Source organism: Pseudomonas sp. AC252 (assembly GCF_979258105.1).
This window is the reverse complement of the sequence record NZ_OZ409837.1, coordinates 5371366-5428102: the sequence shown is the minus strand read 5'-3', so window position 1 is coordinate 5428102 and position 56737 is coordinate 5371366. Positions and strand designations below refer to the sequence as shown.

Sequence of the window (56737 nt, the reverse complement as noted above, 5' to 3'; positions counted from 1 at the left end):
CTTGGCGGCTTCGTCGCGCCGACCGCGTTCGGCATTCTTGAACAAACCACCGGCTCCATCGAGGGCGGCCTGTATGGCCTTGCGGCGACATCGCTGATCGCCGCCGTAGTGATCTTCTTCGCCCGCACGGCGCCCGGCGCCAAAGGCCAAACCCCGGCAAAGCCAAGTGACGAAGCCGCCGTTGTGGCGCCGGCTCGTCCGGCCGCGAGCCACTGAATCGATTGTTGATCTGTCAGGAGCGTCATCTTGAAAATCACCCGTGTCAGCGTCACCCCGATTGCCTTTCGCGATCCGCCACTGCTCAACGCCAGTGGCATCCACGAACCCTTTGCCTTGCGCTCGATCATCGAGATCGAGAGTGACAACGGCTACATCGGCCTCGGCGAAAGCTACGGCGATGCCCCGGCGCTGGCGATCCAGCAACAATTGCAGAGCCAGTTGGTCGGCCTTGATCCGTTCAACCTCAATCAGTTACGCGCGATCGTGCAGGCCACCGTGGCGGCAAATAAACCGGCGAGCATTGCTGGCGCTGAACTGGCCCCCGGTTCCCACGCCAGCAAAGCGGTGAGCAATGCCTACTCGGCGTTTGAAGTAGCGTTTCTCGATTTGCAAGCGCACTACCTGAACGTGCCGCTGGTGGACCTGCTCGGCGGCGCGATCCGCGATGAAGTGCCGTTCAGCGCTTACCTGTTTTTCAAATACGCCGAACATATCGAATCGCCCTACAAACCGGACAACTGGGGCGAGGCGCTGAACGAGCAGCAGATCGTCGCCCAGGCAGCGCGAATGATCGAAGCCTACGGTTTCAAGAGCATCAAGCTCAAGGCCGGTACCTTGCCGCCGGAGCATGAAGTGGCTTGCATCAAGGCGCTGAAGAAAGCTTTCCCGGGATTGCCGCTGCGCATCGATCCGAACGGCAACTGGTCGCTGGAGACGGCGATTCGCATGGCCGAACTGCTCGGCGATGATCTGCAGTATTACGAAGACCCGACCCCGGGCCTCGATGGCATGGCCGAACTGCACAAGCGCACCGGTCTGCCCTTGGCGACCAATATGGTGGTCACTGATTTCGACGAGTTCCGCCGCAGCGTTGCGCAGAACAGCGTGCAGATCGTCCTCGCCGACCACCATTACTGGGGTGGCCTGCGGGATACGCAGACGCTGGCGAAAATGTGCGACGTGTTCGGCCTCGGCGTGTCGATGCATTCCAATTCGCACTTGGGTATCAGCCTGATGGCCATGGCGCACGTCGCGGCAGCGGTGCCGAATCTGGATTACGCCTGTGACACCCACTACCCGTGGCAGGAGCCGGACGAGGAAGTGATCAAGGGCGGCAAGCTGCCGATTGTCGATGGCTGCGTGAAGATCACCCGCGCGCCGGGGCTCGGGCTGGAGCTGGATCATGAGCAACTGGCCAAGCTGCATGACCAGTACCTGACGTGCGGGATTCGCCAGCGCGATGACGTGCGGCAGATGCAGCGGTACAAGGCTGATTGGCGGGCGGTCAAGCCGAGGTTTTAAGGTCGTTGCGACTGGCCTCTTCGCGAGCAGGCTCGCTCCCACACTTGGCATATATTTCCCTGTGGGAGCGAGCCTGCTCGCGAATGGCCGCGACTCGATCCTTCAGAGGGTATCAATCAGCCAATCCCTGAACGCCTTCAACGAAGGCAGATTCTCATTGCGCGGCGGGTACACCAGGTAATAGCTGCGGCGGCTGGTAATCGGTTCGCCCAGTTGCAGCAATTCGCCCTTGAGCAATTCCTCTTCGACCAGAATCCGCGGCACCAGGCCCACGCCGATATTGGCGCGTACTGCCTGAATCAAGTGCGAGGTCATTTCGAAGCTCGGCCCGATCCGCATGCTGCGATGCGGCAGTTGATGATGGCTGAACCATTCCGCCCACGCCTGGGCATTGCTGCTGACGTTGAGCAGTAATTGCCCGGCCATGTGCCGCTCGGCCTCGTCGCGTTCAGTCGCCGACAGCTGCGCGCTGGCAATCGCCACCAATTCTTCGGTGTGCAGGGGCAGGGCAGTCAGGCCAGGCCATTCTCCACCGCCGACGCAGATAGCGGCGTCGATTTCGCTGGTGTCGAAGTCGATGGTTTCGATCCGCGAATGCAGGTGCACGGTCATGCCTGGATGCGCCGTGTAGAAATCCTTGAGCCGTGGCAGCAACCATTTCGAACCGAAGGTCGGCAGCGTCGCCAGGCGCAGGCTGTGAATGCCTGAACCAAACGCCATCGCCTGCAAGGTCGCGCTGCGGATCTGCCCGAGGGCTTCGCTGAGCTCGCGCTGATACATGCGCCCGACATCCGTCAGCACCACCTGCCGGCCTTCACGGTTAAACAGACGCATGCCGAGCATCTTCTCGAGAATCTGTACCTGGCGACTGACCGCGCTCTGCGTCAGTGACAGTTCATGGGCGGCGCGGGTGTAGCTCTCGTGGCGAGCGGCGGCCTCGAAAGCCAGCAGCAGCGACATGGACGGTGTGAGGGTGCGCGGATTCATTCGTAAAACTCATCGATAGCGGGTCGAAATTACGCTTGTTCCATGGCTGGCCAGCAATGAACATGGGCGCAATCAGATGGCGGAGCCTGACGCAATCATTCCTTGCGCACAACTGTTCACCGCCACACAGCCCGATTTGACCGAGATGACCCGACCGATGATTGCCCAGCTGTCGCCTACCAAAGCCCTGACCGGCGATTACCAACAATTCCTCGCCGCCCTGAAGGACAGCGGCTTTCGCGGTGAAATCAGCGCTGATTACGCCAGCCGCGTGGTGCTCGCGACCGACAACTCGATCTATCAGCGCTTGCCGCAAGCGGCGGTGTTTCCGCTGGACGCCGAAGACGTTGCACGTGTGGCGCGGCTGATTGCCGAACCAGCGTACGAGAAAGTGGTGATCACCCCGCGTGGCGGTGGCACCGGCACCAACGGCCAATCGCTGACGGACGGCATCGTCGTCGACCTGTCGCGGCACATGAATCGCATTCTGGAAATCAACGTTGAACAGCGCTGGGTGCGGGTGCAGGCCGGTGTGGTCAAGGACCAGCTCAACGCCGCCCTGAAATCCGCCGGGCTGTTTTTCGCCCCGGAACTGTCGACCTCGAACCGCGCCACGGTCGGCGGCATGATCAACACCGACGCCAGCGGCCAGGGCAGTTGCACCTACGGCAAGACCCGCGACCATGTGCTGGAGCTTGAGATGATCCTGCGCGGCGGCGAGTGTCTGCACGGCCTGCCGCTGGCCGCGGATGAGCTTGCAGCGCAGTGCGCCCGCGATGATCGCGTCGGCGAAGTCTATCGTTGTGCGCGGCAGATCATTGATGAACAGGGCGAGCTGATCAAAGCACGCTTTCCCGATCTCAACCGCTGCCTGACCGGTTATGACCTGGCGCATCTGCGCGAGGCCGATCAGCGCTTCAACCTCAACAGCGTGCTCTGTGGCGCTGAAGGCTCGCTGGGCTTCGTCGTCGAAGCGCGGCTCAACGTGCTGCCGATTCCCAAACACACGATGCTGGTGAATATCCGCTATGCCGGGTTCATGGATGCCTTGCGTGATGCGCGGGCGTTGATGGCGCTCAAGCCGTTGTCGATCGAAACCGTCGATTCCAAGGTTTTGCTGCTGGCGATGCAGGACATCGTCTGGCACGGCGTTGCCGAATATTTTCCGGAAAACGCTGAGCGGCCGACTCTGGGCATCAACCTGGTCGAGTTCTGCGGTGACGATCCCGAAGACCTGCAACGCCGCGTCGAAGCGTTCCTCGAACACCTGCAAAACGACCGCACCGTGGAGCGCCTGGGCCATACGCTGGCGGTTGGTCAGGCAGCGGTGAACAAGGTCTACGGTATGCGCAAACGGGCGGTGGGCCTGCTCGGCAACGTCGCCGGCGAAGCCCGCCCGCAGCCTTTCGTTGAAGACACCGCAGTGCCGCCGCAGCATTTGGCCGAATACATCGCCGAACTGCGCGACCTGCTCGACAGCCACGGTTTGCAGTACGGCATGTTCGGCCATGTCGACGCCGGCGTACTGCACGTGCGGCCGATCCTCGACATGAAAGACCCGCAGCAAGCGGCGCTGGTACGCCCGGTGTCCGATGGCGTCGCCGCGTTGACCCAGCGCTACGGCGGCCTGCTCTGGGGCGAGCATGGCAAGGGCCTGCGTTCGGAATACGCGCCGGCATTCTTCGGCGAGTTGTACCCGGCGCTGCAAGCCTTGAAAGCAGCGTTCGACCCTTTCAATCAGTTCAACCCGGGCAAAATCGCCACGCCAGCGAACAGCGGCGCAGCGCTGTTGAAAATCGATGAAGTGACCCTGCGCGGCGAGCTGGATCGGCAGATCGACGAGAAAGTCTGGCAAAGCTACGGCGCGGCCATGCACTGCAACGGTAACGGCGCCTGCTACAACTTCGACCCCGATGACGCCATGTGCCCGTCGTGGAAAGCCACCCGCGAACGCGCGCAATCGCCCAAGGGTCGCGCGTCATTGATTCGCGAATGGCTGCGGTTGCAGGGCGAGGCGGGCGTCGATGTGCTCTCGGACGTAATCCGAAAACCGGCGTTTTTCAGCACGCTGTGGCAGCGCTGGCGCAACAGCCGCGATCCGTCGGCGGATTTTTCCCATGAGGTGTACGACGCCATGGCCGGTTGTCTGGCCTGTAAATCCTGCGCGGGGCAGTGCCCGGTGAAGGTCAACGTGCCGGAATTCCGCTCGCGTTTTCTCGAGCTGTATCACAGTCGTTATCTGCGTCCGGCACGGGATTACCTGATTGCCTCGCTGGAATACACCATTCCGTACATGGCGCATATTCCGGCGCTGTACAACGGCTTGATGGGCGCGGGCTGGGTGCGTGGCGCACTGGCGCGGATCGGTGGCATGGTCGATGTGCCGTTGCTCAGCCGTTTCGATTTCCACGCGGCGATGCGCCGTTGGCAGGTGCAGCCAGCAACGGTTGCAACGCTGTCGGCACTGACCTCAGAGCAACGCGAACGCAGCGTGGTCATCGTGCAGGACGCCTTCACCCGCTACTTCGAAGCGCCGCTGCTGGCTGATCTGGTCGAGCTGATTTCGCGCCTGGGTTATCAGGTCTATCTCGCGCCGTTCAGCGCCAACGGCAAGCCGCTGCACGTGCAGGGCTTTCTCTCGGCGTTCAATCGCGCGGCGTTGCGTAACACTGAGCAGTTGCAGGCACTGGCGCAGACCGGCGTGCCGCTGCTGGGGCTGGATCCGGCGATGACTTTGGTCTATCGCCAGGAATACCTCAAAGTGCCGGGCTTGAATGAATGTCCTGAAGTGGCGCTGGTGCAGGAATGGTTACTCAAGGTCATGCCAGAACGGACGCCTGAGGCTCAACCCAAAGCGTTCCGTCTGCTCGCACATTGCACGGAGAAAACCAACGCGCCGGCCGCGACCCGCCAGTGGGAACAGGTCTTCGGACGTGCCGGTCTGAAGCTCACCACACAAGCCACCGGTTGCTGCGGCATGTCCGGTACTTATGGCCACGAAGCACGCAACCGCCAGACCTCGGCCGTCATTTACGAGCAGTCGTGGGCGCGTCAGGTGCAGGCGCCGGCGGAGCAGGGCGAGGCGTTGGCGACCGGCTACTCCTGCCGCAGCCAGGTCAAGCGCCAGTCGGATCAGGCGCTGCGCCATCCGTTGCAGGTGCTGCTGGAGGCGCTGCGTCGCTGACCGTGTCGCTGGTGGCTTTGTCCCAGATCAGGCGCGGGTCGAAACTCATCGCCGCGAGCATGGTGAACACCACGACCAGGCCGAAGAACAGGATGCCCGGTCGTGGCTCGATATCGCCCAGCGCCTGGAATTTCACCAGCGCCGCGACCAGCGCGACCACCAGCACGTCGAGCATCGACCAATAGCCGATCAGCTCGACGAAGCGGTACAACTTCGAACGCTCCTTGCGCGCCCAATCGCTGTTTCGCTGCACCGTGACCAGCAGCAAGGTCAGGGCGACGAACTTGACCCCCGGCACCGCGATACTGGCGATGAAAATGATCAGGGCGATGTCCCACGCTCCGGCCTCCCAGAACTCCAGCACGCCACTCATGATCGTGCTGTCGGCGCCGTTGCCGAGCATCACCGTATTCATCACTGGCAGCAGATTGGCCGGGATATAAAAGACCAGTGCAGCGAGCATGTACGCCCAGGTGCGCGTCAGTGAATTGGTCTTGCGCCGATGCAGCGGTGCATCGCAGCGTGGGCATTGGTGGGGCTCGTCGGTCATGTCGCAGGCCAGGCCACAGCTGTGGCACAGGCACAGGTTGAGCTCGCTGGCGGTCGGTGGACGCTTCATAAAATGTCCCAGAGTTCGCGGATGTCACGGCCGGCAATGCGGATCATCATCAGGCTCAGCACCGCCAGGGCGAACAGGCCGATCCCCGGCAGCACATCGAGCAGGCCGGCAAGTTTGAACACCGCGACCATCGCCCCCAGCAGACACACTTCGAGCATGCTCCACGGGCGCAGGGTTTCCAGCCAGCGCATGCACAGATTGAACCCCGGTGCCCGCCTCATGCCGAGGGCGAAACTCAACACCCAGACCAGCAACACTAGCTGAAACGCCGGGGCGATGATGATCGCAATAGCAGCGACCATCGCGATGAAGGTGATGGGTCCCTGGCTCAGCGCGAGCACCGAATCCCACAGGGTCGCGCTGTTTTTCATGCCTTTGAGGCTGATGCTCATCACCGGATAGAAATTGGCGAACAGCCACAGCATCGCCGCCGTAAACGTCAATGCCAGACGCTGTTCGATGGTCAGGCCGTTGAAACGCTGCAGCACGCCACCGCAGCGCACGCACAGGGTTTTCTGGTGTTTGGCGAGCACGACTTTCTCGTACACGCAATCACAGTGCTCGCAGATGATCAGGTGTTGGGTGTTGATCATGGACAACGCTCAGGGGCAAGACGTACCTGTTCACTATAGAAGGCTGGGGTGGATGGGCAACCTCGATGTCGGGATGTTTGGGTTTTGCTTTTTTGATGTTATAAGGTAACGCAAAATTCGAGGGCGTCATTGTGGCTGCCCGGTGTTATTCCTCTCGATTGCGAAAGATCCATGACCCCAGCGCTTTCCCCTTCTGCCCCACTGACGACTGGCCGGCTGCTCTCCATTGATGCGCTCAGAGGCTTGGTGATCCTGTTCATGCTACTTGATCACGTACGCGAAACCTTCCTGCTGCACCGCCAGGTCTCCGATCCGATGGACATCACCAGCACCGAGCCGGCGCTGTTTTTCAGCCGCACATTGGCGCATTTGTGTGCGCCGGTATTCGTCTTGCTGACCGGTTTGTCGGCATGGTTGTACGGCGAAAAATATGCCGGTAAAGCCGATGTCAGCGCGTTTCTGTTCAAGCGCGGTTTGTTCCTCGTGGCACTGGAGTTCACCTTGGTGAACTTCGCCTGGACGTTCCAGTTGCCGCCGAGCGTGATCTACCTGCAGGTGATCTGGGCGATCGGCCTGAGCATGATCGCGCTGGCGCTGCTGGTCTGGTTGCCGCGTGCGGTGTTGCTGGTGCTGAGCGTAGCGATCATCGCCGGGCACAACCTGCTGGACGCGGTGCATTTCCCGGTCGAGTCGGCGATGCATGTGCCTTGGGCGATTCTGCATGACCGCGGCTGGATCGAGATCAGCGAAACCCTGCGCCTGCGTACCTCGTATCCGTTATTGCCATGGATCGGTGTGATCGGTTTGGGGTACGCGCTGGGGCCGTGGTTCGCTCGGGGCATGGAAGCGGCGGTGCGCCAGCGTCGTTTGCTGATGGCCGGGGCCGGTGGATTGCTGGGATTTGTGGTGCTGCGTTTGATCAACGGCTACGGCGAAAAGCCGTGGGCGATCAGCGATTCGCTGGTGCAGACGCTGATGAGTTTTTTCAATATCACCAAATATCCGCCGTCACTGCTGTTCATCGGGTTGACGGTGAGCGTGGGGCTGTTGCTGCTGCTCGCCTTTGAGCGCGTGCAGGGTCGCCGCTGGATTGGCTGGCTGACGGTGTTCGGCTCGGCGCCGATGTTTTTCTATCTGCTGCATCTGTATGCGTTGAAGGTGCTGTACCTGATTGGTGTGGCGCTGTTCGGCCTGAATCAGGGCAGCTATTTCGGTTTTTCGACGGTGACGGCGGTGTGGCTGGCGGCGGTGGTTCTTGCCGTGGTGTTGTTCCCGGCAGTGCTCTGGTTTTCGGCACTCAAGGCGCGGCGCCGGGATATCAGTTGGTTGAAATATTTGTAAATCGAAGCAGAGTTTGTGGGAGCGAGCTTGCTCGCGAAGAGGGTGTGTCAGTCGATGCAGCGGTGACTGACAGAATGCTTTCGCGGGCAAGCCCGCTCCCACAGTGGTATGTGTTGCGCCGTGAATTAACTACCAGCGGCGGTTCTTTTGTGGGAGCGGGCTTGCTCGCGAAGAGGGTGTGTCAGGCAACACATTCGGTGACTGACAAAATGCTTTCGCGGGCGAGCCCGCTCCCACAGTGGGTGTGTTGCGACGTGAATTAACTACCAGCAGCGGTTCTTGTGTGGGAGCGGGCTTGCTCGCGAAGAGGGCGTGTCAGGCAATGCATTTGACGACTGACAGAATGCTTTCGCGGGCAAGCCCGCTCCCACAGTGGGTAGGTGTTGCGCCGTGAATTAACTACCAGCGGCGGTTCTTGTGTGGGAGCGGGCTTGCTCGCGAAGAGGGTGTGTCAGGCAATGCATTCGGTGACTGACAGGACGCTTTCGCGAGCAGGCCCGCTCCCACAGTGGGTATGTGTTGCGCCGCACTTTACCTACCAGCGGTGGTTCTTGTGTGGGAGCGGGCTTGCTCGCGAAGAGGGTGTGTCAGGCAATGCATTCGGTGACTGACAAAATGCTTTCGCGGGCAAGCCCGCTCCCACAGTGGGTATGTGTTGCGCCGCACTTTACCTACCAGCGGTGGTTCTTGTGTGGGAGCGGGCTTGCTCGCGAAGAGGGTGTGTCAGGCAATGCATTCGGTGACTGACAAAATGCTTCGCGGGCAAGCCCGCTCCCACAGTGGGTAGGTGTTGCGCCGCGCATTACCTACCCGCGGAGGTTCCTTTGTGGGAGCGAGCTTGCTCGCGAAGAGGGCGTGTCAGGCAATGCATTCGGTGACTGACAAAATGCTTTCGCGAGCAAGCCCGCTCCCACAGTGGGTAGGTGTTGCGCCGCGCATTACCTACCCGCGGAGGTTCCTTTGTGGGAGCGGGCTTGCTCGCGAAGAGGGCGTGTCAGGCAATGCATTCGGTGACTGACAGAATGCTTTCGCGGGCAAGCCCGCTCCCACAGTGGGTAATGTGTTGCGCCGCAAATTACCTACCCGCGGAGGTTCCTTTGTGGGAGCGAGCTTGCTCGCGAAGAGGGTGTGTCAGGCGATACATTTGGCGACTGACAAAATGCTTTCGCGGGCAAGCCCGCTCCCACAGTGGGTATGTGTTGCGCCGTGAATTAACTACCAGCGGCGGTTCTTTTGTGGGAGCGGGCTTGCTCGCGAAGAGGGTGTGTCAGGCAATGCATTCGCTGCCTGACAAAATGCTTCGCGGGCAAGCCCGCTTCCACAGTGGGTAGGTGTTGCGCCGCACTTTACCTACCCGCGGAGGTTCCTTTGTGGGAGCGGGCTTGCTCGCGAAGAGGGTGTGTCAGGCAACACATTCGGTGACTGACAAAATGCTTTCGCGGGCAAGCCCGCTCCAACAGTGGGTGTGTTGCGACGTGAATTAACTACCAGCGGCGGTTCTTGTGTGGGAGCGGGCTTGCTCGCGAAGAGGGTGTGTCAGGCAATGCATTCGGTGACTGACAGGACGCTTTCGCGAGCAGGCCCGCTCCCTCAGTATGTATGTGTTGCGCCGCGCATCACCTACCAGCGGTGGTCCCTTTGTGGGAGCGGGCTTGCTCGCGAAGAGGGTGTGTCAGGCACTACATTCGGTGACTGACAGGACGCTTTCGCGAGCAGGCTCGCTCCCACAATTGCTGCTGTGTCTGGGTTATTTGCGATCCAGCCACACGGTCTGCGCGTTGCAGAATTCCCGTACGCCAAAGTGCGACAGCTCACGGCCAAAGCCGCTCTTCTTTACACCGCCGAAGGTTACGCGCGGGTCGCTGGCGGAGTAGCCGTTGATGAACACGCCGCCGGTTTCCAGCTCGCTGGTCAGTTGCTCGGCCAGCGCGACGTTGGCGGTGTAGATCGTTGCAGTCAGGCCAAAATCGCTGTCGTTGGCCAGAGCCACGGCGTGCGCGCAATCGCGGGCGGTGATGATCGAGGCGACCGGGCCGAACAGCTCCTGCTTGAACGAAGTCATGCGGTCGGTGACATCGGCCAATACGGTTGGCTCGTAGTAGTTGCCCGATCCTTCGACCTTGCCGCCACCGAGCAACAGTGTCGCGCCTTCTTCAAGGGTGTCGCGCACTTGTTGATCAAGTTCATCACGCAGATCGAACCGCGCCATCGGCCCGATGTAAGTGTCAGCGTTGAGCGGATCGCCCATCTTCAACTGACGTGTCGCTTCAACGAACTTGCGAGTGAATTCCTCAACCACGCCTTGTTCGATGATCAAGCGTTTCGCGGCCGCGCAGACCTGGCCGGAGTTCTGATAACGACCGACCACTGCCGCATGCACCGCCTCATCCAGATCAGCATCGTTGAGCACAATGAACGGATCGGAGCCGCCTAGCTCCAGCACACATTTCTTCAGCGCCGCACCGGCCTGAGCACCGATGGCCATGCCGGCGCGGACGCTGCCGGTGAGGGTCACGGCGGCGATCCGCGAATCGGCGATAGCGGTGGAAACGCCTTCCGGTGTGACGTTGATCACTTCAAACACGCCATCTGGAAAACCGGCGCGAACAAACGCATCGCGCAGCAGGTAAGCGCTGCCCATCACGTTTGGCGCGTGCTTGAGCACGTAAGTGTTGCCAGCGATCAGCGTCGGCACCGCGCCGCGCAGCACTTGCCAGATCGGAAAGTTCCACGGCATCACCGCCAGAATCGGCCCCAGAGGACGGTACTCGATGCGCGCCTTGCCGCCTTCAACCTGGGTGGCTTCGGCGTCGAGCATGGCCGGGCCGTGTTCGGCGTACCACTCGCAGAGCTTGGCGCATTTCTCGATTTCGCCACGGGCCTGGGCGATCGGCTTGCCCATCTCCTGGGTGATCATGGTCGCCATGGCTTCGCCAGTTTCACGCAGCGCGCCGGCGAGGGCGGTAAGCAGGCGCGAACGATCCTGTAGTGGCTTGCGCTTCCACTTGCCAAAAGCGAAGGCAGCGCGAGTCAGTGCTGCATCAAGGGCAGCGGCGGATTCAAACGCGTAATGACCGATCTGCTCGCCGGTGGCGGGGTTGATCGAGATGGCGTGGGTCTGGCTGGAAATCTGGCTCATGACGTTGTCCTGTAGGTTCGTCGGATGGGCCTAGAGTAGGGTGGCGTTAGTTTTCTGGAAACTGAATAATAAAGATCGTTTCTTTCACGATTGGAGAATGACTGTGGATCTGGTGCAATTGGAAATCTTCAAGGCCGTGGCCGAGCACGGCAGCATCAGCGCCGCCGCCACGCACATTCATCGCGTGCCGTCGAACCTGACCACGCGGATCAAACAGTTGGAGCAGGATCTCGGCGTTGATCTGTTTATCCGCGAGAAGAGCCGTCTGCGCCTGTCACCGGCCGGGTGGAGTTTTCTCGAATACACGCGTCGCATTCTTGATCTGGTGCAAGAAGCCCGGGCCACAGTAGCGGGGGAGGAACCGCAGGGCGCGTTTCCATTGGGGTCACTGGAAAGTACAGCGGCGGTGCGCATTCCCGAATTGCTCGCGGCCTACAACCAATTGCACCCGAAAGTCGACCTCGACCTGTCCACCGGGCCGTCCGGCACAATGATCGACGGCGTGCTCTCCGGGCGCCTGGCCGCAGCATTTGTCGACGGCCCGGTGCTGCATCCGGCGCTGGAGGGCGTGCCGGCGTTCGAGGAGGAAATGGTCATCATCGCGCCGCTCAATCATTCACCGGTCGAACGTGCGACGGACGTTAACGGCGAAAATATCTACGCGTTCCGTTCCAACTGCTCCTACCGTCACCATTTTGAAAAATGGTTCAGCACTGACGCTGCCGTGCCGGGCAAGATCTTCGAGATGGAGTCCTACCACGGCATGCTCGCCTGCGTCAGCGCCGGTGCCGGCTTGGCTCTGATGCCGCGCAAAATGCTGCAGAGCATGCCCGGCAGCGCGACGGTCAGCGTCTGGCCGCTGGCGGCGGACTTCCGCTATCTGACCACTTGGCTGGTGTGGCGGCGGGGCACGGTGTCGCGCAGTCTGAGCATGTTCGTGCGCTTGCTTGAAGAGCGTGGCGTGGTGCGTGAGCAAGGCTGATCGAGCGCCTCTTTATGGCGTGCCATTGCGCCCGTACAAACGATAACCGTCGCGCTGATTCAAGCGGTCGTAATAGGCGCGCACCGCAGCAAAATCCGCATGGTCGAGCGGTGTTTCGAACCAGCGATTGACCGACAGCCCGATCGGAATGTCCGCCAGGGAAAACTGCTCGCCACTGACGTAAGCGCCGGTTTTGTGCAACTGACGGTCAAGGATTTCCATGTTGCGCGTCCAGTCCCGGCAGCCAGCGGCCAGGGCGTCGCGGTCCTGATAATCCGGCGACTTGCGCACCAGCGCCATCAGCGGATACGACCACGAGCGATTCAGCTCCGAGGCCTGCCAGTCGATCCACTGATCGACCCGTGCCCGGGCGATAGGCTCAGCGGGATACAAATGCGCGCCGCCGTAACGCGTAGCCAGATAACGAATGATCGTGTTTGATTCCCACAAGGTGAAATCACCGTCCTGGATCACCGGCACCATGGCGCAGGGATTGAGTGCGAGAAACTCCGCCGCGTTCGGCGACTTGAAGCCCGAACCCCAGTCTTCGCGCTCGAAGGGAATGTCCAGCTCGGCGCAGGTCCACAGCACCTTGCGCACATTGATCGATGAGGCTTTGCCGAGTATTCGCAGCATGGAATTTCCTTCTCCGGGTGTCGGACGCAGAAAAATACCATAGCGCAAAGTCCAGGGCCCGCAATGCGCGGGCCTTGGTTCAATGGTGTTCCATCGCTCAGAGATTGCCCGCGAGCTTGCCGCCGGTCATGCGTCGACGATAGGCGCTGTCGCGATTGGCCAGCCAGAAATACAGCGGCGAAGTCACCAGCAAACCCACCAGCCAGGACAGGTCGGCGCCGTTGATGTGCGCCGACACCGGGCCGACGTACAGCGGCGTGTTCATGAACGGGATCTGCACGGCGATGCCGATCGCATAAGCCAGCAATGCCTGCGGGTTATAGCGACCGTAGATGCCGCCGTCGACCTGAAAGATCGACTGAATGTCGTACTTGCCCTTGTGGATCGCATAGAAGTCGATCAGGTTGATCGCCGTCCACGGCACCAACACCACCAGCAACACCAGCACCATGTCGACGAAGTGACCGATGAAGTCAGCCGAGGCGCCCACTGCAGCGAAGCAGCAGGCCAGCAACACGATGATCGAAATCACTGCACGGCTTTTCGCCGTCGGGATCCAGCGATAGGCGAACGTCTGCACCAAGGTGATCAGCGACAGCACCGCGCCGTACAGGTTGAGGGCGTTGTGGCTGATCACGCTGAGCAGAAACAGCACCAGCATCAGCGGGCCGATGGCGCCGGTGGCCAGTTTGACCGCGTCCATGGTGTCCATGCCCACCGGCGTGGCCAGCACCGCCACCGCACCGAACACGAACGACAGGCTCGAACCCAGCGCCGAACCGAGATAGGTCGTCCAGAACGTCGACGACACTTTTACATCGGCCGGCAAATAGCGCGAGTAGTCGGAAACGTACGGCGCGAATGCGATCTGCCACAACGCCGCCAGCGACACCGTGGCCAGCCAGCCGGACAGATTGAAGCTGCCACGGGTAAGGAAGTCGTCAGTCTGAATGTGGGTGAAGATGTAGATGAAACCCACGGCGATGCCGATCCCCAGCACCCACGTGCCGATGCGGTTGAGCACGTGGATGAAGCGGTAGCCGATGATGCCGATGATCCCGGAACCCAGCGCGCCGATGACGATACCGACCGGCACCGGAACGCTGTCGACCACACCATGCAATGACTTGCCGGCGAGGACGATATTGGAAGCGAAGAAACCGATGTACATCACTCCGGCGATCAGCACCACCAGCAGCGCACCAAGCGAGCCAAACTGCGCGCGGCTCTGGATCATTTGCGGGATGCCCATCTGCGGGCCTTGCGCCGAGTGCAGCGCCATCAGCACGCCGCCGACCAGATGGCCGACCAGAATCGCGACGATGCCCCAGACCAGATTCAGATGAAACAATTGCACGCCCAGCGCCCCGGTAACGATGGGCAACGGCGCGATGTTGCCGCCGAACCAGAGGGTGAACAGATCGCGGACCTTTCCGTGGCGATCTTCGGGCGGCACGTAGCCTATGGTGTGTTTTTCAATCAGCGGAGCGGAGGTGGATGCGGGGGTAGCCATGTCGAACTCCAAGGCAAGGATGAGTACGTGGACGTACTTCGGTAAGCGCCGGCACGGGTGGCGCATTTCTTGTTGAAGTGATCATGTGCAAAGCCCCGGGATAGATAAATTAGTAAGTTTGTTGCTTCAGACCTTAAAAAATATGCTCCGGCTGCGGCGGGCGTCCGGTATGTTCAAGCCTCGATATGCAGCGCCGGAGCTGCCGAAGGCTGCGATCTTTTGATCTTTGTGGAGGTACCCCATGGCTGCCTACAACCTGCGCCAGCTCAAATACTTCGTCACCACAGCCGACTGCGGCAGCGTCGCCGAAGCATCGCGCAAGCTCTACATCGCGCAGCCGTCAGTGTCCACGGCGATCAAGCACCTGGAAGAGAGCTTCGGTGTGCAGTTGTTCATTCGCCATCACGCGCAGGGCGTGTCACTGACGCCCAGCGGTTCGCGCTTCTATCGCAAGGCGCTGGAGCTGTTGCGGGTGGCTCACGAGTTCGAGCAGAACGCTCTGGCGGACAACGATGTGGTCGCCGGGCAGATCGATATCGGCTGTTTCGAAACCGTTGCGCCGCTGTATCTGCCGCGCCTGATCGCCGGCTTCAAGCAGCGCTGGCCGGGCGTGGAGATCCGCATCCGCGACGGTGAACAGCAGGAACTGGTGCAAGCGCTAACCGCGGGCAGCATTGATGTGGCGATGCTCTTCGAACACGACCTCGACAGCACCATCGAAACCTCGTCGCTGATGCCACCGCAGCAACCGTATGCGTTGTTGCCGGCCGATCATCGTTTTGCGCAACAGGCGAAAGTCTCGCTGCATGATCTGGTGCTGGAACCGATGATCCTGCTCGACGTGGTGCCGAGCCGGACGTACTTCGTGAGCATTTTTGAAGAGCGCGGCCTGACGCCGAATATCGTCTTCAGCTCACCGTCGATCGAGATGGTGCGCGGCATGGTCGCCAATGGTTTCGGCTTTTCGATTCTGGTGACCAAGCCGTTCAGCGACTACACCTACGACGGGCAAAAAGTCGTCTGCGTGCCACTGGCCGAAACCGTCACCGGCTCGGGTTTGTCGGCGGCGTGGCTGCGGCGGGTGCAACTGACCAAGCCGGTGCAGTTGTTTGTCGATCATTGCCGCGAGGAATTGGCCCGGCTGTACGCCTGAACGCCGGGCCAAGGTTTACACGCTGATGAAATCGAGCAGGCGTAGCAGCATCTCGTCACAGGCTTTCAGCTGATCGAGGCTGACGAACTCGTCGGGTTTATGGCCCTGATCCATGCTGCCGGGGCCGCATACCACGGTCGGAATGCCCACGGCGTCGAACAGACCGCCTTCGGTACCGAACGCCACGGTGCCAAATTCCTTCGAAGCGCAGAACGCCGCGATCAGCTCGGCGGCCTGGCTGTGGGCGTCGGTGACCAGGCCCGGATACGCCGACAGTTCGCTGAAACAAATGTCGCTGTGCGCACTCACAGCGCGCATGCGTGGCAGCACTTCGCGTTCGGCGTAAGCCGTCAGCGCATCGGCAACCAGAGCCGGATCCTGCGAGGGCAGGGCGCGGATCTCGAAATCGAAGCGGCAGTCGGCGGGGACGATATTCAACGCCTTGCCGCCAGTGATCAGCCCGGTTTGCACGGTACTGAACGGCGGATCGAATCGCGCATCGTGATGTTCGGGGGCCTTGAGTTGCTGGCCGAGCCGCCCCAGTTCGGCGATCAGTTCGGCGGCGTATTCGATGGCGTTGACCCCGAGCGGCGCATAGGCCGAATGGCACGGGTGGCCATGCACCTCGCAGCGCATCGCCAGTTTGCCTTTGTGACCGAGCACCGGTTTCAGCTCGGTCGGTTCGCCGATGATGCACAGCAACGGTTTCACCGGACGCTGCTGCAAAACCTCAAGCAACGAGCGCACGCCGAGGCAGCCGACTTCCTCGTCATAAGACAGCGCGATATGCACCGGCAGGCGCAAAGGCGTTGCCACCAGGCTCGGTACCAGCGCCAGCACGCAGGCTATATAGCCTTTCATATCAGCCGTGCCACGGCCGAACAGCTTGCCGTCGCGCTCGCTGAGTTCGAATGGCGATAGCGTCCACGGCTGGCCGTCGACCGGCACCACATCGGTGTGCCCGGACAGCACGATGCCCGGTTGGTCAACCGGGCCGATGCTGGCGAACAGGTTGGCTTTGCTGCGCTCGTCGTTGTAAATCAGCGCGCAGGTTACGTCGTGACTGGCGAGGTAATCGCGGACGAATTCGATCAACTGCAAATTCGATTCACGGCTGGTGGTGTCGAAGCTCACTAGCGTTCTGAGCAGCTCGACGCTGTTCATCGATCATCTCCGGCAACGCCATAGCCCGGTGCCTTGGCCGGATCGAGGGCGCGATCGATGTAGTCCTGCAATTGTGGACGGTAGGCATCCCAGAGTTTTTGCAACTGGCCGATCGGGTTTTCATCGGCCCAGTCCACGCGCAGGTTGACGATGGGCCAGGTCTGTTCGCCGACCACCAGCAGCGCTGCCGAATGCACCGGCCCGGCTTCGCCGCCGAGGGCTTGAGCCGCATGCAGAGCCTCGAGCAGGCGCTCGGCGAGCTGGCCTTCGCCGTGCTCGAACGCGCTGACCATGGCCTCGATGACTTCGCGCCCGGCGAGCATGTTGCCGGCGGCGACGCATTGTTCACCAGTCACGGCGTTGTGCACGCCGAGGGTTTGCGCGCCGCTGAAGTGCGCGGTCTGGCCGAGGTGGTTGATCGCGGTGATCTGCCGATACTGGCTGTAGCCGTTGCGCGTGAGCGCCTGATCCAGCGCGGCTTCAGGGGCGACGCCCTGTTCCAGCAGGGCGAGGACTTCCGGCCCGAGCGACGGCAGGGTGATGTTCTGGCTCGACACCGCGCCGACACCGGGCAACAGCCACGGGCAGCGGGCGCCGACGGCGATGCTGGAAGAACTGATGGCGACACCGAACTGGCCAGTGTCGGGGCAGCGGGCGGTGATGGAAAAGGTCATCTTTTGAACTCCTTGTGTGTCTGGGCTGACGCCTTCGCGAGCAGGCTCGCTCTCACTTTGAAATACATGCCCCTGTGGGAGCGAGCCTGCTCGCGAAGGCCACGACTGGGTTTTCCTGACTTACTCGGGAATCACCGCAATCACATCAATCTCCATCAGCCACTGCGGCTGGCCCAGCGCCGAGACCACCAGCCCGGTGGAAATCGGGAACACCCCCTTGAGCCATTTGCCGACTTCCTGATACACCGCCTCGCGATAACGCGGGTCGATCAAATAAGTGGTGGTCTTGACGATGTGGCTCATGTCGCTGCCGGCTTCTTCGAGCAATTGTTTGACGTTGCGCATGGCTTGTTCGGCCTGGGCGCGCGGGTCACCGAGGCCGACCAGATTGCCATCGAAATCGGTGCCGACCTGGCCGCGCACGTACACCGTGTTGCCGGCGCGTACGGCCTGGCACAAGTCGTTGTCCAGGGTCTGGTTGGGGTAGGTGTCTTTGGTGTTGAACATGCGGATGCGCGTGTGGGTTGGCTGGCTCATGGGCGGCTCCTGAAGAGAGGATGTGGCCCGGTGCAATCGGCACCGGGGCATAAGAGGAAATCAAGCGTCGACGAACTGTCTTTGCGCAGAAGAATGCGGCTGTGCTTCACGCTGTTCGGCATCGCGGTATTCGAGGTATTTGCGTTGGGTGGCGATGTGATCAGCGACATGTTTGGCGTCGTGCCACACGCCCCAGATAAACGACGAACCCCGCCGCGATTGCCACGGGAGGCCGAGGAAATAAATTCCCGGTTCGCTCGACACGCCGCGCTGATGCACAGGCTTGCCTTGCGCATCCAGTGCCGCGACTTTCAGCCAGGAATAGTCCACGGCGAACCCGGTGGCCCAGATGATCGACGTGACGCCGGCCTCGCGCAGATCCAAGTCGCGCAAGGGGTTTTTCACGCACTCGGGGTCGGCAAACATTTCCCGCGCCTCGGGCTCTAGCGGCAGGTCGAGGCCGTTGCGTTCGACGTAGGCGTCGGCAGCATCGAGCAGCGCTAGATAGTTCTCATCGCCACGCTGGAGATTGGCCGCCAGGTCCTGTTTGAAAGTCACCACACCGTCGTTGAAGGATTCGGTAACCCCGACCAACGTCATGCCGCGATGGGCCAGACCGCGGAAGTCGATGGTGCGCCCGCCATGAGCGCCGCTGACGGCGATGGTCACGTGTTCGCGGCCGGGTTTCATTGCCGCTTGATCCCATTCGCCGAGCACCCCCAGCCACCAGCAGAAATCGCGGTTGCGGTAGGCGCGAGGCGGGCGATCGTGGGCACCCACCGACAAGTAAACCTGCTTGCCGGAACGTTGCAGCTCATCGGCAATCTGCACCCCGGAAGAGCCTGCGCCGACCACTAGCACCGCGCCTGCCGGCAGTTGCTGCGGATTGCGATAGTCAGCGGAGTGGATCTGCAGCAGGCGTTCGTCATGCGGGGCAATCGCCGGGATCACCGGTTTCTGAAACGGCCCGGTTGCAGCGACGACTCGGCTAGCTTCGATCACGCCTTCGGAGGTTTCGACTGTGAAACCCGGGCGACCGACGTTACGCACCACACTTTTCACTTCGACGCCGGTGCGGATCGGCGCATTGAATTTCTTCGCATAGGCTTCGAAGTAATCGGCTACTCGCTCCTTAGGGGCAAAACCGTCGGGGTCGACGTCATCGAATTCCAGACCGGGAAAACGGTCATGCCACGCCGGACCGTTGGCTACCAGCGAGTCCCAGCGTCCGGTGCGCCAGCGTTCGGCGATGCGATTGCGCTCCAGCACCAGATGCGCAATGCCGAGTTTGCTCAGGTGCTCACTCATCGCCACACCCGCTTGGCCGGCACCGACGATCAGCGTGTCTGTTGTTATTGTTTCTGGGGTCATCTCTACATCCTTCCTAACAAGGCAGTTGGATTCGGGCCGCTGTTGGCTTGTCCGTTTGGCTTGAGGTCAGACTAGGGAGAGGGGGTATCGGTAAAATATTATTAAGCTGGGATATGAAGATAAAAAACTGATGCAGGCAGGCTGAGGCCTTTGAATTCGGGGCTTTCGGAGGGAGACGACAACACTGGAGAGTCGGGATGAGGCAAAAATGCCTCATCCCGGTAAGCGTTTCAACGATTGAGGAACGCCAGCAGATCCTCATTCAATGCCTGCGCATGGGTCACGGCGAACCCGTGCGGCGCGCCGGCGTAAACCTTCAACTCGGCGCCTTTGATTTGCGTGGCCGCCTGCTTGCCGGTGGTCTCGAATGGCACGATCTGGTCGCCGTCGCCATGGATCACCGGGGTCGGCACATCGATCTTGGCCATGTCCGGGCGGAAGTCGGTTTCCGAGAACGCCGTCACGCAGTCGACGGTGCCCTTGAGCGAGGCCATCAGTGCGATGTTCAGGGTTTGCGTGAGCACGCCGTCAGAGACTTTCTGGCCCTGATTGATGCCGTAGAACGGCGTGTTGAAGTCAGCGATGAACTGCGCGCGATCTTTCAGCAGGCCAGCCTTGATGCCGTCGAATACCGATTTGTCGACGCCGTCTGCGAAGTCGGCTTTCTTGCCGAACAGCGGCGTGACCGCACCGAGCAATACCAGACCGGCAACGCGCTCGCTGCCATGGCGGGCAATGTAGCGGCTGACGTCGCCGCCACCCATCGAGAAGCCGACCAAGGTCACGTCGCGCAGGTCCAGATGGTTGATCAAGCCGGCGATGTCATCGGCAAAAGTGTCGTAGTCGTAGCCGGTCCATGGTTGATCGGAGCGACCGAAACCACGGCGGTCGAAGGCGATGGTGCGGTAGCCGCGACTGCTCAGGTATTCCATCTGGTATTCCCACATGTCCGCATCCAGCGGCCAGCCGTGGCTGAACAGCACGGGCTTGCCGCTGCCCCAGTCCTTGTAATAGATCTCGGTGCCGTCTTGGGTCTTGAAGGTGCTCATGCAAACTCCTTGTGATCGTGTGTGGCAAGAATGGATGCCGAATGGGCAACGGCCACTATCCGCGCAAAATGCGAAAGGCACTTGTACGCAAGTGCTGGTTTGGCGGAAGGAGAGAGTAGTACGTTGCGCGATGAGTATTTCACCTCGACATTACAGAAATGAAAGAGGGCGAGCTCCTGGCGGAGTCGCCCTTTTTGCCATGTTCAAGGACGCACAAGCCTCTAGCGAAACGCCGGCACCACATGCTTGATAAACAACTCCAACGACTTCTTCTTCTCTTCATGCGGCAAGCTGTTGTCACACCAGAAACTGAACTCATCCACGCCCAGTTCCTGGTAGTACTTGATCCGCGGAATGATCTCTTCCGGCGTGCCGATCATCGCGGTCTTGTGCAGGCTCTCCAGTTCAAACTCCGGACGTCCGGCAAACTTCTCTTCCGGGCTCGGCGCGAGGAAGCCATTGACCGGCGTTTCCTTGTTGCCAAACCACGCATCAAAAGTGCGGTAGAAACGTGAGATGGCTTTCGCGCCGACTTTCCAGCCATCCGGGTCATCAGCGGTGTGCACGTGGGTGTGGCGCAGCACCATCAATTGCGGGCGCGGTACGTCGGGGTTGTTGTCCAGTGCGGTCTGGAATTTGTTCTTCAGGTCGAGGACTTCTTCGTCGCCTTTCATCAATGGCGTGACCATGACGTTGCAGCCGTTGGCCACGGCGAAGTTGTGCGAGTCGGGGTCGCGGGCGGCGATCCACATGGGTGGGTTGGGCTTCTGGATCGGCTTCGGCACGCTGGTCGAGGTGGGGAATTTCCAGATGTCGCCGTCGTGGGCGTAGTCGCCTTGCCACAGGGCGCGGACCACCGGAACCATTTCCCGCAATGCCTGGCCGCCGCTGGAGGCGGGCATGCCGCCGGCCATGCGGTCGAATTCAACCTGATAGGCGCCGCGTGCGAGGCCGACTTCCATGCGGCCGTTGCTGATCACGTCGAGCAGGGCGCATTCGCCGGCAACGCGTAGCGGGTGCCAGAACGGCGCGATGATGGTGCCGGCGCCGAGGTGGATGGTGGTGGTTTTCGCTGCGAGGTAGGCCAGCAGCGGCATCGGGCTTGGGGAAATGGTGTATTCCATGGCGTGGTGTTCGCCGATCCACACGGTGCTGAAACCGCCAGCCTCGGCCATCAGCGTCAGTTCGGTCAGGTCTTCGAACAGTTGGCGGTGGCTGACGCTTTCGTCCCAGCGTTCCATGTGTACGAACAGGGAAAATTTCATGACGCTACCTCGAGTCTTTTGTAATTGGCCGGTCGTGTGCGGGCCTGTCGAACTGACGTGAGCGCTGTGCGCTCGCGAGTCTTCTCACCATTCAAGCACGCCTTCGAGGACGGCTGTTCGGTTGATTGAATATTGGTATACCATAATACGGAATATCCGCAAAATATTTCTGACCGACACTTCGAACAAGGAAGGCGCAAGCAATGAACATAAAACAAAAACTGACTCTGGCGTTTGCGGTAATCGCCAGCCTGCCGGTGTTACTGGTGGCAGCGCTGATCATCCTCAATGTCCGCGAGGGCGCGCGCGACACCTTTACCGACAGCACCGGGCGCGAAGTGCGCCAGGTGGAAAACGCGATGCAGCTGTTTTTCGAGGGCATCAGCCAGAACGTTGCCTACCTGGCCGAGCATCCGCAACTGCAGAGCATCGACACCAGCCTCAAACGTTACCTGAGCAGTGACGCCGCGCAAGCGCCGATGGGGCCGCAGGATCAACAGCTGTTCAAGCTGTTCGACGGTCTGGCCAAGGCGCATCCGGCCTATACCTATCTGTCCGTCGGCACCGAGCAGGGCGGTTATCTGTTCTGGCCGGGCGATGCGCAACTGGCGAACTACGATCCGCGCACCCGCCCCTGGTACAAAACGGCGATGGCTAATCCTGGCAAAACGCTGCGCACCGAGGCCTATTACTGGGCGGCGGATGACGTGGTGCTGGTGAGCACCGTGCGCAGTTTCAACAACCAGTTGGGCAGCAATGCGGGCGTGGTCAACATCGACGTGTCGCTCAAGCAATTGACCGATCTGGTCAAGCAGATCCGCCTCGGCGAGAGCGGTTATCTGATGCTGATGGAAGCCAACAACACCGTGCTGGTCGACCCGAGCGATCCGGCGCACAACTTCAAGAAACTCAGCGATCTCGGCGACGGTTATCAGCAACTGGCCGAGGCGGGCAAAGGCCTGGTAGAGGTGCAATTGGCCGGCGAGGATTACATGGCGCTGGTCTGGCCGTCGCAGGCGTTGGGCTGGCGGTTTGTCGGGCTGGTGAAAGCCAGTGAAGTGATGGCCGGGGCGACGCGTTTGACCTGGCTGATCGGCGCTATCGCTGTGGTTTGCGCGTTGCTGTTTGCGATGGCCGGCGCGTGGTTTGCCGGACTGATGGTCAAGCCGATTCGCGGTGTCGCCAGTGGTCTCGAAGGTATCGCTCAAGGCGAGGGCGATCTGACCGCGCGACTGGAAGTACGCGGGCAGGACGAAACCGCGCAACTGGCGGGCTGGTTCAACCAGTTTCTTGAAGCGATTCGTACGTTGATTCAGCGCATCGGCCAGGCAGCGGGGCAGATTCACAGCAGCTCTGGCAGCGCCACCGAAGTCTCGGCGGAAATGGCCGACGTCGCTTCGCGTCAGCGTGAGGCGGTGGACATGGTTTCTACGGCGTTTCACGAAATGGTCGCCACTTCCAACGAGGTTGCGCGCTCGTGCAGTCAGGCGGCCGATTCGGCAGACAACGGTCAGCGTCAGGCACACACCGGGCAGCAGCAGATCGACGCGGCGGTCAGCAACGTCGGGCGCTTGAGTCAGGAGATCGGCCACAGTGCCGAGTCGATGCAGCAACTGGAGCAGGACAGCAACGACATCCAGTCGATCCTCGGCACCATCCGCTCGATTGCCGAGCAGACCAATCTGCTCGCGCTCAACGCCGCCATCGAAGCGGCGCGCGCCGGTGAACAGGGCAGGGGCTTTGCCGTGGTCGCCGATGAAGTCCGCGCGCTGGCCAAACGCACCGCGGATTCCACCGGTGAGATTGATGCACTGCTGGGTAATCTGGCGCGGCGCACCCATCAGATGGGCAAGCAGATGCACGCCAGCCTCGAGGTCTCGCAGGAAACCGTGGTGTCGATCAACGAGGCGCGGGCGAGTTTTGAATTGATCCGTGAATCGGTCGACGTGATCCGCGACATGAACACGCAGATTGCCACGGCGGCGGAGGAACAGCATCAAGTGGCAGAGGACATCAATCGCCACATCAGCCAGATTCATGGTGATGCGCAGTTGGTCGCGAGCCTGGCGGATTCGACTCGCCAGGACGCGCAGAACCTGACGGCGTTGTCGCAGACGTTGAATCAGCTGGTGAGCCGGTTCCGGACCTGACACGGTCGCCCAGGCAACACCAAAACCTGTGGGAGCGAGCCTGCTCGCGAAGGCGTCGGGTCAGTCAAAAATGTAACAACTGACCCATCGCTTTCGCGAGCAGGCTCGCTCCCACATGGGCTATCCGAGATCTGGTGAAATCACGCCACAACCGGCAACGCACCCATCTTGCCGTGGCAATACACCAGCGGTCCGGCGACCTGCTCAGGGACGATCAGGTTCTTCACCGCGCCGACCATGATTGCGTGGTCGCCACCTTCGTATTCACGCCACAACTCGCACTCGATCACCGCCGTCGCATTGGCGAGGATCGGGTTGCCCAGTTCGCTCAACGTCCACTCGATGCCCTGCGCCTTGTCCTTGCCTTTGCGCGCGAAGGCATAGGCCTCGCTTTGCTGCACGCTGGACAACAGGTGAATCGCAAAGCGTTTGTTCTTGATCAGCACGGGATAGGAGTCGGAGCTGTAGTTGGGGCAGAACAGTACCAGCGCCGGGTCCATCGACAGCGAGCTGAACGCGCTGGCGGTCAGGCCGACGATCTGGCCGTCGTCGTCCAGCGTGGTGATGACGGTGACGCCGGACGGGAACGAGCCCATGACTTGTTTGTAAATGGCAGCATCGATCATTGGGTGGTCCTCGGGTGGTGTGACGCGGTTTTTATGGTTTGTAGGTCTGATGGTATACCGTAATACATATCTTGCAAGAGCTTTTCTGGTGAACCGATAAACGTGCCACTTTCGTCGGAAAGGCAATGTTTACGGGGCGTTCAGCTAGCCGTGCAGGGGTGGGATCAGCGAGGATAGCGGATCAGAGGGCGACAGAATCAGCGGATCAGGCTTGTGCAAAGTTTGGAATACCATAATATGGTCTGCATCTGAGGGGCGACCCAAGAGTCCTCCCGGTTTGGCTTCATACAAAGATAAAAACAGACAAACTCGAGTTCATGCATATGTCCCAGATGTCCCGGCAAGATCCGTTGATCGAGAATCATACGGTCGATTACGTCCCACTCGCGGAACGCCACGGGAAGGCCCGCGATCTGTTCACTCTTTGGTTCAGCACCAACATTGCGCCACTGCCCATCGTCACCGGCGCCATGGTGGTTCAGGTGTTCCACCTCAATCTGTTCTGGGGGCTGCTGGCGATTGCGCTGGGGCACATGATCGGCGGCGTGGTGATCGCGCTGGCCTCGGCCCAAGGCCCGCGCATGGGCATTCCGCAAATGGTCCAGAGTCGCGGTCAGTTCGGTCGTTATGGCGCACTGCTGATCGTGTTCTTTGCGGCGCTCATCTACATCGGCTTCTTCATTTCCAACATCGTGCTGGCCGGCAAATCCATCGTTGGCATTGCGCCGTCTGTGCCAGCGCCGCTGAGCATTCTGATCGGCGCGCTCGCCGCCACCGCGATCGGTGTGATCGGCTACAACTTCATCCATACGCTCAACCGCATCGGCACCTGGGTGATGGGCGGCGCATTGCTCGCAGGCTTCATCTACATCTTCGCCCATGACTTGCCGGCAGACTTCCTGACGCGCGGCAGTTTCAACCTGTCCGGCTGGCTGGCGACGGTGTCGCTGGGCATCATCTGGCAGATCAGCTTCTCGCCATACGTCTCCGACTACTCGCGATATCTGCCAGCAGACATCGGTATCGCCAAACCCTTCTGGGCGACGTATCTGGGCGCGACGCTGGGCACGATTCTGTCGTTCAGCTTTGGCGCAGTCGCCGTACTGGCCACGCCGGAAGGCACTGAAGCGATGGCAGCGGTCAAGCAGTCCACCGGTTGGCTGGGGCCGATTCTGATGGTGCTGTTTCTGCTCAACATCATCAGCCACAACGCGCTCAATCTGTATGGCGCGGTGTTGTCGATCATCACCTCGATCCAGACGTTCGCCAGCCAGTGGACGCCGAGTATCAAAGTGCGCGTGGTGCTGTCGAGCGTGATTCTGGCCGCGTGCTGTGTGGTCGCCCTCAGTGCTTCGGCGGATTTCATTTCCGAATTCATCGGACTGATTCTGGCGCTGTTGCTGGTGCTGGTGCCGTGGGCGTCGATCAACCTGATCGATTTCTACCTGATCAAGCGCGGCAACTACGACATCACCTCGATCTTCCGCGCCGACGGTGGCATCTACGGGCGCTTCAACCTGCACGCGATCATTGCCTACTTCATCGGCATCATCGTGCAACTGCCGTTTGCCAACACCTCGCTATACGTCGGGCCCTACGCCAATCTGGTGGAGGGGGCCGACCTGTCGTGGCTGGTTGGCCTGGTGGTCACCGTGCCGTTGTATTACTGCCTGGCAACTCGCGGTCAGGCGCAGCAGAGCAGGGCGGCCAGACTCGGCTATACCGACTGACTGCAACCGCAATCCAGCAATGCCCGGCCCAGCGCCGGGCATTTTTGTTTGCGCATTTCAGCGGTCACGGAAATTGGCCATATCGATCCCCTTTTGGCCTGCCGCCTACTGTCACCGCGCTACGCTGTCAGCAAGAATCGAAACCATAACAACAGGCTCGACCTTTTTTGCCCTTGGCTATCGTTACAGCCACTGCCGTGTACAGAACATAAAAACCATCGATCTCACGTCGCATTCGGGGAAACAACCATGGTCACGATCAAACGCATTCTGGGCGCCACCGTGTGTGGCCTGACGCTGCTGGCCAGCGCCGTCCAGGCCGAGCAGCGCGAACTGCGGGTGTACAACTGGGCGGATTACATCCTGCCTTCAGTGCCCAAGGACTTCGCCGAGCAAAGCAAGATCAAAGTGACCTGGGACACCTTCGACACCAACGAATCCCTGGAAGCCAAACTGCTCACCGGCAACTCCGGTTACGACCTGGTGGTGCCGTCCAATCAGTTCATCGAAACCCAGATCAAGGCCGGCGTCTTCCAGAAACTCGATAAGTCGAAACTGCCGAACTGGCAGCACCAGGATCCGGCCTTGCTCAAGTTGCTCGATGCCAACGACCCCGGCAATCAGTACGGCGTGCCGTACATGTATGGCACCGTGCTGATCGGCTTCAACCCGGCCAAGGTCAAGGCTGCCCTGGGCGATAACGCGCCAGTGGACAGTTGGGATCTGGTGTTCAAACCCGAGAACATGGAAAAGCTCAAGGCCTGCGGCGTGGCGATGCTCGACTCGCCGTCGGAAATCCTGCCGCTGGCCCTGCACTACCTCGGCCTCGATCCGAACAGCCAGAACCCGGCGGACTATGAAAAGGCCAAGGCCTTGATGATGAAGATTCGCCCTTACGTGACCTACTTCAACTCGGCCAAGTACATGACTGACATCGCCAACGGCGACATCTGCGTGGCGATCGGTTATTCCGGCAGCTTCTACCAGTTCGGCAATCGCGCCAAAGAGGCGGGCAACGGTGTGGTGGTCGACTGGCGTCTGCCGAAGGAGGGCGCGCCGATCTGGTTCGACACGTTCGCCATTCCGAAAAGCGCGAAGAACGTTGCCGAGGCTCACGAATTCCTCAACCACTTGCTCGATCCGAAAGTGATCGCACCCATCAGTGATTTCCTCGGTTACCCGAATGCCAACAAGGACTCGATGCCGCTGGTCAACAAGGACATCACCGACAACCCCAACTTGACCCCGACCAGCGAAGCGCTGAAAACCCTGTATGTGGTGCAACCGTTGCCGCAGAAAATGGAACGGGTGCGCACGCGGGTGTGGACCAGTATCAAGTCCGATAAATAAGTGCGCCGCACTTCAAATGTGGGAGCGAGCCTGCTCGCGAAAGCGGGGTGTCATTCAACTCCTATGTTGAATGATCCGGCGTATTCGCGAGCAGGCTCGCTCCCACAGGTGGGTTGTGTTGTGTCATTCGGTGCGGCGTTCTGCCTCGCGGCTGGTCACCAGGCTCAACAGCACCGACCCGAGAATCACCGTCCCGACTATTGCCAGCGACCATTCCACCGGCATGTGGAACCACGGCATCAGCACCATCTTGCCGCCGATGAACACCAGTACGATCGCCAGCCCGTATTTGAGCAGGTGAAAGCGGTCAGCCATGTCCGCCAGCAGGAAGTACAGCGCGCGCAGGCCCATGATCGCGAAGATGTTCGAGGTGAAGACAATGAACGGGTCGGTGGTGACGGCGAAGATCGCCGGAATGCTGTCGACGGCGAACATCAGGTCGCTGGCCTCGATCAGCACCAGCACCAGAAACATCGGTGTCGCCCAGCGCACGCCGTTCTGCAGGATGAAAAACTTCTCGCCGTGAAAGCCGCTGGTGATGCGCATATGCCCGCGAACCCAGCGCAACAGCGGGTTGTTATCGAGATCCGGTTGCTGGTCTGCAAACACCAGCATTTTGATCCCGGTGATGATCAGGAACACCCCGAAGGCATACAGCAGCCATTCGAACTGCGACACCAGCCACACACCGGCAAAAATCATCATCGCGCGCATGACAATCGCGCCCAGCACGCCGTACAGCAGCACCCGCCGCTGTAATTCCGGCGGCACGGCGAAATAGCTGAAGATCATCACGAAGACGAACATATTGTCGATCGACAGCGACTGCTCGATCAGATAGCCGGTGAGGAATTCCAGGGTTTTCTGCCGGGCGATTTCACCGCCGAATTCGCCGTGCAGATACCACCAGAGCAGCCCGGCAAAACTCAGTGCCAACAGGCACCAGGCAATCACCCAGGCCGACGCTTCCCGCACCGACACTCGGTGCGCCTTGCGCCCGCCGAAGACAAACAAGTCCAGGGCCAGCATGGCCAGAACGAAGACGATGAAGGCGCCCCACATCCAGGGTTCGCCGATATTGATGTTCGTCGCAGGCATGACACGCTCCCCTGTCTTGTTACTTGCAGTGTTATCGCTGATCCAACGGCAAGCGCATCCCCCTGTGGGAGCGAGCCTGCTCGCGAATGCGATGGAACAGTGAAGTTGAGGTTGCTGACCCACCGCGTTCGCGAGCAGGCTCGCTCCCACAAGGATCATCTTCTGTTCTCAATCAAAGTCAGACGGGGCCATGCTAGCGATGGATTTGGAGCAAAGAAAAATCGTTTATTTCTGACTGACAGTTCGGCAAAAACGAAGTGTCAGCGGAAAAACTCCCCCGGCGTCTCGCCAAACTGCTGGCGAAACGCGGCAATAAATGCCGAAGTCGAGTCGTATCCGCAGGCCAGCGCTACGTCAGTCACACGCTCACCTTTCTCCAGCGGCGTCAGTGCTCCAAGCAGGCGCAGGCGTTGGCGCCAGGCGCGGAAGGTCAGGCCGGTGTCGCGCAAAAACAGGCGGGTCAGGGTCTTTTCAGTGACGCCGAATTTTTCGCTCCAGTGGCTCAGCGTGGTCTGCTGTTCGGGGTGTTGCTCAAGGCTCTGGTAGATCTGCTTCAAGCGCGGGTCTTGCGGGAGCGGCAGCATCAAGTCGATGGTCGGCGCGTCGGCCAATTGATCAAGGATCACCTGGGCCAAGCGTCCGTCAGGGCCGCTTTCCTCGTATTCCACTGGCACCTGACTGAAGGCGCGAATCAACTCTCTGAGCAAATCGCTGACGCCGAGTACATGGCAATGTTCAGCCGCCCAACCGGTGACGCTGCTGTCGATGTACAGGCTGCGCATTTCCGTATGCGGTGCGCTGAACACCCGGTGCGGCACGCCGGCCGGAATCCACACCGCACGCTCCGGCGGCGCGACGAAACGGCCAGCACTGGTCTGCACTTCGAGCACGCCTTGAATCGCATAGGACAACTGCACCCACGGATGACTATGACGCCGGGTGAGGGCGCGATTGGGCAGCGATTCGGTGCGTCCGTAAACCGGGCGCGGCAGGCTGGGAAGTCCGGGAACACTGCGGCGAACGCTTTTGCTCTGTCCTTTAGGCGGCATCTTGCGGCTCTTCGGCGTTAGTCGGTAACTGCCAGTCACGTTAGAGTCGTCGGCACGCACTGGCAACCCCCGGATGAATTTCATGACGCGCCCACGTTTTTTACCCGATAACTTCACCCTGACTTTGATTGCTGTGGTTGTGCTGGCCAGTTTTCTGCCCGCCAGCGGCCAAGTTGCCGTCGGCTTCGGCTGGCTGACCAACATCGCCATCGCCCTGCTGTTTTTCCTGCACGGTGCCAAGCTGTCGCGCGAATCGATCATCGCCGGCGCCGGCCACTGGCGTCTGCACCTGCTGGTGTTCGGCCTGACCTTCGTACTGTTCCCGATCCTCGGCCTGGCGCTGAAACCGTTGCTGTCACCGCTGATTGGCGATCAGCTGTACATGGGCATGCTCTATCTGTGCGCATTGCCGGCCACCGTGCAGTCGGCCATCGCGTTTACCTCACTGGCGCGAGGTAATATTCCGGCGGCGATCTGCAGTGCCGCGGCGTCCAGTCTATTTGGGATTTTCCTTACACCGCTGCTGGTGACGCTGCTGCTCAACGTGCACGGCGACGGCGGTTCGACCCTCGATGCGATCGTCAAAATCAGTGTGCAGTTGCTGCTGCCGTTCATTGCCGGGCAAATTGCTCGGCGCTGGATCGGCGCGTGGGTCGGGCGCAACAAGAACTGGCTGAAATTCGTTGATCAGGGTTCGATTCTGCTGGTGGTGTACGGCGCATTCAGCGAAGCCGTAAACGAAGGCATCTGGCAGCAGATTCCGTTGTTCGAATTGTTCGGCCTGGTGGTGGTCTGCTGCATTCTGCTGGCGCTGGTTTTACTGGCCTCGACCTTTTTGGGCAAAGCCTTTGGCTTCAATCAGGAAGACCGCATCACCATCCTGTTCTGCGGTTCGAAAAAGAGCCTGGCCACCGGCGTGCCGATGGCGCAGGTACTCTTTGCCGGCAGCACCATCGGCGTGTTGATTCTGCCGCTGATGCTGTTCCATCAGATTCAACTGATGGTCTGCGCGGTATTGGCCCAGCGCTATGCGAAACGGCCGGAGTCGGTGCCGGATCTGATGGCGCAGGTTGACCCGTAAAAACGTTTCACAGCCCCGAGTACTTGACCGCCGCTGCCGCCCGCGTAGGAACGTCCAGCGTGCGCAGCAACGAAGACACATGGATGCGCACCGTGAACGGTGAAATATCCAGTTCACGGGCGATTTCCTTGTTGGTTTTGCCTTGCGCGATCAAACGCAGCACGTCCTGCTGACGCGGTGTGAGCGTCGTCGCGGTTTCCAGCGGCAACAGGCCTGACGGCGCCGACTTCACGAGCACTTCACCTTCACGGATCGCCAGAATCGCCTGGCCGATCTCATCCGGCGCGATGTTCTTGCCAATGAAACCGTCAATGCCCGCCGCCATGACTTCACTGATCAACGCCTGGTCGTCGACCATCGACACCACGATCAGCGTGGTGCGCGGCAATCGTGCTCGCAAGTCGGCGAGTTGAGTGATGCAGGTCAGCCCGGGAAAGCGCAGATCGAGCATCAGCGTGTCGGGCTCGTTGCCCTCTGACAGTAGCTTGAGCACAGCGTCGAAGTCGCCGGCCTCGCAGATATTCGCTTCGGGCAGCAAGCGCTGCACGGTGCGCAGCATTGCTTCGCGAAACAGTGGGTGATCGTCGGCTATGATGATCCGGCACGTCATGACGCGACCCTCCCTGGGTCAGGCGTGATTCAAGGCCTGCACCTTAGCACTGGACGCGAAGGTTGCCTGTAGGCTGCTTCCGAAACTGCAATCGCTGCACAAGGACGTTTCCCATGAAGTTCGAGAAAAACACCGAACTCGACCAGGCCAATCTGCGCATCATCATCGCCGCCATCGCGGTGGTCTACATGGTCGTACTGGTCTTTCTGCCGGGCCATCGCTTCGAGACCTACCTGCCGGTCATCACCTACATCAGCCTGTTCCTGCTGGCGTCCATCGTGTTTCGCCAAGCCATTGCGCGTTGGCCGGGGCATTATCCAGCGCGGCGGATTTTTGCCATGGTCCACGATTACACCGGTACCTGTTTCGGGCTGGTGATCGGCGGCGAAGCGGCGCTGCCGCTGTACGCGGTGATGGTCTGGGTCAACCTTGGCAACGGCATGCGCTACGGCTCGCGCTACCTGGCAATTGCCACCGGGCTTGCGCTGGTGGCGCTGCTGGTGGTCTATCGCCTGACGCCGTATTGGCAGGCGCAGCCGTTCATGGTGCTGATGCTGCTGATTACCAGCACGGTGATTCCGTTCTATGCGCATTTGCTGTTGGAGCGCACACGCAAGGCATCGGAAGAAGCGGTGGCGGCGAATCTGGAGAAATCGAGGTTTCTGGCGCAGGCCAGTCACGACTTGCGTCAGCCGATTCACTCCATTGGCTTGTTTACCGCCTGTTTGCGCGAGTCGCGCTTGGGAGATGACGAGCGGCGGTTGGTCGACAACATCGACCGCTCACTGCTCAATGTTTCGCAACTGTTCCGTTCAATTCTCGACCTTTACACCCTGGATAACGGCCGGGTCGAAGCAAAAATGCAAACGTTGAACCTCGGTGAATGGCTCGCGGACATTGTCCAGCAACATCAGGAAGCGGCACGGTGGGCGGGCGTCGAGCTGCGGCTGCGACCGTGTACCCACTGGGTCAGAACCGACCCGGCGCTGCTGGCGACCATGGTGCAGAACGTGCTCTCCAATTGCTTCAAATACGGCGCGCAGCGGCCGGTGCTGATGGGTGTACGCAAACGCGGGGCAGGGCTGGCCATTGTTGTTTATGACTGCGGCAATGGTATTGCCGAAGAGCACCTGCACAAGGTTTTCGAGGAGTTTTATCGGGTGCGGCAGCTTCGCGACAAGGATGTCGAGGGTGTCGGCCTGGGCCTGTCGATCATCAAGCGTCTGGGTGAACTGATCGATGTGCAAGTCGCTCTGCGTTCACAGTTGGGGCGCGGCACAGCTGTGACCCTTGCAGGGTTGCCGATCGTAGCGGCGCCGCAGTCACGGGTCGTTCACGGTGAAGCCCGGCAGGTGGGTTTGTTGACCGGGCTGAAGGTGTGTCTGGTCGAGGATGATCGCAACGTACTGCTGGCAACCTCAGCGTTGCTTGAACGCTGGGGCTGTGTGGTTCAGGCCGAGTTGTCAGCTGAAGATCTGGTGACTGGCTGCGACATCATCGTCGCCGACTATGACCTCGGCACCCACGCCACTGGCATCGAATGCATCGACGCAGTGCGCAGGCAGCGCGGCTGGGCAGTGCCGGCGATGATCATCACCGGGCACGAAATCGAGAAGATTCAGGCAGCCTTGCATGACCGGCAGATTGCGATTCTGTCGAAGCCTGTGCGGCCGGCCGAGTTACGCGCGACGTTGCGCGCCCTGCGTGATCGACAAGGCGAAGCGGTTGAACAAATGCTGTAAAGGCCGATGTGAACGGGCGGCTCAAGGAACCGGCCCGTTACACCGGGGCGTTTATTGCGGGCTATTGAACTGGTCGGAATAGCTGCCGGTCATCAGCGCTGATGCCACGCGATCAGAACCGACTCCGACTCGAGAATAGGCCAAACGGTTCACGCCGGTACGGTCGGCGCCATCTGCCGCCAAAGCCCCGGCCCCGACCTTATCGGCGCCATCGGAAGCCACCGCGCCAGCCCCGACCTTATCGGCGCCGTCAGAAGCCACCGCACCTGCTCCGACCTTATCGGCGCCGTCGGAAGCCACCGCACCGGCGCCGACCTTATCGGCTCCGTCAGAAGCTACCGCACCGGCGCCGACCTTATCGGCTCCGTCAGAAGCTACCGCACCGGCGCCGACCTTATCGGCGCCATCCGCCGCCAAAGCCCCAGCCCCGACCTTGTCGGCGCCGTCAGAAGCTAACGCGCCGGCCCCGACCTTATCGGCTCCGTCAGAAGCCACCGCACCGGCGCCGACGTTATCGGCGCCGTCAGAAGCCACCGCACCTGCTCCGACATGATCGGCGCCGTCAGAAGCCACCGCACCGGCGCCGACCTTATCGGCTCCGTCAGAAGCTACCGCACCGGCGCCGACCTTATCGGCGCCATCAGAAGCCACCGCGCCAGCCCCGACCTTATCGGCGCCGTCAGAAGCTACCGCGCCAGCCCCGACCTTATCGGCGCCGTCAGAAGCTACCGCACCGGCGCCGACATGATCGGCGCCGTCAGAAGCCACCGCGCCGGCCCCGACCTTATCGGCCCCATCAGAAGCCACTGCCTGCGGTTGCGCCGCCCAGACATTGGGCATCACGACGCTGGCCGCTACCGCAAGAAGCACGCCTGACAACAACTTGTATTTCATGGTTTTCTCCACGACCCGGCTGCCATACAGCGATCAATCGCGCGCGATGCATATAGACGCCACGACTCATTGGCCTGGGTTTACCTGGTTGGCGAAAGGCACGGGCACACCGAGTGGCGTGCGGGTGTCGACATGATTCTGATCGAACCGATTGAGTATAGGACCGGCCTCGAGAACCGCCACGGCGGGGAGATCGACGGACAGAAAAAGAAGCCCGCATTGCGCGGGCTTCGTTGTGTGGGGCTTGTTAAATGTTTGCCAATGCCTGGGCCAGGTCGGTGCGCAGGTCTTCAACGTCTTCCACTCCGACCGACAACCGCACCAGCCCGTCGCCAATCCCCAGCTTCGCACGGGTTTCCGGCGGAATGGTCGCGTGGGTCATGATCGCCGGGTGCTCGATCAGGCTCTCCACACCGCCCAGACTTTCCGCCAACGCAAAGATCTTCACGTTCTCCAAAAACCGCCGCGCACCGGCCAGATCGCTGTTCAGATCAACAGAAATCATCCCGCCAAAACCACGCATCTGCCGCTTGGCCAGCTCATGCTGAGGGTGCGACTCAAGGCCCGGATAGTGAACGCGCTTGACCTGCGGTTGCTGCTCGAGCCACTGCGCCAGATCCAGGGCGTTGCTGCAATGACGCTCCATGCGCAGAGCCAGGGTTTTCACTCCGCGCAGAGTCAAGAACGCATCGAACGGCCCGGAAATCGCGCCGACGGCGTTCTGCAGAAAACCAAGTTTTTCCGCCAGCTCGGCGTTCTGCCCGACCACGGCAATGCCGCCGATCACGTCGGAGTGGCCGTTCAGATATTTGGTGGTCGAGTGCAGGACGATGTCGAAACCCAGCTCCAGTGGGCGCTGGATATACGGGCTGGCGAACGTGTTGTCGGCGACGCAGATGATCCCGCGTGCGCGGCAGATGCGCGCGATGGCGGCCAGATCCGACAGGCTCAGCAGCGGGTTGGTCGGGGTCTCGACCATGACCATGCGCGTGTCGTCCTGCAGCGACGCTTCGAACGCCGACAGATCGGTCAGGTCGACGAAGCTGAAACGGTGCCCGGCACTGCGCTGACGGACCTTGTCGAACAGGCGGAACGTGCCGCCGTACAAGTCATTGCCGGAAACGATGTGCGAGCCGGCATCCAGCAGTTCCAATACCGTGGAAATCGCTGCCAGCCCCGAGGCGAAGGCGAAGGCGCGGGTGCCGCCTTCAAGATCCGCTACGCAGCGTTCCAGGGCAAAGCGCGTCGGGTTATGCGAGCGGCCGTAGTCGAAACCCTTGTGCACGCCGGGGCTGTCTTGCAGGTAGGTGGAGTTGGCGTAGATCGGCGGCATCAGTGCGCCGGTGGTCGGGTCGGGCTGTTGCCCGGCGTGGATCACCCGGGTGGCAAAGCCTTGGGATTTATCGTCGTGCTGACTCATGCAAGGGATCTCCGTAATTGGTTGAGCATGTCGGTGCGGGTGATCAGGCCATGGAAGCCGGACGCGTCGGCGATGATCGCGACGAGGCCACGGCTGAGCACCGCTTCCAGTTCGGCCAGGGTTGCAGCCGGGGCGAGGGTTTGCAATTTGTCAGTCATCACGCTGGACACCGACTGGCTGAAGCGCGCGGCGTCTTCGTGCACGCCGAGGAGGATGTCGGACTCATCGATCACGCCCACCAGTTGCTTGCCTTCGACCAGCACCGGCAATTGCGAAACGTCCGCCAGACGCATGCGCTGGAACGCCGTGAGCAGGGTGTCGTCCGGGCCGACGCTGATCACCCGGCCGTCCTCGAAACGCCGTGCGATCAAGTCGCGAAGATCGCCGTAGCCCTTACGTTGCAACAGGCCCTGGTCGGTCATCCACTGATCGTTGTAGACCTTCGACAGGTAGCGCGTGCCGGTGTCGCAGACGAAGCTGACCACGCGTTTCGGCTCGGTCTGTTCGCGGCAATAACGCAGCGCGGCAGCGAACAGGGTGCCGGTCGATGAGCCACCGAGAATGCCTTCGGCCTTAAGCAGTTGGCGGGCGTGATCGAAGCTTTCTGCATCACTGATCGAGTAGGCGTGGCGCACGCTGGACAGGTCGGTGATCGACGGAATGAAGTCTTCGCCAATGCCCTCGACCGCCCACGAACCGGGCGTCGGCAAGGTGCCGTCGCGGCTGTATTGCGCCATCACCGAGCCGACCGGATCGGCGAGGACCATTTCCAGATTCGGTTGCACGCGCTTGAAGAAGCGACTCAATCCGGTCAGCGTGCCGGCCGATCCGACGCCGACGACGATAGCGTCCAGATCATGTTCGGTCTGCGCCCAGATCTCCGGCGCGGTGCTGCATTCGTGGGCGAGCGGATTGGCCGGGTTGTTGAACTGATCAGCGAAAAACGCTCCGGGAATGTCCTTGGCCAAACGCGCCGCGACGTCCTGGTAATACTCGGGATGGCCCTTGCCGACATCGGAGCGGGTGATGTGCACTTCGGCGCCCATGGCCTTCAAGTGCAGGACTTTCTCGGTGGACATCTTGTCCGGCACCACCAGCACCACACGATAGCCTTTGGCCCGGCCGACCAGCGCCAGACCCAGACCGGTATTGCCGGCAGTGGCCTCGACAATCGTCCCGCCCGGTTGCAGGCGGCCGTCACGCTCAGCGGCGTCGATCATCGCCAGACCGATACGGTCCTTGATCGAGCCGCCGGGGTTCTGCGATTCAAGTTTGAGAAACAGCGTGCACGGTCCGGTATCGAAGCGGGTGACCTGCACCAGCGGAGTATTGCCTATCAGCCCAAGCACGGCAGGGCGTGATTCCTTCGACATTTCTTCACCTCTTATGGTGTTGATCGCGTTCCGATCGCGGGGAAAAGACTCGCGTGCAACTTAGGCGCAGACATCTTCTCCCGCAACCTTTAAACCCTGGAAAATCCAGCCATTTGGATCTAACGATAGAACGAAATCGGCAAGCTGCCGGAAGAGTTCCGATGGGTTTACAGCAAGGCGTCATCGAGTATTCAAAGGGCGTCTTCGTCGCGACAAAAGCTTGATTTGTGTCCCCGGGTTCCGATCGTTCCCCCGCTCTGCGTGGGAATGCAGCCGGGGACGCTCAGCGTCCCTACGGGCCGAAGATCGCAGCCTTCGGCAGCTCCTACACGTGCCACTGTGCATGAGCAAAGCTTGTGATGAAGCAGAAAAGATTGAGTTTGTTTCATTAGGATCGGATCCCGACAATGGCTGCCATCGAATAAGCATCTGGAGTTTTTTGTCATGGCACTGGCCCATTCCCTTGGATTTCCGCGCATCGGTCGCGACCGCGAACTGAAGAAAGCGCAAGAGGCGTTCTGGAAAGGAGAACTGAATGAGGCGGGCTTGCGTGACGTCGGGCGTGCGCTGCGCAAGGCCCATTGGAACTTGCAGAAAAACGCTGGCATCGACTTGCTGCCGGTCGGCGATTTCGCTTGGTACGACCAGGTGCTCACGCACTCGCTGATGTTCGGCGTGATCCCCGAACGCTTCCGCCCGCATGACGGCAAAGCCACGCTGCAGACGCTGTTCAGCATGGCCCGGGGTGTCAGCAACGGCTGCTGCGGCGGTGGCCACGCTCAGGAAATGACCAAGTGGTTCGACACCAACTATCACTACCTCGTACCGGAATTCAGCGTCGATCAACAATTTCAGCTGGGTTGGGAGCAGCTGTTTGAGGAAACAGAAGAGGCCCGTGCGCTGGGGCACAACGTCAAACCGGTGATCATCGGCCCGCTAACCTATCTGTGGCTGGGCAAAACCAAAGGCACCGATTTCGACAAGCTCGATTTGCTTGATCGCCTGCTGCCGCTGTACGGCCAGATCTTCGCGCGACTGGCAGCATTGGGCGTGGAGTGGGTGCAGATCGACGAGCCGATTCTGGTGCTCGATCTGCCTCAGGACTGGAAGAATGCCTTCGAGCGCGCCTACAACCAGATCCAGCGCGACCCGCTGAAAAAACTGCTTGCTACGTACTTCGGTGGTCTGGAAGAAAACCTCGGCCTGGCGGCGAACCTGCCGGTCGATGGCCTGCACATCGATCTGGTGCGCGCGCCGGATCAGTACCCGACCATTCTGGATCGTCTGCCGGCCTATAAAGTGCTGTCGCTGGGTGTGGTCAACGGCCGCAACGTCTGGCGCTGCGATCTGCAAAACGCGCTGGTGACGCTGCGCCATGCCCATGAGCGTCTGGGTGACCGTTTGTGGGTGGCGCCGTCCTGCTCGTTGCTGCACAGCCCGGTTGATCTGGGCCGAGAAGACCAGCTCGATGCCGAACTGAAAAGTTGGCTGGCATTTGCCGTGCAGAAGTGCGAAGAGGTCGCCGTGCTCGCTCAAGCGGTCAGCGAGCCGGAAGCGCCGCAGGTGTTGCGCGCCCTGGCGCAAAGCCGCTCGGTACAAACCAGCCGCGCCGCCTCGCCGCGTATTCACAAGCCGGCGGTGGAAGCGCGGGTTGCGGCGATCACTGCCAGGGATGCGCAACGCCAATCGCCGTTTGCCCAGCGCATCGCCAAACAGCGCGGCAAACTCGATTTACCGCTGTTTCCGACCACCACTATTGGTTCGTTTCCGCAAACGGCGGCGATCCGACTGGCGCGTCAGGCCCACAAGCAAGGCAAGCTCAGCGCGGCCGATTACACCGATGCGATGCATACGGAAATTCGCCACGCTGTAGAAATTCAACAACGCCTCGGCCTCGATGTGCTGGTGCACGGTGAAGCCGAGCGCAACGACATGGTCGAATACTTCGCCGAGCAACTCGACGGCTACGCATTTACCCGCTTTGGCTGGGTGCAGAGCTACGGTTCTCGTTGCGTCAAACCGGCGGTAATCTTCGGCGACCTCAGCCGCCCGCAAGCGATGACGGTCGAGTGGATTCGCTACGCCCAAGGTCTGACCAACAAAGTCATGAAAGGCATGCTGACCGGCCCGGTGACCATGCTGATGTGGTCGTTCGCCCGCGAAGACGCCAGCCGCGAGGTGCAGGCTCGACAACTGGCGCTGGCCATTCGTGACGAAGTGAATGATCTGGAAGCGGCAGGAATCAAAATCGTGCAGATCGACGAAGCGGCGTTCCGCGAAGGCTTGCCGTTACGCCGGGCGCAGTGGCCGGCGTATCTGGAATGGGCAAGCGAAGCTTTCCGCCTGTGCGCCTCCGGCGTGCGCGATGAAACCCAAATCCATACGCACATGTGCTACAGCGAATTCAACGATGTGATCGAGTCGATCGCGGCGATGGATGCCGATGTCATCACCATCGAAACCTCACGGTCGGACATGGAACTGCTTGAGGCTTTCGAAGCGTTCGCCTACCCGAACGACATCGGCCCGGGCGTCTACGATATTCACTCGCCACGGATTCCCGATGTGACGGAAATGGTTGGCTTGCTGCGCAAGGCGGCGCAGCGTATTCCGGTCGAGCGGCTGTGGGTCAATCCGGATTGCGGGTTGAAAACCCGAAGCTGGCCAGAGACCGAAGCGGCGTTGGTGCACATGGTCAACGCCGCACGACAACTGCGCAAAGACTGGGCCTGATCCATTACCGCCCTGGAATACATAATCCCTGTGGGAGCGAGCAAGCTCACTCCCACAGGATTTCGCGCTACACCCGCCATCCCCGGCAACCCACAAAACCACTGTGGGAGCGAGCCTGCTCGCGAAGGCGGTCTGTCAGCCACAAATAAATCGCCCGACCTGCCGCCTTCGTGAGCAAGCCCACTCCCACAGGATTTCGCGCTACACCCGCGATCCCCGGCAACCCACAAAACCAATGTGGGAGCGAGCTTGCTCGCGAAAGCGGTGTGTCAGCCACAAATAAATCGCCCGACCTGCCGCCTTCGTGAGCAAGCTCACTCCCACAGGATTTCGCGCTACACCCGCCATCCCCGACAACCCACAAATCCAATGTGGTAGCGAGCCTGCTCGCGAAAGCGGTCTGTCAGCCACATATAAATCGCCCGACCTGCCGCCTTCGTGAGCAAGCCCACTCCCACCAGATCACGCGCTACACCCGCGATCCCCGGCAACCCACAAATCCAATGTGGGAGCGAGCCTGCTCGCGAAAGCAGTCTGTCAGCCACAAATAAATTGCCTGACCTGCCGCCTTCGTGAGCAAGCTCACTCCCACCAGATTACGCGCTACACCCGCGATCCCCGGCAACCCACAAAACCAATGTGGGAGCGAGCCTGCTCGCGAAAGCGGTGTGTCAGCCACAAATAAATTGCCTCACCTGCCGCCTTCGTGAGCAAGCCCACTCCCACAGGATTTCGCGCTACACCCCGATTCCCGGCAACCCACAAATCCATTGTGGGAGCGAGCTTGCTCGCGAAAGCGGTCTGTCAGCCACAAATAAATCGCCCGACCTGCCGCCTTCGTGAGCAAGCCCACTCCCACAGAATTTCGCGCTACACCTGCCATCCGCGCCAACCCACAAATCCACTGTGGGAGCGAGCCTGCTCGCGAAAGCGGTCTGTCAGCCAAAGATAAATTGCCTGACCTGCCACCTTCGTGAGCAAGCTCACTCCCACAGGATTTCGCGCTACACCCGCGATCCCCGGCAACCCACAAATCCATTGTGGGAGCGAGCTTGCTCGCGAAAGCGGTCTGTCAGCCACAAATAAATCGCCCGACCTGCCGCCTTCGTGAGCAAGCCCACTCCCACAGAATTTCGCGCTACACCCGCGATCCCCGGCAACCCACAAAACCAATGTGGGAGCGAGCTTGCTCGCGAAGGCGGCGTGTCAGCCACCGATAAAATGCCCGGCCTGCCACCTTCGTGAGCAAGCCCACTCCCACAGGATTTCGCGCTACACCCGCGATCCCCGGCAACCCACAAGTCCACTGTGGAAAGCGAGCTTGCTCGCGAAAGCGGAATGTCAGCCACAAATAAATCGCCCGACCTGCCGCCTTCGTGAGCAAGCCCACTCCCACAGGATTTCGCGCTACACCCGCCATCCCCGACAACCCACAAATCCAATGTGGGAGCGAGCTTGCTCGCGAAAGCAGTGTGTCAGCCACAAATAAATCGCCCGACCTGCCGCCTTCGTGAGCAAGCTCACTCCCACAGGATTTCGGTTGTACTAAAGAATCCCGGCAACTCCACAAATCTCATGTGGGAGCGGGCTTGCTCGCGAAGGCGGTCTCTCAGCTACACATGCATCAAGCAAGGAAACGCAATATCGGCGCACCATCGAACGGGTCCGTCAGGTAGTGCGCCCTGACTCCGAAAGTCGTCTGCAACCGCTCCGGCGTCAGCACGTGCAACGGCTCGCCCAATGCCGCCAGACGCCCGCGCTCCAGCACCGCCAGGCGATCGCACTTGAGTGCCTGATTGAGATCGTGCAAGGCGATCAACGTCGTCACCGGCAGTGCGCGGACTACTTGCAGAATGCTCAACTGATGCTGGATGTCGAGGTGGTTGGCCGGTTCGTCGAGCAGCAGGATCTGTGGGCGTTGTGCCAGAGCGCGGGCGATGTGCACGCGTTGGCGTTCGCCGCCGGAGAGGCTGCGCCAGAGTCGGTTGCGCAGGTGCACGGCGTCGACGTCAACCAGCGCTTGCTCGACGATCGCATCATCGGCGGGGGACCACGGTTGTAGTGCCGACAACCACGGCGTCCGCCCCAGCGCCACCGCGTCGAACACGCGAATGCCATCGTCGGTATCGGCCTGTTGCTCAACCACCGCGAGTGTCTGCGCGATGCTGCGCCGTGACATCTTGCCCAGCACCCGACCGTGGAGTTGCACTTGGCCCACGCTCGGTTCACGCAGCCCGGCGAGCAATTTGAGCAACGTGGATTTCCCCGAACCGTTCGGCCCGACAATGCCCAAGGTCTCGCCGCGCTGAACGTCGAGGCTGACACCGTTGAGCAACTCGGCACCGCGCACCTTAAAGCCCACACCCGCACAACTCAGAACGGTGTTCATCGCGCCGATCTCCGGCCTACCAGAATCAGCGCGAACACCGGCGCGCCGACCAGCGCGGTGATCACACCGACCGGAATCACCTGCCCCTTGATCAGGGTGCGCGACAGCACATCGGCGGCAATCAGAAACACCGCGCCGCCCAGTGCACTGGCGGGCAGCAGACGCGCATGCCCCGTGCCGAGCAACAACCGCGCTGCGTGGGGAATCACCAGGCCGACAAAGCCGATCGAGCCGACGATCGACACCATCACCGCCGTCACCAGCGCGGCGCAGCCGATCAACAGAATTTGCACGCGTCGCACTGGAATGCCGAGCGAGGCTGCTGAGTCCGCGCCAAAGGTAAACGCATCCAGCGCCCGCCGGTGCCGCAGGCAAACGACCAGCCCGAGCAAGGCCACTGGGACCGCCAGCCACACCGACGGCCAGCGCACGCCGCCGAGATTGCCGAGCAGCCAGAACATGATCCCGCGCGCCTGTTCCGAACTGGCCGAGCGGGTGATCAGAAACGCGGTGAGGGCATTGAACAATTGCGAACCGGCAATCCCGGCCAGAATGATCTGCCCCGTGCCGCTGGCCGAGCCGCTGACCCGCGCCAACAGGATCACCAGCACGAACGCCGTCACCGCACCGGCAAAGGCACCGACCGACAATGAAATCGCCCCGGCACCGACGCCGAGCAGGGCGACCATCACCGCGCCGGTCGAGGCCCCCGCAGAAATGCCCAGCAGATACGGATCGGCCAACGGATTGCGCAGCAGCGATTGCAGGATTACGCCACAGGTCGCCAGCCCGGCACCGCACGCCGCAGCGACCAGGGCGCGGGTCAGGCGGTAATTCCAGACAATGCCTTCGTCGATCGGGTCGAGCACATAGCCGGCGCCCCACAGCTTGTTGGCCAGCACCTGCAACACCACGCTCGGCTCGATCGAAGTCTCACCAATGGCCACGCCGCCGGTCAGCGCAACCGACAGCGTCAACAGCACCAGCAGCAAACGGATCAGGCGTCTGCTCATTGCGACAGGTCGTAGCCGTTGATGGCGCTGGCCAGTTGTGCGAGGCCATTGAAGGTACGCAGGCTGGCCTGCATGGCCATGGCGTCGAGGATGATGATGCGATTGTGCTTCACCGCGTCCATGTTGCGCGTCACCGGATCGCTGCGCAGGAAGGCGAGTTTCTTCTGATAGTCGTCCGCCGGGAAACGCCGACGATCCATGCGCGCGATCACCAGAAATGTCGGCTTGGCCTTGGCGATGGTTTCCCAGCCGACGGTTGGCCATTCTTCATCCGACTCGACGACGTTGCGCACGCCGAGGGTGCTGAGCATGAAGTCGGGAACGCCTTTGTGCCCAGCCACGAACGGCTCGATGTCCATCTCGGCGCTGGAGAACCAGACCAGGGCGCTGACGTCTTTGCGTTGCTGTTTTTTCGCCGTGGCGATCGACTGTGCGAGGCTGGCTTTGAGCTGCTCATTGAGCTGTTCGCCACGCGCCTGCACATCGAAAATCGCTGCCAGTTGGCTCACGCCTTTGTAGATGCTGTCGATGCGAAACGGCGCCAGCCGCGTGCCGTCCGAGCCGACGAGGTTGTCCTTGGCTTCGCAATCGGAGGGCAGCAGATAGGTCGGAATCTTCAGTTCATGAAACTGCTCGCGGGTGCCGACCGCGCCTTGCGGGCCGACCATCCATTCCAGCTCCACCGCAACCAGCTCCGGACGTTTGCCGATCACCGCTTCGAAACTCGGCTCGTTGTCGGCGAGGCGCTCGACCCTGTCGTTCTGCGCGTTGTATGTGCCCAGCACGTCGTTGAACCACAACGAGGTGCCGACGACTTTGTCGCCCAGGCCCAAGGCATAAAGCATTTCCGTACCGGCCTGGCCGATGGTCACCGTACGCGCGGGCGCGTGCTGAAAGGTCAGGCTGCTGCCGCAGTTTTCGATGGTCAGCGGATACGCAGTCGGCGCCGCTTGCGCCAAGGCACAGAGGCTCAGACCGGTGAGCAGGGTAGCAACGCGGGGCAGCAGCATGGGGCAGTCTCCAGGGGAACCGTACGGGGAGGGCGGGTACGGTTGGAAACACACCTCGGGCGCGGTCGTGGAAACTGCGCAAGGCCGGCACGGGGAAAACGCGCACGGCACGATGTCCTTCCCGGACACCCCGCCGGTTAGTCGTCATTGTGCCGGCAGGTCTCCTGACTGGTGCGTCGTCGCCATGCTCCGGCCTTCCCGGGTTTCACCCAGTGGCAGTCAAGGAGCAGGCTCGGCACCTACAGTTGCGGGGGCAGTTCCGATTGATGCTGTGCAAGCATTTCGGATTCCCTATTAATTCCGTGTGGAAACCGGCGGCGGCATGGTAGTCGATTTGCGCGGTGGAGGGGGAGGCGAATCTGCCACAGCGTCGATTTTGTCGTCGGCATTGCAATCTCCCGTATGCACTGATTAATATACGATCCATATACACATCGTATCGGATTCATATATGGGCATCGTAAAGATTTCAGAGGACATGCACGAGAACCTGCGTATCTCCAGCAACGCCCTCAGCCGCTCGATCAACGCGCAGGCCGAGCACTGGATGCGCATCGGCATGCTCGCCGAGCTGCATCCCAACCTCGACCACAGCGCCATTTGCCGCCTGCTGATCCGCGCCGAACAGAACGGCGGACTGGATCTGCAACAACTGACCCAGGAAGCCGTCAGCGCATGAGAAACCAGATCAAAATCAACACGCCGGCCGACATCGAAAAATCCCGCGCCGCCGGCAAACTCGCCGCCGAAGTGCTGGCGATGCTGGTGCCGCATGTGAAGGCCGGCGTGACCACCGATGAACTGGATCGGCTGTGCAACGACTACATCGTCAATGTGCAGAAAGCCGTGCCGGCGAACGTCGGGTATCACGGTTTTCCGAAAACCGTCTGCGCATCGGTCAATGACGTGGTGTGCCACGGGATTCCATCGGGTACGCCATTGAAGGATGGTGATATCGTCAACCTCGACATCGCCGTGATCAAGGACGGCTGGTTCGGTGATACCAGCCGCATGTATGTCGTGGGTGAGGCGAGCCCCGAGGCGCAGCACTTGATCAAGACCACTTACGATGCGATGTGCGCGGGCATTCGCGCAGTCAAACCGGGCGCAACGCTGGGGGATATCGGTCATGCGATCCAGAGCCTGGCGGAGGCGGAGGGCTTCAGTGTAGTGCGCGAGTACTGCGGTCACGGCATCGGCAAGGTCTATCACGATGAGCCGCAGATCCTGCATTACGGCTTCCCCAATCAAGGGCTGAAGCTCAAGGCCGGGATGATTTTCACCGTGGAGCCGATGCTCAATGCCGGCAAGCGCCATGTGAAGAACATGCCGGATGGCTGGACCGTGCTGACCAAGGATGGCTCGTTGTCGGCACAGTGGGAGCATATGGTGGCGGTGACGGAGAGCGGGTTTGAAGTGCTGACGGCTTGGCCGGATGAGGTTGAAGGGTATTCCCCGATTCATTGAACAATACCGAACCTGTGGGAGCGAGCTTGCTCGCGAATGCGGTGCGTCATTCAACATTAATGGTGACTGACACGGCCTCTTCGCGAGCAAGCTCGCTCCCACGGGGAATTTCACTGGATTGGGTTTTAGTGAGCACCCGCTGCTTTGTTCAGGTCGCTCTCCGTCCACTCGGTATAAACACACGCATCCGCCGTCGCCCAGCGCACCCGCACCGGATCCCCAGCCTTGAGTGGCATGCCGGCGGCCGACAGCGCTTTCACCGTCATCGACGTCCCGCCCGCCGTCACCACGCTGCACGTCTGGCTTTCACCGAGAAACAGCACCTCCACAACATTCGCCGACACCTCATTCCAGCCCGCCGCCAACGGCTCATCGAGCGCCTGCTGCGTGCTCAGCGCCAAGGCTTTTTCCGGGCGCACCATCAGCAGCACATCCTGATCGGTGTGCAATCCCGCCGTCAGCCGAATCGACAACGACTGCCCCTCGAAACTCGCCGCTGCATTGCTCTGCGCCTTGAGTTTGAGGAAGTTCGAGTTACCCAGAAACGACGCAACAAACGCATTCGGCGGGTTCTGATAAAGGTCGTAACCGCTGCCGAGACCGACAATCTTGCCGTGGCTGAAAATTGCGATGCGCTGGGACAGACGCATGGCTTCTTCCTGGTCGTGCGTCACGTAAACGATGGTGATGCCCAGGCGCCGGTGCAGTTGGCGCAGTTCGTCTTGCAGGTCTTCGCGCAGTTTTTTATCCAGCGCACCGAGTGGTTCGTCCATCAACAGAATGCGCGGCTCGTAAACCAGCGCCCGGGCGATGGCGACACGTTGTTGCTGACCACCAGAGAGTTGCGAAGGGCGGCGATGGGCGAACTGTTCCAGCTGCACCAGCTTCAACATCGCATCGACGCGTTTTTCGCGCTCGGCCGTCGCCAGTTTGCGAATGGCCAGAGGGAAGGCGATGTTGTCGCGCACCGACAGATGCGGGAACAGCGAATAGCGCTGGAAGACCATGCCGATGTCGCGCTTGTGCGGCGGCACGTTGACCAGCGACTGGCCGTTGACGAGGATCTCGCCGCTGCTCGGGGTTTCGAACCCGGCGAGCATCGACAGCGTGGTGCTTTTGCCCGAGCCGCTGGAGCCGAGGAAGGTGAGGAATTCACCGTCCTTGATGTCCAGCGAGATATTGTCGACGGCAGCGAAATCGCCGTAATGCTTGTTCAGGTTGCGCAGACTGACCAGGGGTTTGTCGTTCTGCTGGGATGCGTCTTTGATCACGGCACTCATGTCGTACTCCTGGGCGCTCAGGCGCTGATTTCATTGCGCCGGCGCAGGGCGGCGGCGATCACCATGACCAATACCGACAGGCCGATCAGCAGCGTCGAAGCGACGGCGATCACCGGGGTCAGGTCCTGGCGCAGGGTGGTCCACATTTTCACGGGAAGGGTTTGCAGGGTCGGGCTGGCCATCATCACGCTGAGCACCACTTCGTCCCACGAAACGAGAAAGGCGAAGAGGGCGCCGGCGACCATGCCCGGACGGATCGCCGGAAATGTCACCTTGAACACCGCTTGCAAACGCGAGGCACCACAGATCACCGCCGCGTCTTCAATCGACTGATCGAACAGCTTCAGCGAGTTGATGATCGAGATGATGGTGAACGGCAGCGCGACGATCACATGGCTGACCACGAAAGCGAACATCGTCCCGGTATAACCGAGCTTGAGGAACAGCGCGTATACCGCCACGGCGATGATCACCAGCGGCACGATCATCGGCAGGGTGAACAGGCCGTAGAGCATCTCGCGACCGGGAAAGCGCCCGCGCACCAGCGCAAACGCGGTCGGCAAACCGAGGGCCACGGCGCAGATCGTGGTCAGCACGGCAACCTTGAGGCTGGCCGCAGCGGCGTTCATCCAGTCGGGGTTGGAGAAGAACTGGCCGTACCATTTCAGCGTCCAGCCCGGTGGCGGGAACACCAGCCACTGCGAGGAGCCGAACGACAGCAGCACGATGAACACGATCGGTAACAGCAGGAACAGACCGATCAGCCCAGTCGTGGCGTAGAGGCCGAAACGCATGCGTCGGCTCATGGCATTGGGGGTCAGGAGCATGTCGGCTTACCTCGCGTTACTGGCGCCAACCGGGGATTCCGGTTGAAGCTTCAGGTAGAAGTAGAACAGCACCAAGGTGATTGCGATCAACAACGCGGCGCCGGCACTGGCCAGGCCCCAGTTGAGGAACGATTGCACCTGCTGAATGATGAACTCCGGCAGCATCATGTTCTGCGCCCCGCCCAGCAAAGCGGGGGTGACGTAGTAACCGAGCGACATCACGAACACCATCAAACCCCCTGAGGCCAGGCCCGGCCGGCACAGCGGCAGGAACACCCGGAAGAAGTTGGTCCACGGGCTGGCGCCGCAGATCGAGCCGGCCTGCAGGATCATCGGGTCGATAGCCTGCATGGTCGCCTGCAACGGCAGCACGATGAACGGGATCATGATGTAACTCATGCCGATCACCACGCCGGTGAGGTTGTGCACCATCTCCAGCGGTTGATCGATGATGCCCATCGCCATCAAGGCCTTGTTAATCACGCCCGAGGCTTGCAGCAGCACCAGCCAAGAATAAGTGCGGGCGAGCAGGCTGGTCCACATCGACAGCAGGACGATGTTGAGGATCCAGCGCCCCCAGCCGCGCGGCACCAAGGTGATCGCCCAGGCCAGCGGAAAGCCCAGCAGCAGACTGAACAACGTCACCAGCCCGGCCACCGAAAAGGTGTTGAGCAGTACTCGCGCATAGGCCGAGTTGGCGAACAGTTGTTCGTAGTTGCCAAGGCCAGGCACAGGTTCCAGCACACCGCGCAGCAGCAGGCCAATCAACGGCGCCAGAAAGAACAGGCCGAGGAACAGCAGCGCCGGGACGAGGTTGCCGGCGCCGCGCCAGCGTTGCTTGAGGGCCGAACCGGCAGCGCCAGGGGCGCTCCCGGTGGCCGTGGAGGGACGGGGCGCAGTGGCCGCGATTTTCATTTGACCAGCCATTCGTTCCACCGTGTCGCGATAGCCGGACCGTTCTTGGCCCAGTAAGCGAAATCAAGGGTGATCTGATCCTTGGCGTAAGCCGTCGGCAGGTTGGGCGCCAGCGTCGAATCCAGACGCTCCACACTGTCGAGGTTGACCGGCGCGTAGGCGGTCAGGTTGGAGAAGTCGGCCTGGCCTTTGGCGCTGCTGGCATTGGCGAGGAACTTCATCGCCGCGTCCTTGTTTTTCGAGCCTTTTGGAATGACCAGAATGTCGGCCATGACCAGGTTCTGTTTCCAGCTCACGCCCACCGGTGCGCCGTCTTCCTGCAAGGCGTGCACGCGACCGTTCCAGAACTGGCCCATGCTCGCTTCGCCGGACGCCAGCAGTTGCTGCGACTGCGCGCCGCCGCCCCACCAGACGATGTCTTTCTTGATGGTGTCGAGTTTCTTGAAGGCGCGATCAAGATCCAGCGGGTAGAGCTTGTCAGCCGCAACGCCGTCGGCCAGCAGCGCCAGTTCGAGCACGCCGGGGCTTGGCCATTTGTACAGGGCGCGTTTGCCCGGGTAGGTCTTGGTGTCGAACAGCGCGCTCCAGTCCTGCGGCTTGTTGGCGCCGAGCTTGCCTTCGTTGTAGCCGAGGACAAAGGAGAAGAAGAACGAACCGACGCCGTGATCGTTGACGAAGCGCGGATCGATCTTGTCGCGCTGGATCACTTTGAAGTCGAGGGGTTCGAGCAGGCCTTCGGCGGCGGCGCGCAGGGCAAAATCGGCTTCGACATCGACCACGTCCCACTGCACGTTGCCGCTTTCGACCATGGCCTTGAGTTTGCCGTAGTCGGTCGGCCCGTCTTGAACGACGGTGATGCCGCTGGCCTTGCTGAACGGATCGGCCCAGGCCTGTTTCTGCGCATCCTGGGTGCTACCGCCCCAGCTGACAAAATTCACGCTTTCGGCAGCCATTGCAGCCTGGCCGGTAACGCTGAGCAGTCCCGCGAAAAAGATCGCGGTTGCAGCTTTGTTCAACACCATGTTCACGCCCTCATTGTTGTGTTTTTGAGCGGGCCTTGCGTTGTTGCCCGCCTGTCGGGAGCAGTAGCTGGACGGTTTTTCGGTTCGTCCGGTCTATGGAATATCATATTATGGTATTCCAAACTTTGTGCAAGCACTTTGCCTTACCGGTTATCTGGCGGATAAGCTTTTTGTCGTTCGACAGAATTTGATTTGAAGCGCGGATCCCTTGTGGGAGCGGGCTTGCTCGCGAATGCGTCGGGTCAATCAACACTGATGTCACCTGACAGGACGCCTTCGGGAGCAAGCCCCTCCCACAGAGAATGTTGTTTCAAGTGGGTTATTCGCTGAAGGGAATGCTTTCAACCACCTCAAGGTCATACCCGGTCAACCCGGCATATTTCAGCGGTGGGCCAAGGTGGCGCAGCTTGCCCACCCCAAGGTTCTGCAGAATCTGCGCCCCCGTCCCGACCTCGGAGTAAATTCGTGACTGCGAGCGGCTGAACTGCCGTGGCGGCTGGGTCAGCTGCGGCACGCGCTCGAGCAACGCCTGCGACGACTCATGGTTGGCCAGCACGACCACAACCCCATGACCTTCCGCCGCGACCCGTTGCAGCGCCGCCCACAGCGTCCAGTTCGTCGGTCCGCTGTACTCGGCACCGACCAGATCGCGCAGCGGATCGATCACATGCACGCGCACCAGTGTCGGCTCTTCACGGCGCAGGTCGCCCATGACCATCGCCATGTGCACGCCGCCCTCGATGCGATCTTCGAAAGTGATCAAACGGAAGGTGCCATGCACCGTCGGCAGCTCTCGTTCACCGATGCGTTCGATGGTGTGCTCGGTGCTCAGGCGGTAGTGGATCAGATCAGCAATGGTGCCGATCTTGATCCCGTGCTTGCGCGCGAACTGCTCCAGATCCGGACGGCGGGCCATGGTGCCGTCGTCGTTCATGACTTCAACGATGACCGAGGCCGGGGTGAAACCGGCCAGGCGCGCCAGATCGCAACCGGCCTCGGTGTGCCCGGCGCGGGTGAGCACGCCACCTTCCTTGGCGCGCAGCGGGAAGATGTGGCCGGGCTGCACCAGGTCTTCGGCGCGGGCATTCGGCGCGACGGCAGCGGCAACGGTGCAGGCCCGGTCTGCCGCGGAAATGCCGGTGGTCACGCCAACTGCCGCTTCGATCGACACGGTAAATGCAGTGCTGAATACACTGCCGTTGGCAGGCACCATTTGCTCCAGACCCAGGCGCTGACAATGTTCATCGGTCAGGGTCAGGCAGATCAGCCCGCGTGCCTCGCGGGCCATGAAGCTGATAGCCTCCGGCGTGCAGCGGTCTGCGGCCAGCAGCAGGTCGCCTTCGTTCTCGCGGTCTTCGTCATCGACCAGCAGGACCATTTTGCCGAGGCGATAATCTTCGATGATTTCTTCGATGCTGTTGAAGGCCATGCTGGACTCTCAGGGTTCGTTGGAAATATATTGGTATACCATAATACAAAATCAACAAAGAGGTCACTATGAAGGCGTACTGGATTGCACATGTGGATATAGCCGATGCCGAGCACTACAGCCAATACACCCAGCGCACTCCGCAGGCGATTGCCGCATTCGGCGGCAAGTTTGTCGCCAGAGGCGGGCGCAGCGAGGCGCTGGAAGGACGGCAGACGCCACAGCGCACAGTGATCATCGAGTTTGAGAGCTATGAGAAAGCCGTGGCGTGCTACCGCTCGGCGGCGTATCAGGAGGCGAAGAGTTACCGCGAGGAATGGGCGAGGGCGGAGATCATCATCGTTGAGGGCGTTGCCCCGATTTAAGCCGCATTGATCGTTCCCACGCTCCGCGTGGGAATGCAGCCCGGGACGCTCTGCGTCCCATCCAGAGCCGAACGCGGAGCGTCCGTAGAGGCATTCCCACGCGGAGCGTGGGAACGATCAGGGGGCAGGTGATTTTTAGCGCATGAAATGAATCTTGCCGCTGTCATCATTGCCCATGTAAATCCCGTAGACCCCGGCTTGGCGCTCTTCGATATAGCGCTCGAGGATCTGCCGGATCGCCGGGTAGTAGATCTGCTCCCACGGAATCTCTTCCGGGGCGAAGAACTTGTAATCCATGGTCTCCGGCCCGTACTGCCCGGTAATCTCGAGGGCGATGGCGCGGAAGATGATGTACACCTCGCTGATCTTCGGCACGCTGAAAATCGAATACGGCGAGACGATTTCCGCGCGCACGCCGCTTTCTTCCCAGACTTCGCGCAGCGCCGCCTGCTCGGTGGTTTCACCGCTTTCCATGAACCCGGCCGGCAGCGTCCAGGTGCCCGGGCGTGGTGGGATCGCCCGTTGGCACAGGAGGTATTTGCCGTCCTGCTCGATGATGCAGCCGGCAATGATCTTCGGATTGACGTAGTGGATATAGCCGCAGCCGCGGCACATCAGGCGCTCGTGCGTATCACCCGGCGGCGTCTGCTGACCGAGGTCAGGGCCACCGCATTTCGGGCAAAAGCTCGGGCTGAACATGTCATTGACCTATGCGGGGTTCTTTCAGCGCGATCGGCAGGGTGATCGCCGGAGTGCCTTTGACGGCGACGCCGGTTTCTTCCTGCTTGCGCTTGAGATAATCGAGGGCCACGGCGGCGGCCGCGCGGACGTGATCAACACACGCCTGATGCGCCGCCAGCGGATCACCGCTCTTGATCGCCTCGACCATTTTTTCCATCTCGTGATTACTCGCGCCGCGTCGGTTTTCCTGGGAGACCGAGGTCGCGCGCAGATAGCTGATGCGCGCCTGCAACTGGCGCAATTGCGTGGCGGCGACATGGTTGCCCGAGCCTTCGAGCAGCACGTCGTAGAAACCCTGCACCGAGTCGATCACCTGTTGCAGCTCGCCGTCCTTGAGCGCCTTGCGGTTGTCATCAAGGGCTTTTTCCAAAGCTTTGATGTCCTTGGCTTTGGCGCGCAGGGTAAACAGCTGGACGATCAGGCCTTCGAGCACGCAACGCAGTTCGTAGATATCGACAGCGTCGTCAAGGGTGATGATGGCTACGCGCGGGCCTTTGGCGTCGGCGAATTCCACCAGGCCTTCGGATTCGAGGTGACGCAAGGCTTCGCGCACCGAAGTGCGGCTGACACCGAGGCGATCACAGAGGTCGCGTTCGACCAGGCGATCCCCTGGCATGAGCTGGAAATTCATGATCGCGCTACGCAGTTTGTCCAGCACGATTTCGCGCAGGGTAACGGGATTGCGATTGACCTTGAAGCTGTCGTCGAGTGGCTGGCGTTTCATGGGGTCCGCTCTTGAGCTTGGCTGTCCATGCCAGACGGGCATCAAAACAGCCGAGGGTTAACTGGAGGCCTCGGCGTCGGCTTCGGCAAAGGCTTCACGGGCCAGCCGGAAACTGTCCACGGCCGCCGGAACGCCGCAATAAATGCCGACCTGAAGCAGAATTTCGCGTATTTGCTCACGACTCAGGCCGTTACGCAAGGCGCCACGCACATGCAGCTTGAGTTCATGCGGGCGGTTGAGCGCCGAGATCATCGCCAGGTTGATCATGCTGCGCTCCTTGAGCGACAGACCCTCACGCCCCCAGACATGGCCCCAGCAGTATTCAGTGACCATTTCCTGCAGCGGACGGGTGAAATCGTCGGCGTTCTCGATCGAGCGTTGCACGTAGGCTTCGCCGAGCACCTGCGTGCGGATCTGCAGGCCTTTTTCATACTTTTCGTTACTCATTTCTTTCGCCTCACCTCAATCCTGTGGGAGCTGGCTTGCCAGCGATAGCGGTAGTTCAGTCAGCATTGATGTTGAATGTCCCGTCGCCATCGCTGGCAAGCCAGCTCCCACAGGGTTTTGCATTGTTCTCAAACAAGGGTCGGCAACGCACCCAGCTTGCCCTTGTGATAAATCATCGGCGTCACCGGTTGCTCGGGCAGGATCAGGTTCTTCACTGCGCCGACAATGATCGCGTGATCGCCGCCGTCGTATTCACGCCACAACTCGCACTCGATGATCGCCGTGGCCTTGGCCAGAATCGGGTTGCCCAGATCGCTCAGGTGCCACTCGATGCCCTGGGCCTTTTCTTTGCCCTTGCCGGCGAACGCGTAGGCTTCGGCGGTCTGCTCGGCGGAGAGCAAGTGGATGGCGAATTTCTTGCTGTCGCGCAGCACCGGGTAGGTGTCGGACGCGTAATTGGGGCAGAACAGCACCAGCGCCGGGTCGATCGACAGCGCGCTGAACGCGCTGGCGGTGATGCCGACGATGCCGCCGTCCGGGTCGAGGGTGGTGACCACCGTGACGCCGGACGGGAACGAGCTCATGACGTCTTTGTAAATGCCGGGTTCGATCATTTCGCAGGACTCCTAGCGCATCACAAACGGATCAGGCATTGGCGCCTGGGAGAGGTTGATCCACACCGTTTTCAGTTCGGTGTAGGCCAGCACCGAGTCGATGCCGCTTTCGCGTCCATAGCCACTGTTCTTGAAGCCGCCGATCGGCGCCATCGCCGACACCGCGCGGTAAGTGTTGACCCAGATAATCCCCGAGCGCACATCGCGCGCCAGACGATGGGCGCGACCGAGGTCGCGGGTCCAGATGCCGGCGGCGAGGCCGAACTGTGAGTCATTGGCGATCGCCAGCGCTTCGGCTTCGTCTTTGAAACGAATCACCGAAGCCACCGGGCCGAAGACTTCTTCCTGCATGATCTTCATCGAATTGCGGTCGCATTCGAACAGCGTCGGCTCGTAGAACCAGCCTTCGCCAACATCGCTCGGACGCTTGCCGCCGGTGCGCAAGCGCGCGCCTTCGGCGATCGCATCGGCGACCAGTCCTTCGACCACCGCCAGTTGCTGCGCAGTGGCCATCGGGCCCATTTCACTGTGGTCTTCCTGCGGGTTGCCGATGCGGATGCGCTGGGCGCGCTCGACCAGACGATTGACGAACTCGTCGTAGATTTCGTCCTGCACCAGCAAGCGCGAACCGGACACGCAGCTCTGCCCGGACGCCGCGTAGATGCCGGCAATCGCGCCGTTGATCGCACTGTCGAGATCGGCGTCGGCGAAGATGATATTCGGCGACTTGCCGCCCAGTTCCAGCGACAGCTTGGCGAAGTTCTCGGCGCTGCTGCGTACTACATGCCGCGCCGTGGCCGCGCCGCCGGTGAAGGCGATCTTGCGGATCAGCGGATGGCGGGTGAGGGCGGCGCCGGTGCTCGGCCCGTAACCGGTGACGACGTTGACCACACCCGGCGGAATTCCGGCTTCAAGGGCCAGACGCGCCAGTTCGAGAATGGTCGCCGAGGCGTGCTCGGACGGCTTGATCACAATCGTGTTGCCGGCGGCGAGGGCCGGGGCCAGTTTGATCGCTGTCAGGTACAGCGGGCTGTTCCACGGAATGATCGCGGCGACCACACCCATGGCTTCGTGCACGGTGTAGGCAAACAGGTCAGGCTTGTCCAGCGGCAGGGTGCCGCCTTCAAGCTTGTCAGCGAGGCCTGCGGTGTAGTGGAAAAACTCCGGCAGATAGCTGACCTGGCCACGGGTTTCGCGGATCAGCTTGCCGTTGTCGCGGCTTTCCAGCTGCGCCAGGTGTTCCTTGTTTTCTGCGATCAGATCACCGAGACGGCGCAGCAGTTTACCGCGCGCGGTGGCGGTGAGGCCGCGCCACGCCGGGCTGTCGAAGGCCGTTTGCGCCGCTTGCACGGCGCGTTCGACGTCCGCTTCATCGGCGTCGGGCAGTTCCGCCCAGGCTTGCGCGGAGGCCGGGTTGAGGCTTTCGAAGGTCTTGCCGGAGAGGGCGTCGACCCAGTCTCCGCCGATGCACATCTGGAAGCGTGCGAGTGTCATGCAACGATCCCCTTTATATGGTTTTGTCGGGAGTGTGCGAATTGGAGAAATTCCAGCAGCATCTGGTTGACCAGACGCGGCGACTCTACCGGCATCATATGCCGTTGCTCGGGCAGCACGGCAACCTTCGCACCGGGGATGCGTCGGGCCAGTTGCTCGGCCATTTCCGGGGTCGAGCCGGGGTCGAGTTCGCCGGTGGCGATCAGCGTCGGCGCCTGAATACTGCTCAGGTCGTCGGCGCGGTACATGTCCTGGGTGGCAAACAATTCGTAGGTGGTCAGGTAGCCCTGCGGATCGTTGTTGGCCAAGGTCTGGCGCAATGCAGCGATCTGCGCCGGGTTGGCCGCCTGATATTCACGGCTGAACCAGCGGGACAACGCCGCTTCGGCATTGGCGTCCGGGCCATGTTCGGCAGCCTGCGCGGTGCGAGCGATGACGCCGGCACGCTGTTCTTCGCTGCGGTTGAACACGCTGTTCAACACCACCAGGCTTTGCAGGCGCTCCGGGTAATGCAAGGCAAAGGCCCGCGCGACCAGGCCGCCCATGGAGAAACCGATCACCGCTGCCTGCGGCACATTCAAGTGATCAAGCAGCTCGAGCAACTGATCGGCGTAACCGAGCAGGTCGGTGCCGCTGGCCGGGCGCGGGCTGGCGCCGTGGCCGAGCATGTCGTAGGCGATCACCTGGTACTGGCTGGCGAGGCCGACAATCTGCCCGCCCCACATTTCTTTATTCAGGCCCACGCCGTGGATCAAAACCACGGGCTGGCCTTGGCCGGTCGCCAGGTAACTGGTGCCAGCCGGGGTGAGTTCAGCGGTGAGCCGAATCATGGAGCGCTCCTGCAATGCCTTTCTTGTTGTGATTACTGGGCTTTTTCGGCAGCCAGTTCTTCCAGATCGATGTAGCGGTTACCGATGCGCGGGTGCAGGCGGCCACCGTCGGCGCAACCCAGCACGACGACGATTTCGTCGGCACGCGGCGCGTCTTCGATCTGCATTTCCAGAGTGATGTAGTGCGAACGCAGGCCTTCGTCGTCCTTGTGCATCATCGGGATCTGAATCGAAGTGCCCGGACCGCCGCGCTTGTTGGTGAAGCTCAGGTAGCTCTTGGCTTTCACCGCTTCGCGGTAGTGGTTGCCGAAGCGCAGGGTGTGGATCACCGCCGACGCGTGCTCGATCTCGCCATCAGCGCCGACTACCGCCGCTTTGCCGTAAGCCTCGATCTTCTCGGCACCGCCGATAATGCCGACCAGACGCTCGACCATCATTGCGCCGAGGTCGGAGCAGTTGGCGCGGATCTGCGGCTTGAGGTCTTCGACAAAACCGTTGCCCACCCAGGGGTTCTTCATCACCACGGCGAGGCCGACCATGGTCACCGGCTTGTCAGTAGCCTTGCCGCCTTCGATGAAGGTTTCTT

At 61.0% G+C, this 56737-nt stretch carries 49 protein-coding genes, 1 pseudogene and 1 riboswitch (2 of these 51 running past the window's edge); of the genes and pseudogenes, 16 read left to right on the top strand and 34 right to left on the bottom strand.

Annotated features, from left to right (window positions below; translation table 11 throughout):
* Together ACZZZ4_RS24570 and ACZZZ4_RS24565 are read left to right on the top strand one after the other, a co-directional pair.
* Window positions 1–216 carry the 3' end of an MFS transporter gene (locus ACZZZ4_RS24570; RefSeq protein ID WP_463549029.1) on the top strand. It extends 1152 nt beyond the left edge of the window, so the window shows 216 of its 1368 coding nt (coding positions 1153–1368); the start codon falls outside the window, past its left edge; its stop codon occupies window positions 214–216.
* A gap of 30 nt (window positions 217–246) precedes the next feature.
* On the top strand, window positions 247–1521 hold the full coding sequence (locus ACZZZ4_RS24565) for a glucarate dehydratase family protein (RefSeq protein ID WP_463549028.1): 1275 nt from the start codon (window positions 247–249) through the stop codon (window positions 1519–1521).
* 102 nt (window positions 1522–1623) lie between these two features.
* Here ACZZZ4_RS24565 and ACZZZ4_RS24560 read toward each other — a convergent pair whose 3' ends face one another.
* Window positions 1624–2508 carry a LysR substrate-binding domain-containing protein gene (locus ACZZZ4_RS24560; RefSeq protein WP_463549027.1) on the bottom strand — a complete coding sequence of 295 codons (885 nt, stop codon included), beginning with the start codon at window positions 2506–2508 and terminating at the stop codon, window positions 1624–1626.
* A gap of 157 nt (window positions 2509–2665) precedes the next feature.
* On the opposite strand from ACZZZ4_RS24560, the gene ydiJ reads away from it, so the two are divergent.
* Entirely contained in the window at window positions 2666–5692 is a 3027-nt protein-coding gene (gene ydiJ, locus ACZZZ4_RS24555) for a D-2-hydroxyglutarate dehydrogenase YdiJ (RefSeq protein ID WP_463549315.1), read from the top strand.
* On the opposite strand, the gene ACZZZ4_RS24550 is transcribed toward ydiJ, so the two are convergent.
* Complete coding sequence (locus ACZZZ4_RS24550) at window positions 5625–6311, bottom strand: paraquat-inducible protein A (protein WP_415762209.1); 687 nt, start codon at window positions 6309–6311, stop codon at window positions 5625–5627. The genes ydiJ and ACZZZ4_RS24550 overlap by 68 nt on opposite strands.
* On the bottom strand, window positions 6308–6904 hold the full coding sequence (locus tag ACZZZ4_RS24545) for a paraquat-inducible protein A (RefSeq protein WP_039763102.1): 597 nt from the start codon (window positions 6902–6904) through the stop codon (window positions 6308–6310). The genes ACZZZ4_RS24550 and ACZZZ4_RS24545 overlap by 4 nt, the downstream gene beginning before the upstream one ends.
* Window positions 6905–7075: 171 nt before the next feature.
* On the opposite strand from ACZZZ4_RS24545, the gene ACZZZ4_RS24540 reads away from it, so the two are divergent.
* The gene (locus ACZZZ4_RS24540; protein WP_463549026.1) at window positions 7076–8245 is read left to right on the top strand and encodes a DUF1624 domain-containing protein; all 1170 of its coding nucleotides are present in this window, start codon (window positions 7076–7078) and stop codon (window positions 8243–8245) included.
* A 1747-nt stretch (window positions 8246–9992) separates the two neighbouring features.
* Here the strand turns inward: ACZZZ4_RS24540 and ACZZZ4_RS24535 are convergent.
* Window positions 9993–11384 (bottom strand): aldehyde dehydrogenase family protein, encoded by a 1392-nt coding sequence (locus ACZZZ4_RS24535; RefSeq protein WP_310408314.1) that lies wholly within the window; start codon window positions 11382–11384, stop codon window positions 9993–9995.
* 103 nt (window positions 11385–11487) lie between these two features.
* Here ACZZZ4_RS24535 and ptrR point away from each other — a divergent pair, with 103 nt between their 5' ends.
* Window positions 11488–12366, top strand: coding sequence for a putrescine utilization regulator PtrR (gene ptrR, locus ACZZZ4_RS24530; protein WP_463549314.1), 879 nt, complete (start codon window positions 11488–11490; stop codon window positions 12364–12366).
* 12 nt (window positions 12367–12378) lie between these two features.
* On the opposite strand, the gene ACZZZ4_RS24525 is transcribed toward ptrR, so the two are convergent.
* Together ACZZZ4_RS24525 and ACZZZ4_RS24520 are read right to left on the bottom strand one after the other, a co-directional pair.
* Window positions 12379–13002 carry a glutathione S-transferase family protein gene (locus ACZZZ4_RS24525; protein ID WP_463549025.1) on the bottom strand — a complete coding sequence of 208 codons (624 nt, stop codon included), beginning with the start codon at window positions 13000–13002 and terminating at the stop codon, window positions 12379–12381.
* Between the two features lie 97 nt (window positions 13003–13099).
* Window positions 13100–14515 (bottom strand): purine-cytosine permease family protein, encoded by a 1416-nt coding sequence (locus ACZZZ4_RS24520; protein ID WP_039763098.1) that lies wholly within the window; start codon window positions 14513–14515, stop codon window positions 13100–13102.
* 241 nt (window positions 14516–14756) lie between these two features.
* Between ACZZZ4_RS24520 and ACZZZ4_RS24515 the strand changes: the two genes are divergently transcribed.
* On the top strand, window positions 14757–15668 hold the full coding sequence (locus ACZZZ4_RS24515) for a LysR family transcriptional regulator (RefSeq protein ID WP_039763097.1): 912 nt from the start codon (window positions 14757–14759) through the stop codon (window positions 15666–15668).
* A 15-nt stretch (window positions 15669–15683) separates the two neighbouring features.
* Here ACZZZ4_RS24515 and argE read toward each other — a convergent pair whose 3' ends face one another.
* The 6 genes from argE to ACZZZ4_RS24485 all read right to left on the bottom strand — a co-directional run bounded on the left by argE (window position 15684) and on the right by ACZZZ4_RS24485 (window position 21728).
* Window positions 15684–16832: an acetylornithine deacetylase gene (argE, locus tag ACZZZ4_RS24510; protein WP_463549024.1), complete on the bottom strand. Its 1149-nt coding sequence runs from the start codon at window positions 16830–16832 to the stop codon at window positions 15684–15686.
* Complete coding sequence (locus tag ACZZZ4_RS24505) at window positions 16829–17506, bottom strand: DUF1028 domain-containing protein (RefSeq protein ID WP_463549023.1); 678 nt, start codon at window positions 17504–17506, stop codon at window positions 16829–16831. The genes argE and ACZZZ4_RS24505 overlap by 4 nt, the downstream gene beginning before the upstream one ends.
* A 120-nt stretch (window positions 17507–17626) precedes the next feature.
* Window positions 17627–18043 carry a RidA family protein gene (locus ACZZZ4_RS24500; RefSeq protein ID WP_039763092.1) on the bottom strand — a complete coding sequence of 139 codons (417 nt, stop codon included), beginning with the start codon at window positions 18041–18043 and terminating at the stop codon, window positions 17627–17629.
* Between the two features lie 60 nt (window positions 18044–18103).
* Window positions 18104–19414: a flavin-containing monooxygenase gene (locus tag ACZZZ4_RS24495; protein ID WP_463549022.1), complete on the bottom strand. Its 1311-nt coding sequence runs from the start codon at window positions 19412–19414 to the stop codon at window positions 18104–18106.
* A 230-nt stretch (window positions 19415–19644) separates the two neighbouring features.
* Window positions 19645–20463 (bottom strand): alpha/beta fold hydrolase, encoded by an 819-nt coding sequence (locus tag ACZZZ4_RS24490; RefSeq protein ID WP_463549021.1) that lies wholly within the window; start codon window positions 20461–20463, stop codon window positions 19645–19647.
* A 221-nt stretch (window positions 20464–20684) separates the two neighbouring features.
* Complete coding sequence (locus tag ACZZZ4_RS24485; protein WP_463549020.1) at window positions 20685–21728, bottom strand: LLM class flavin-dependent oxidoreductase; 1044 nt, start codon at window positions 21726–21728, stop codon at window positions 20685–20687.
* Between the two features lie 203 nt (window positions 21729–21931).
* On the opposite strand from ACZZZ4_RS24485, the pseudogene ACZZZ4_RS24480 reads away from it, so the two are divergent.
* Both ACZZZ4_RS24480 and ACZZZ4_RS24475 read left to right on the top strand, forming a co-directional pair.
* A pseudogene (locus tag ACZZZ4_RS24480) lies at window positions 21932–22972 on the top strand (cache domain-containing protein); the annotation flags it as partial.
* 138 nt (window positions 22973–23110) lie between these two features.
* Window positions 23111–23878, top strand: coding sequence for a methyl-accepting chemotaxis protein (locus ACZZZ4_RS24475; RefSeq protein WP_405045588.1), 768 nt, complete (start codon window positions 23111–23113; stop codon window positions 23876–23878).
* Between the two features lie 140 nt (window positions 23879–24018).
* Here the strand turns inward: ACZZZ4_RS24475 and ACZZZ4_RS24470 are convergent, their stop codons facing one another.
* On the bottom strand, window positions 24019–24504 hold the full coding sequence (locus ACZZZ4_RS24470; RefSeq protein ID WP_016775037.1) for a flavin reductase family protein: 486 nt from the start codon (window positions 24502–24504) through the stop codon (window positions 24019–24021).
* Window positions 24505–24827: 323 nt separating this feature from the next.
* Between ACZZZ4_RS24470 and ACZZZ4_RS24465 the strand changes: the two genes are divergently transcribed.
* Window positions 24828–26234: a purine-cytosine permease family protein gene (locus ACZZZ4_RS24465; RefSeq protein WP_463538350.1), complete on the top strand. Its 1407-nt coding sequence runs from the start codon at window positions 24828–24830 to the stop codon at window positions 26232–26234.
* Window positions 26235–26483: 249 nt separating this feature from the next.
* Window positions 26484–27584, top strand: coding sequence for a polyamine ABC transporter substrate-binding protein (locus ACZZZ4_RS24460; RefSeq protein ID WP_016775035.1), 1101 nt, complete (start codon window positions 26484–26486; stop codon window positions 27582–27584).
* 123 nt (window positions 27585–27707) lie between these two features.
* Here ACZZZ4_RS24460 and ACZZZ4_RS24455 read toward each other — a convergent pair whose 3' ends face one another.
* Together ACZZZ4_RS24455 and ACZZZ4_RS24450 are read right to left on the bottom strand one after the other, a co-directional pair.
* On the bottom strand, window positions 27708–28682 hold the full coding sequence (locus ACZZZ4_RS24455; protein ID WP_463549019.1) for a TerC family protein: 975 nt from the start codon (window positions 28680–28682) through the stop codon (window positions 27708–27710).
* A 260-nt stretch (window positions 28683–28942) separates the two neighbouring features.
* Complete coding sequence (locus ACZZZ4_RS24450; RefSeq protein WP_463549313.1) at window positions 28943–29731, bottom strand: AraC family transcriptional regulator; 789 nt, start codon at window positions 29729–29731, stop codon at window positions 28943–28945.
* An 82-nt stretch (window positions 29732–29813) separates the two neighbouring features.
* Between ACZZZ4_RS24450 and ACZZZ4_RS24445 the strand changes: the two genes are divergently transcribed.
* On the top strand, window positions 29814–30812 hold the full coding sequence (locus ACZZZ4_RS24445; protein WP_463549018.1) for a bile acid:sodium symporter family protein: 999 nt from the start codon (window positions 29814–29816) through the stop codon (window positions 30810–30812).
* Between the two features lie 7 nt (window positions 30813–30819).
* Here ACZZZ4_RS24445 and ACZZZ4_RS24440 read toward each other — a convergent pair whose 3' ends face one another.
* Window positions 30820–31422, bottom strand: a complete 603-nt coding sequence (locus ACZZZ4_RS24440; RefSeq protein ID WP_463549017.1) for a LuxR C-terminal-related transcriptional regulator — start codon at window positions 31420–31422, stop codon at window positions 30820–30822.
* Window positions 31423–31535: 113 nt separating this feature from the next.
* Between ACZZZ4_RS24440 and ACZZZ4_RS24435 the strand changes: the two genes are divergently transcribed.
* Window positions 31536–33164 carry an ATP-binding response regulator gene (locus ACZZZ4_RS24435; protein ID WP_415762226.1) on the top strand — a complete coding sequence of 543 codons (1629 nt, stop codon included), beginning with the start codon at window positions 31536–31538 and terminating at the stop codon, window positions 33162–33164.
* A gap of 51 nt (window positions 33165–33215) precedes the next feature.
* Here the strand turns inward: ACZZZ4_RS24435 and ACZZZ4_RS24430 are convergent, their stop codons facing one another.
* From ACZZZ4_RS24430 to ACZZZ4_RS24420, 3 genes are all read right to left on the bottom strand, one after another.
* Complete coding sequence (locus tag ACZZZ4_RS24430; RefSeq protein ID WP_463549016.1) at window positions 33216–34058, bottom strand: hypothetical protein; 843 nt, start codon at window positions 34056–34058, stop codon at window positions 33216–33218.
* Between the two features lie 247 nt (window positions 34059–34305).
* Entirely contained in the window at window positions 34306–35478 is a 1173-nt protein-coding gene (locus tag ACZZZ4_RS24425; RefSeq protein WP_415762228.1) for a cystathionine gamma-synthase, read from the bottom strand.
* Window positions 35475–36851 (bottom strand): pyridoxal-phosphate dependent enzyme, encoded by a 1377-nt coding sequence (locus tag ACZZZ4_RS24420; RefSeq protein WP_463538344.1) that lies wholly within the window; start codon window positions 36849–36851, stop codon window positions 35475–35477. The genes ACZZZ4_RS24425 and ACZZZ4_RS24420 overlap by 4 nt, the downstream gene beginning before the upstream one ends.
* Before the next feature lie 444 nt (window positions 36852–37295).
* On the opposite strand from ACZZZ4_RS24420, the gene metE reads away from it, so the two are divergent.
* Window positions 37296–39584: a 5-methyltetrahydropteroyltriglutamate--homocysteine S-methyltransferase gene (gene metE, locus ACZZZ4_RS24415; protein ID WP_463549015.1), complete on the top strand. Its 2289-nt coding sequence runs from the start codon at window positions 37296–37298 to the stop codon at window positions 39582–39584.
* Between the two features lie 1624 nt (window positions 39585–41208).
* Here the strand turns inward: metE and ACZZZ4_RS24410 are convergent.
* Genes ACZZZ4_RS24410 through ACZZZ4_RS24400 form a run of 3 tightly spaced genes read right to left on the bottom strand, consistent with a single transcriptional unit; the run spans window position 41209 to window position 43996 of the window.
* On the bottom strand, window positions 41209–41973 hold the full coding sequence (locus ACZZZ4_RS24410; protein ID WP_463549014.1) for an ABC transporter ATP-binding protein: 765 nt from the start codon (window positions 41971–41973) through the stop codon (window positions 41209–41211).
* Window positions 41970–42986, bottom strand: a complete 1017-nt coding sequence (locus ACZZZ4_RS24405; protein ID WP_463549013.1) for a FecCD family ABC transporter permease — start codon at window positions 42984–42986, stop codon at window positions 41970–41972. Before ACZZZ4_RS24405 ends, ACZZZ4_RS24410 begins: the two co-directional genes overlap by 4 nt.
* Entirely contained in the window at window positions 42983–43996 is a 1014-nt protein-coding gene (locus ACZZZ4_RS24400) for an ABC transporter substrate-binding protein (RefSeq protein ID WP_463549012.1), read from the bottom strand. The genes ACZZZ4_RS24405 and ACZZZ4_RS24400 overlap by 4 nt, the downstream gene beginning before the upstream one ends.
* Before the next feature lie 137 nt (window positions 43997–44133).
* Window positions 44134–44327, bottom strand: a riboswitch (cobalamin riboswitch).
* Between the two features lie 120 nt (window positions 44328–44447).
* Between ACZZZ4_RS24400 and ACZZZ4_RS24395 the strand changes: the two genes are divergently transcribed.
* Window positions 44448–44675 (top strand): ParD-like family protein, encoded by a 228-nt coding sequence (locus ACZZZ4_RS24395; RefSeq protein WP_007918027.1) that lies wholly within the window; start codon window positions 44448–44450, stop codon window positions 44673–44675.
* Entirely contained in the window at window positions 44672–45463 is a 792-nt protein-coding gene (map, locus tag ACZZZ4_RS24390) for a type I methionyl aminopeptidase (RefSeq protein WP_310409380.1), read from the top strand. Before ACZZZ4_RS24395 ends, map begins: the two co-directional genes overlap by 4 nt.
* 125 nt (window positions 45464–45588) lie before the next feature.
* Here map and ACZZZ4_RS24385 read toward each other — a convergent pair whose 3' ends face one another.
* From ACZZZ4_RS24385 to ribBA, 5 genes are all read right to left on the bottom strand, one after another.
* Window positions 45589–46743 carry an ABC transporter ATP-binding protein gene (locus ACZZZ4_RS24385; protein ID WP_463549011.1) on the bottom strand — a complete coding sequence of 385 codons (1155 nt, stop codon included), beginning with the start codon at window positions 46741–46743 and terminating at the stop codon, window positions 45589–45591.
* A 17-nt stretch (window positions 46744–46760) separates the two neighbouring features.
* On the bottom strand, window positions 46761–47570 hold the full coding sequence (locus ACZZZ4_RS24380; RefSeq protein ID WP_007918021.1) for an ABC transporter permease: 810 nt from the start codon (window positions 47568–47570) through the stop codon (window positions 46761–46763).
* Between the two features lie 6 nt (window positions 47571–47576).
* A complete protein-coding gene (locus ACZZZ4_RS24375; RefSeq protein ID WP_310409446.1) occupies window positions 47577–48485 on the bottom strand; it encodes an ABC transporter permease in 909 nt (302 codons plus the stop codon).
* Window positions 48482–49507, bottom strand: a complete 1026-nt coding sequence (locus ACZZZ4_RS24370) for an ABC transporter substrate-binding protein (protein WP_039763888.1) — start codon at window positions 49505–49507, stop codon at window positions 48482–48484. Before ACZZZ4_RS24370 ends, ACZZZ4_RS24375 begins: the two co-directional genes overlap by 4 nt.
* 319 nt (window positions 49508–49826) lie before the next feature.
* Window positions 49827–50936 carry a bifunctional 3,4-dihydroxy-2-butanone-4-phosphate synthase/GTP cyclohydrolase II gene (gene ribBA / locus ACZZZ4_RS24365; protein WP_039763890.1) on the bottom strand — a complete coding sequence of 370 codons (1110 nt, stop codon included), beginning with the start codon at window positions 50934–50936 and terminating at the stop codon, window positions 49827–49829.
* A 68-nt stretch (window positions 50937–51004) separates the two neighbouring features.
* Here ribBA and ACZZZ4_RS24360 point away from each other — a divergent pair, with 68 nt between their 5' ends.
* Window positions 51005–51301, top strand: a complete 297-nt coding sequence (locus tag ACZZZ4_RS24360; protein ID WP_463549010.1) for a DUF1330 domain-containing protein — start codon at window positions 51005–51007, stop codon at window positions 51299–51301.
* Between the two features lie 135 nt (window positions 51302–51436).
* Here the strand turns inward: ACZZZ4_RS24360 and ACZZZ4_RS24355 are convergent, their stop codons facing one another.
* The 7 genes from ACZZZ4_RS24355 to ACZZZ4_RS24325 form a co-directional block, all read right to left on the bottom strand.
* Window positions 51437–52000 (bottom strand): NUDIX hydrolase, encoded by a 564-nt coding sequence (locus ACZZZ4_RS24355; protein ID WP_024013191.1) that lies wholly within the window; start codon window positions 51998–52000, stop codon window positions 51437–51439.
* Between the two features lies 1 nt (window position 52001).
* The gene (locus ACZZZ4_RS24350; RefSeq protein ID WP_016775014.1) at window positions 52002–52766 is read right to left on the bottom strand and encodes a GntR family transcriptional regulator; all 765 of its coding nucleotides are present in this window, start codon (window positions 52764–52766) and stop codon (window positions 52002–52004) included.
* 57 nt (window positions 52767–52823) lie between these two features.
* A complete protein-coding gene (locus ACZZZ4_RS24345; RefSeq protein WP_024013190.1) occupies window positions 52824–53213 on the bottom strand; it encodes a carboxymuconolactone decarboxylase family protein in 390 nt (129 codons plus the stop codon).
* 128 nt (window positions 53214–53341) lie between these two features.
* The gene (locus tag ACZZZ4_RS24340) at window positions 53342–53827 is read right to left on the bottom strand and encodes a flavin reductase family protein (RefSeq protein ID WP_463549009.1); all 486 of its coding nucleotides are present in this window, start codon (window positions 53825–53827) and stop codon (window positions 53342–53344) included.
* A 12-nt stretch (window positions 53828–53839) separates the two neighbouring features.
* On the bottom strand, window positions 53840–55321 hold the full coding sequence (locus ACZZZ4_RS24335; protein WP_039763902.1) for an aldehyde dehydrogenase: 1482 nt from the start codon (window positions 55319–55321) through the stop codon (window positions 53840–53842).
* A complete protein-coding gene (locus tag ACZZZ4_RS24330) occupies window positions 55318–56151 on the bottom strand; it encodes an alpha/beta fold hydrolase (RefSeq protein ID WP_129999509.1) in 834 nt (277 codons plus the stop codon). The genes ACZZZ4_RS24335 and ACZZZ4_RS24330 overlap by 4 nt, the downstream gene beginning before the upstream one ends.
* Before the next feature lie 32 nt (window positions 56152–56183).
* Window positions 56184–56737 carry the 3' portion of an amino acid synthesis family protein gene (locus tag ACZZZ4_RS24325; protein WP_007968626.1) on the bottom strand. The gene runs 37 nt beyond the window's last position, so 554 of the gene's 591 nt are visible here — the last part of the coding sequence; its start codon lies beyond the right edge, outside the window — the gene reads right to left on this strand; its stop codon occupies window positions 56184–56186.

What these genes read in the sequence shown, in the direction of transcription:
- ACZZZ4_RS24330 (WP_129999509.1), bottom strand. Translation starts at nt 56,151, where the DNA reads ATGATTCGGCTCACCGCTGAACTCACCCCGGCTGGCACCAGTTACCTG.
- ACZZZ4_RS24400 (WP_463549012.1), bottom strand. Translation starts at nt 43,996, where the DNA reads ATGCTGCTGCCCCGCGTTGCTACCCTGCTCACCGGTCTGAGCCTCTGT.
- ACZZZ4_RS24395 (WP_007918027.1), top strand. Translation starts at nt 44,448, where the DNA reads ATGGGCATCGTAAAGATTTCAGAGGACATGCACGAGAACCTGCGTATC.
- ACZZZ4_RS24465 (WP_463538350.1), top strand. Translation starts at nt 24,828, where the DNA reads ATGTCCCAGATGTCCCGGCAAGATCCGTTGATCGAGAATCATACGGTC.
- ACZZZ4_RS24535 (WP_310408314.1), bottom strand. Translation starts at nt 11,384, where the DNA reads ATGAGCCAGATTTCCAGCCAGACCCACGCCATCTCGATCAACCCCGCC.
- ACZZZ4_RS24360 (WP_463549010.1), top strand. Translation starts at nt 51,005, where the DNA reads ATGAAGGCGTACTGGATTGCACATGTGGATATAGCCGATGCCGAGCAC.
- ACZZZ4_RS24450 (WP_463549313.1), bottom strand. Translation starts at nt 29,731, where the DNA reads ATGCCGCCTAAAGGACAGAGCAAAAGCGTTCGCCGCAGTGTTCCCGGA.
- ACZZZ4_RS24430 (WP_463549016.1), bottom strand. Translation starts at nt 34,058, where the DNA reads ATGAAATACAAGTTGTTGTCAGGCGTGCTTCTTGCGGTAGCGGCCAGC.
- ACZZZ4_RS24345 (WP_024013190.1), bottom strand. Translation starts at nt 53,213, where the DNA reads ATGAGTAACGAAAAGTATGAAAAAGGCCTGCAGATCCGCACGCAGGTG.
- metE (WP_463549015.1), top strand. Translation starts at nt 37,296, where the DNA reads ATGGCACTGGCCCATTCCCTTGGATTTCCGCGCATCGGTCGCGACCGC.
- ACZZZ4_RS24550 (WP_415762209.1), bottom strand. Translation starts at nt 6,311, where the DNA reads ATGAAGCGTCCACCGACCGCCAGCGAGCTCAACCTGTGCCTGTGCCAC.
- ACZZZ4_RS24525 (WP_463549025.1), bottom strand. Translation starts at nt 13,002, where the DNA reads ATGCTGCGAATACTCGGCAAAGCCTCATCGATCAATGTGCGCAAGGTG.
- ACZZZ4_RS24500 (WP_039763092.1), bottom strand. Translation starts at nt 18,043, where the DNA reads ATGAGCCAGCCAACCCACACGCGCATCCGCATGTTCAACACCAAAGAC.
- ACZZZ4_RS24350 (WP_016775014.1), bottom strand. Translation starts at nt 52,766, where the DNA reads ATGAAACGCCAGCCACTCGACGACAGCTTCAAGGTCAATCGCAATCCC.
- ACZZZ4_RS24460 (WP_016775035.1), top strand. Translation starts at nt 26,484, where the DNA reads ATGGTCACGATCAAACGCATTCTGGGCGCCACCGTGTGTGGCCTGACG.
- ACZZZ4_RS24355 (WP_024013191.1), bottom strand. Translation starts at nt 52,000, where the DNA reads ATGTTCAGCCCGAGCTTTTGCCCGAAATGCGGTGGCCCTGACCTCGGT.
- ACZZZ4_RS24455 (WP_463549019.1), bottom strand. Translation starts at nt 28,682, where the DNA reads ATGCCTGCGACGAACATCAATATCGGCGAACCCTGGATGTGGGGCGCC.
- map (WP_310409380.1), top strand. Translation starts at nt 44,672, where the DNA reads ATGAGAAACCAGATCAAAATCAACACGCCGGCCGACATCGAAAAATCC.
- ACZZZ4_RS24520 (WP_039763098.1), bottom strand. Translation starts at nt 14,515, where the DNA reads ATGGCTACCCCCGCATCCACCTCCGCTCCGCTGATTGAAAAACACACC.
- ACZZZ4_RS24560 (WP_463549027.1), bottom strand. Translation starts at nt 2,508, where the DNA reads ATGAATCCGCGCACCCTCACACCGTCCATGTCGCTGCTGCTGGCTTTC.
- ACZZZ4_RS24375 (WP_310409446.1), bottom strand. Translation starts at nt 48,485, where the DNA reads ATGAAAATCGCGGCCACTGCGCCCCGTCCCTCCACGGCCACCGGGAGC.
- ACZZZ4_RS24470 (WP_016775037.1), bottom strand. Translation starts at nt 24,504, where the DNA reads ATGATCGATGCTGCCATTTACAAACAAGTCATGGGCTCGTTCCCGTCC.
- ACZZZ4_RS24515 (WP_039763097.1), top strand. Translation starts at nt 14,757, where the DNA reads ATGGCTGCCTACAACCTGCGCCAGCTCAAATACTTCGTCACCACAGCC.
- ACZZZ4_RS24440 (WP_463549017.1), bottom strand. Translation starts at nt 31,422, where the DNA reads ATGACGTGCCGGATCATCATAGCCGACGATCACCCACTGTTTCGCGAA.
- ACZZZ4_RS24420 (WP_463538344.1), bottom strand. Translation starts at nt 36,851, where the DNA reads ATGTCGAAGGAATCACGCCCTGCCGTGCTTGGGCTGATAGGCAATACT.
- ACZZZ4_RS24540 (WP_463549026.1), top strand. Translation starts at nt 7,076, where the DNA reads ATGACCCCAGCGCTTTCCCCTTCTGCCCCACTGACGACTGGCCGGCTG.
- ACZZZ4_RS24435 (WP_415762226.1), top strand. Translation starts at nt 31,536, where the DNA reads ATGAAGTTCGAGAAAAACACCGAACTCGACCAGGCCAATCTGCGCATC.
- ACZZZ4_RS24405 (WP_463549013.1), bottom strand. Translation starts at nt 42,986, where the DNA reads ATGAGCAGACGCCTGATCCGTTTGCTGCTGGTGCTGTTGACGCTGTCG.
- ydiJ (WP_463549315.1), top strand. Translation starts at nt 2,666, where the DNA reads ATGATTGCCCAGCTGTCGCCTACCAAAGCCCTGACCGGCGATTACCAA.
- ACZZZ4_RS24495 (WP_463549022.1), bottom strand. Translation starts at nt 19,414, where the DNA reads ATGACCCCAGAAACAATAACAACAGACACGCTGATCGTCGGTGCCGGC.
- ACZZZ4_RS24385 (WP_463549011.1), bottom strand. Translation starts at nt 46,743, where the DNA reads ATGAGTGCCGTGATCAAAGACGCATCCCAGCAGAACGACAAACCCCTG.
- ACZZZ4_RS24475 (WP_405045588.1), top strand. Translation starts at nt 23,111, where the DNA reads ATGGCCGACGTCGCTTCGCGTCAGCGTGAGGCGGTGGACATGGTTTCT.
- ACZZZ4_RS24425 (WP_415762228.1), bottom strand. Translation starts at nt 35,478, where the DNA reads ATGAGTCAGCACGACGATAAATCCCAAGGCTTTGCCACCCGGGTGATC.
- argE (WP_463549024.1), bottom strand. Translation starts at nt 16,832, where the DNA reads ATGAACAGCGTCGAGCTGCTCAGAACGCTAGTGAGCTTCGACACCACC.
- ACZZZ4_RS24445 (WP_463549018.1), top strand. Translation starts at nt 29,814, where the DNA reads ATGACGCGCCCACGTTTTTTACCCGATAACTTCACCCTGACTTTGATT.
- ACZZZ4_RS24340 (WP_463549009.1), bottom strand. Translation starts at nt 53,827, where the DNA reads ATGATCGAACCCGGCATTTACAAAGACGTCATGAGCTCGTTCCCGTCC.
- ACZZZ4_RS24545 (WP_039763102.1), bottom strand. Translation starts at nt 6,904, where the DNA reads ATGATCAACACCCAACACCTGATCATCTGCGAGCACTGTGATTGCGTG.
- ACZZZ4_RS24380 (WP_007918021.1), bottom strand. Translation starts at nt 47,570, where the DNA reads ATGCTCCTGACCCCCAATGCCATGAGCCGACGCATGCGTTTCGGCCTC.
- ACZZZ4_RS24485 (WP_463549020.1), bottom strand. Translation starts at nt 21,728, where the DNA reads ATGAAATTTTCCCTGTTCGTACACATGGAACGCTGGGACGAAAGCGTC.
- ACZZZ4_RS24410 (WP_463549014.1), bottom strand. Translation starts at nt 41,973, where the DNA reads ATGAACACCGTTCTGAGTTGTGCGGGTGTGGGCTTTAAGGTGCGCGGT.
- ACZZZ4_RS24505 (WP_463549023.1), bottom strand. Translation starts at nt 17,506, where the DNA reads ATGACCTTTTCCATCACCGCCCGCTGCCCCGACACTGGCCAGTTCGGT.
- ACZZZ4_RS24335 (WP_039763902.1), bottom strand. Translation starts at nt 55,321, where the DNA reads ATGACACTCGCACGCTTCCAGATGTGCATCGGCGGAGACTGGGTCGAC.
- ribBA (WP_039763890.1), bottom strand. Translation starts at nt 50,936, where the DNA reads ATGGCCTTCAACAGCATCGAAGAAATCATCGAAGATTATCGCCTCGGC.
- ACZZZ4_RS24370 (WP_039763888.1), bottom strand. Translation starts at nt 49,507, where the DNA reads ATGGTGTTGAACAAAGCTGCAACCGCGATCTTTTTCGCGGGACTGCTC.
- ACZZZ4_RS24490 (WP_463549021.1), bottom strand. Translation starts at nt 20,463, where the DNA reads ATGAGCACCTTCAAGACCCAAGACGGCACCGAGATCTATTACAAGGAC.